This window comes from Peribacillus sp. NPDC046944 (assembly GCF_050272735.1).
GTDB lineage: Bacteria > Bacillota > Bacilli > Bacillales > DSM-1321 > Peribacillus.
The window spans coordinates 1-57,671 of sequence record NZ_JBNNML010000009.1; the positions used below are offsets into that span (position 1 = coordinate 1).

The 57,671-nt window shown below is 35.8% G+C and carries 56 protein-coding genes and 2 pseudogenes; 10 read left to right on the top strand and 48 right to left on the bottom strand.

Annotated elements, in window-relative coordinates:
• The 3 genes and pseudogenes from ACQKIC_RS15940 to ACQKIC_RS15950 all read right to left on the bottom strand — a co-directional run.
• Positions 1-150 (bottom strand): annotated as a pseudogene (locus ACQKIC_RS15940) (IS5/IS1182 family transposase); the annotation flags it as partial.
• Positions 151-575: 425 nt separating this feature from the next.
• Positions 576-1,013, bottom strand: coding sequence for an NPCBM/NEW2 domain-containing protein (locus ACQKIC_RS15945; protein ID WP_427668694.1), 438 nt, complete (start codon positions 1,011-1,013; stop codon positions 576-578).
• A 136-nt stretch (positions 1,014-1,149) separates the two neighbouring features.
• On the bottom strand, positions 1,150-1,329 hold the full coding sequence (locus ACQKIC_RS15950; protein ID WP_427592007.1) for a hypothetical protein: 180 nt from the start codon (positions 1,327-1,329) through the stop codon (positions 1,150-1,152).
• Positions 1,330-1,463: 134 nt separating this feature from the next.
• Between ACQKIC_RS15950 and ACQKIC_RS15955 the strand changes: the two genes are divergently transcribed.
• On the top strand, positions 1,464-2,714 hold the full coding sequence (locus ACQKIC_RS15955) for a hypothetical protein (RefSeq protein WP_427592006.1): 1,251 nt from the start codon (positions 1,464-1,466) through the stop codon (positions 2,712-2,714).
• Between the two features lie 651 nt (positions 2,715-3,365).
• Here ACQKIC_RS15955 and ACQKIC_RS15960 read toward each other — a convergent pair.
• From ACQKIC_RS15960 to ACQKIC_RS16045, 18 genes are all read right to left on the bottom strand, one after another.
• Entirely contained in the window at positions 3,366-3,875 is a 510-nt protein-coding gene (locus ACQKIC_RS15960) for a phosphoribosylanthranilate isomerase (RefSeq protein WP_427592005.1), read from the bottom strand.
• A gap of 772 nt (positions 3,876-4,647) precedes the next feature.
• Positions 4,648-5,427 (bottom strand): sulfite exporter TauE/SafE family protein, encoded by a 780-nt coding sequence (locus tag ACQKIC_RS15965; protein WP_427592004.1) that lies wholly within the window; start codon positions 5,425-5,427, stop codon positions 4,648-4,650.
• Between the two features lie 50 nt (positions 5,428-5,477).
• Positions 5,478-5,705 (bottom strand): sulfurtransferase TusA family protein, encoded by a 228-nt coding sequence (locus ACQKIC_RS15970; RefSeq protein ID WP_402967135.1) that lies wholly within the window; start codon positions 5,703-5,705, stop codon positions 5,478-5,480.
• Positions 5,706-5,745: 40 nt separating this feature from the next.
• Positions 5,746-6,873: an MBL fold metallo-hydrolase gene (locus ACQKIC_RS15975; RefSeq protein ID WP_427592003.1), complete on the bottom strand. Its 1,128-nt coding sequence runs from the start codon at positions 6,871-6,873 to the stop codon at positions 5,746-5,748.
• 55 nt (positions 6,874-6,928) lie between these two features.
• The gene (locus tag ACQKIC_RS15980; RefSeq protein WP_402991914.1) at positions 6,929-7,324 is read right to left on the bottom strand and encodes a DsrE/DsrF/DrsH-like family protein; all 396 of its coding nucleotides are present in this window, start codon (positions 7,322-7,324) and stop codon (positions 6,929-6,931) included.
• Positions 7,325-7,357: 33 nt separating this feature from the next.
• Positions 7,358-7,927 carry a sulfurtransferase TusA family protein gene (locus ACQKIC_RS15985; protein WP_402991917.1) on the bottom strand — a complete coding sequence of 190 codons (570 nt, stop codon included), beginning with the start codon at positions 7,925-7,927 and terminating at the stop codon, positions 7,358-7,360.
• A 52-nt stretch (positions 7,928-7,979) separates the two neighbouring features.
• Positions 7,980-8,276 carry a rhodanese-like domain-containing protein gene (locus ACQKIC_RS15990; protein WP_402991920.1) on the bottom strand — a complete coding sequence of 99 codons (297 nt, stop codon included), beginning with the start codon at positions 8,274-8,276 and terminating at the stop codon, positions 7,980-7,982.
• A gap of 19 nt (positions 8,277-8,295) precedes the next feature.
• The gene (locus ACQKIC_RS15995) at positions 8,296-8,634 is read right to left on the bottom strand and encodes a rhodanese-like domain-containing protein (RefSeq protein WP_427592013.1); all 339 of its coding nucleotides are present in this window, start codon (positions 8,632-8,634) and stop codon (positions 8,296-8,298) included.
• Between the two features lie 47 nt (positions 8,635-8,681).
• Positions 8,682-9,161 carry a DsrE/DsrF/DrsH-like family protein gene (locus ACQKIC_RS16000; protein ID WP_402991923.1) on the bottom strand — a complete coding sequence of 160 codons (480 nt, stop codon included), beginning with the start codon at positions 9,159-9,161 and terminating at the stop codon, positions 8,682-8,684.
• Positions 9,162-9,323: 162 nt separating this feature from the next.
• Positions 9,324-9,584, bottom strand: coding sequence for a metal-sensitive transcriptional regulator (locus tag ACQKIC_RS16005; RefSeq protein ID WP_402875404.1), 261 nt, complete (start codon positions 9,582-9,584; stop codon positions 9,324-9,326).
• Between the two features lie 207 nt (positions 9,585-9,791).
• Positions 9,792-10,538: a CDP-diacylglycerol--serine O-phosphatidyltransferase gene (gene pssA / locus ACQKIC_RS16010; RefSeq protein ID WP_402991926.1), complete on the bottom strand. Its 747-nt coding sequence runs from the start codon at positions 10,536-10,538 to the stop codon at positions 9,792-9,794.
• 290 nt (positions 10,539-10,828) lie between these two features.
• Positions 10,829-12,442, bottom strand: coding sequence for a long-chain-fatty-acid--CoA ligase (locus tag ACQKIC_RS16015; RefSeq protein ID WP_427592002.1), 1,614 nt, complete (start codon positions 12,440-12,442; stop codon positions 10,829-10,831).
• A 42-nt stretch (positions 12,443-12,484) separates the two neighbouring features.
• Complete coding sequence (locus ACQKIC_RS16020; protein WP_427592001.1) at positions 12,485-12,889, bottom strand: PaaI family thioesterase; 405 nt, start codon at positions 12,887-12,889, stop codon at positions 12,485-12,487.
• Between the two features lie 164 nt (positions 12,890-13,053).
• Positions 13,054-14,202, bottom strand: coding sequence for an acyl-CoA dehydrogenase family protein (locus ACQKIC_RS16025; RefSeq protein WP_427592000.1), 1,149 nt, complete (start codon positions 14,200-14,202; stop codon positions 13,054-13,056).
• A gap of 105 nt (positions 14,203-14,307) precedes the next feature.
• On the bottom strand, positions 14,308-15,480 hold the full coding sequence (locus ACQKIC_RS16030) for a thiolase family protein (RefSeq protein WP_427592012.1): 1,173 nt from the start codon (positions 15,478-15,480) through the stop codon (positions 14,308-14,310).
• A 58-nt stretch (positions 15,481-15,538) separates the two neighbouring features.
• Positions 15,539-16,816: an MFS transporter gene (locus ACQKIC_RS16035; RefSeq protein WP_427591999.1), complete on the bottom strand. Its 1,278-nt coding sequence runs from the start codon at positions 16,814-16,816 to the stop codon at positions 15,539-15,541.
• Between the two features lie 338 nt (positions 16,817-17,154).
• Positions 17,155-18,765 (bottom strand): long-chain-fatty-acid--CoA ligase, encoded by a 1,611-nt coding sequence (locus tag ACQKIC_RS16040; protein ID WP_427591998.1) that lies wholly within the window; start codon positions 18,763-18,765, stop codon positions 17,155-17,157.
• A gap of 345 nt (positions 18,766-19,110) precedes the next feature.
• Complete coding sequence (locus tag ACQKIC_RS16045; RefSeq protein WP_402991947.1) at positions 19,111-20,292, bottom strand: thiolase family protein; 1,182 nt, start codon at positions 20,290-20,292, stop codon at positions 19,111-19,113.
• A gap of 350 nt (positions 20,293-20,642) precedes the next feature.
• Between ACQKIC_RS16045 and ACQKIC_RS16050 the strand changes: the two genes are divergently transcribed.
• Positions 20,643-21,062 (top strand): Hsp20/alpha crystallin family protein, encoded by a 420-nt coding sequence (locus ACQKIC_RS16050; RefSeq protein ID WP_402875388.1) that lies wholly within the window; start codon positions 20,643-20,645, stop codon positions 21,060-21,062.
• Between the two features lie 58 nt (positions 21,063-21,120).
• Here the strand turns inward: ACQKIC_RS16050 and ACQKIC_RS16055 are convergent, their stop codons facing one another.
• From ACQKIC_RS16055 to ACQKIC_RS16095, 9 genes are all read right to left on the bottom strand, one after another.
• On the bottom strand, positions 21,121-24,255 hold the full coding sequence (locus ACQKIC_RS16055) for an AAA family ATPase (RefSeq protein WP_427591997.1): 3,135 nt from the start codon (positions 24,253-24,255) through the stop codon (positions 21,121-21,123).
• On the bottom strand, positions 24,252-25,397 hold the full coding sequence (locus ACQKIC_RS16060) for an exonuclease SbcCD subunit D (protein WP_427591996.1): 1,146 nt from the start codon (positions 25,395-25,397) through the stop codon (positions 24,252-24,254). Before ACQKIC_RS16060 ends, ACQKIC_RS16055 begins: the two co-directional genes overlap by 4 nt.
• Before the next feature lie 140 nt (positions 25,398-25,537).
• Positions 25,538-25,966: a DUF2621 domain-containing protein gene (locus tag ACQKIC_RS16065; protein ID WP_402956425.1), complete on the bottom strand. Its 429-nt coding sequence runs from the start codon at positions 25,964-25,966 to the stop codon at positions 25,538-25,540.
• Positions 25,967-26,050: 84 nt separating this feature from the next.
• Positions 26,051-26,356, bottom strand: coding sequence for a DUF3219 family protein (locus ACQKIC_RS16070; RefSeq protein WP_402956423.1), 306 nt, complete (start codon positions 26,354-26,356; stop codon positions 26,051-26,053).
• A gap of 123 nt (positions 26,357-26,479) precedes the next feature.
• Positions 26,480-26,707 (bottom strand): sulfurtransferase TusA family protein, encoded by a 228-nt coding sequence (locus ACQKIC_RS16075; protein WP_402991956.1) that lies wholly within the window; start codon positions 26,705-26,707, stop codon positions 26,480-26,482.
• A 33-nt stretch (positions 26,708-26,740) separates the two neighbouring features.
• On the bottom strand, positions 26,741-27,793 hold the full coding sequence (locus ACQKIC_RS16080; RefSeq protein WP_402956419.1) for a YeeE/YedE thiosulfate transporter family protein: 1,053 nt from the start codon (positions 27,791-27,793) through the stop codon (positions 26,741-26,743).
• A gap of 174 nt (positions 27,794-27,967) precedes the next feature.
• Positions 27,968-28,444, bottom strand: coding sequence for a CcdC family protein (locus ACQKIC_RS16085; RefSeq protein WP_402875374.1), 477 nt, complete (start codon positions 28,442-28,444; stop codon positions 27,968-27,970).
• Between the two features lie 113 nt (positions 28,445-28,557).
• Positions 28,558-28,917, bottom strand: a complete 360-nt coding sequence (locus ACQKIC_RS16090) for a response regulator (RefSeq protein WP_427591995.1) — start codon at positions 28,915-28,917, stop codon at positions 28,558-28,560.
• Positions 28,918-29,106: 189 nt separating this feature from the next.
• Complete coding sequence (locus tag ACQKIC_RS16095; RefSeq protein WP_402875369.1) at positions 29,107-29,814, bottom strand: cytochrome c biogenesis CcdA family protein; 708 nt, start codon at positions 29,812-29,814, stop codon at positions 29,107-29,109.
• Positions 29,815-30,052: 238 nt separating this feature from the next.
• Between ACQKIC_RS16095 and ACQKIC_RS16100 the strand changes: the two genes are divergently transcribed.
• Positions 30,053-30,220 (top strand): Spo0E family sporulation regulatory protein-aspartic acid phosphatase, encoded by a 168-nt coding sequence (locus ACQKIC_RS16100; RefSeq protein WP_402875367.1) that lies wholly within the window; start codon positions 30,053-30,055, stop codon positions 30,218-30,220.
• Positions 30,221-30,378: 158 nt separating this feature from the next.
• Positions 30,379-31,134, top strand: coding sequence for a polysaccharide deacetylase family protein (locus ACQKIC_RS16105; protein ID WP_402956503.1), 756 nt, complete (start codon positions 30,379-30,381; stop codon positions 31,132-31,134).
• Positions 31,135-31,234: 100 nt separating this feature from the next.
• On the opposite strand, the gene ACQKIC_RS16110 is transcribed toward ACQKIC_RS16105, so the two are convergent.
• On the bottom strand, positions 31,235-31,870 hold the full coding sequence (locus ACQKIC_RS16110; RefSeq protein ID WP_402991959.1) for a TetR/AcrR family transcriptional regulator: 636 nt from the start codon (positions 31,868-31,870) through the stop codon (positions 31,235-31,237).
• Between the two features lie 111 nt (positions 31,871-31,981).
• Between ACQKIC_RS16110 and ACQKIC_RS16115 the strand changes: the two genes are divergently transcribed.
• Positions 31,982-32,716, top strand: a complete 735-nt coding sequence (locus tag ACQKIC_RS16115; RefSeq protein ID WP_427591994.1) for a glucose 1-dehydrogenase — start codon at positions 31,982-31,984, stop codon at positions 32,714-32,716.
• A gap of 345 nt (positions 32,717-33,061) precedes the next feature.
• On the opposite strand, the pseudogene ACQKIC_RS16120 reads toward ACQKIC_RS16115, so the two are convergent.
• The 8 genes and pseudogenes from ACQKIC_RS16120 to ACQKIC_RS16155 all read right to left on the bottom strand — a co-directional run.
• Positions 33,062-33,154: pseudogene (locus tag ACQKIC_RS16120) on the bottom strand (YneF family protein); the annotation flags it as partial.
• 555 nt (positions 33,155-33,709) lie between these two features.
• Positions 33,710-34,423, bottom strand: a complete 714-nt coding sequence (locus ACQKIC_RS16125) for a GIY-YIG nuclease family protein (RefSeq protein ID WP_402991083.1) — start codon at positions 34,421-34,423, stop codon at positions 33,710-33,712.
• A 256-nt stretch (positions 34,424-34,679) separates the two neighbouring features.
• The gene (locus tag ACQKIC_RS16130; protein ID WP_402991080.1) at positions 34,680-35,720 is read right to left on the bottom strand and encodes a hypothetical protein; all 1,041 of its coding nucleotides are present in this window, start codon (positions 35,718-35,720) and stop codon (positions 34,680-34,682) included.
• 257 nt (positions 35,721-35,977) lie between these two features.
• Positions 35,978-37,846: an NACHT domain-containing protein gene (locus ACQKIC_RS16135; RefSeq protein WP_402991077.1), complete on the bottom strand. Its 1,869-nt coding sequence runs from the start codon at positions 37,844-37,846 to the stop codon at positions 35,978-35,980.
• Positions 37,847-38,334: 488 nt separating this feature from the next.
• A complete protein-coding gene (locus tag ACQKIC_RS16140) occupies positions 38,335-38,574 on the bottom strand; it encodes a hypothetical protein (RefSeq protein ID WP_427591993.1) in 240 nt (79 codons plus the stop codon).
• Between the two features lie 1,095 nt (positions 38,575-39,669).
• Positions 39,670-40,029, bottom strand: coding sequence for a hypothetical protein (locus tag ACQKIC_RS16145; protein ID WP_427591992.1), 360 nt, complete (start codon positions 40,027-40,029; stop codon positions 39,670-39,672).
• A 99-nt stretch (positions 40,030-40,128) separates the two neighbouring features.
• On the bottom strand, positions 40,129-40,989 hold the full coding sequence (locus ACQKIC_RS16150; protein ID WP_427591991.1) for a hypothetical protein: 861 nt from the start codon (positions 40,987-40,989) through the stop codon (positions 40,129-40,131).
• Between the two features lie 360 nt (positions 40,990-41,349).
• A complete protein-coding gene (locus ACQKIC_RS16155; RefSeq protein ID WP_427591990.1) occupies positions 41,350-41,934 on the bottom strand; it encodes a recombinase family protein in 585 nt (194 codons plus the stop codon).
• Positions 41,935-42,772: 838 nt separating this feature from the next.
• On the opposite strand from ACQKIC_RS16155, the gene ACQKIC_RS16160 reads away from it, so the two are divergent.
• The 4 genes from ACQKIC_RS16160 to ACQKIC_RS16175 all read left to right on the top strand — a co-directional run bounded on the left by ACQKIC_RS16160 (position 42,773) and on the right by ACQKIC_RS16175 (position 47,211).
• Positions 42,773-43,561, top strand: coding sequence for a hypothetical protein (locus ACQKIC_RS16160; protein WP_427591989.1), 789 nt, complete (start codon positions 42,773-42,775; stop codon positions 43,559-43,561).
• Positions 43,562-44,368 (top strand): radical SAM protein, encoded by an 807-nt coding sequence (locus ACQKIC_RS16165; RefSeq protein WP_427591988.1) that lies wholly within the window; start codon positions 43,562-43,564, stop codon positions 44,366-44,368. It begins immediately after the preceding gene.
• A gap of 780 nt (positions 44,369-45,148) precedes the next feature.
• Positions 45,149-45,709, top strand: a complete 561-nt coding sequence (locus ACQKIC_RS16170; RefSeq protein ID WP_427591987.1) for a hypothetical protein — start codon at positions 45,149-45,151, stop codon at positions 45,707-45,709.
• 698 nt (positions 45,710-46,407) lie between these two features.
• Entirely contained in the window at positions 46,408-47,211 is an 804-nt protein-coding gene (locus ACQKIC_RS16175; RefSeq protein ID WP_402991042.1) for a hypothetical protein, read from the top strand.
• 97 nt (positions 47,212-47,308) lie between these two features.
• Here ACQKIC_RS16175 and ACQKIC_RS16180 read toward each other — a convergent pair whose 3' ends face one another.
• The 6 genes from ACQKIC_RS16180 to ACQKIC_RS16205 form a co-directional block, all read right to left on the bottom strand.
• A complete protein-coding gene (locus ACQKIC_RS16180; RefSeq protein WP_402991039.1) occupies positions 47,309-48,088 on the bottom strand; it encodes a hypothetical protein in 780 nt (259 codons plus the stop codon).
• A 329-nt stretch (positions 48,089-48,417) separates the two neighbouring features.
• A complete protein-coding gene (locus ACQKIC_RS16185; RefSeq protein WP_427591986.1) occupies positions 48,418-48,957 on the bottom strand; it encodes a hypothetical protein in 540 nt (179 codons plus the stop codon).
• Positions 48,958-49,588: 631 nt separating this feature from the next.
• Positions 49,589-50,764, bottom strand: coding sequence for a DUF3800 domain-containing protein (locus tag ACQKIC_RS16190; protein ID WP_427591985.1), 1,176 nt, complete (start codon positions 50,762-50,764; stop codon positions 49,589-49,591).
• Between the two features lie 502 nt (positions 50,765-51,266).
• The gene (locus tag ACQKIC_RS16195) at positions 51,267-51,974 is read right to left on the bottom strand and encodes an LAGLIDADG family homing endonuclease (protein WP_402991030.1); all 708 of its coding nucleotides are present in this window, start codon (positions 51,972-51,974) and stop codon (positions 51,267-51,269) included.
• Positions 51,971-52,726, bottom strand: coding sequence for a hypothetical protein (locus ACQKIC_RS16200; RefSeq protein ID WP_402991027.1), 756 nt, complete (start codon positions 52,724-52,726; stop codon positions 51,971-51,973). Before ACQKIC_RS16200 ends, ACQKIC_RS16195 begins: the two co-directional genes overlap by 4 nt.
• Before the next feature lie 610 nt (positions 52,727-53,336).
• Complete coding sequence (locus ACQKIC_RS16205; protein ID WP_427668696.1) at positions 53,337-53,462, bottom strand: hypothetical protein; 126 nt, start codon at positions 53,460-53,462, stop codon at positions 53,337-53,339.
• A gap of 198 nt (positions 53,463-53,660) precedes the next feature.
• Between ACQKIC_RS16205 and ACQKIC_RS16210 the strand changes: the two genes are divergently transcribed.
• Positions 53,661-54,683: an IS1595 family transposase gene (locus tag ACQKIC_RS16210; protein ID WP_427591984.1), complete on the top strand. Its 1,023-nt coding sequence runs from the start codon at positions 53,661-53,663 to the stop codon at positions 54,681-54,683.
• Between the two features lie 203 nt (positions 54,684-54,886).
• Here ACQKIC_RS16210 and ACQKIC_RS16215 read toward each other — a convergent pair whose 3' ends face one another.
• The 3 genes from ACQKIC_RS16215 to ACQKIC_RS16225 all read right to left on the bottom strand — a co-directional run bounded on the left by ACQKIC_RS16215 (position 54,887) and on the right by ACQKIC_RS16225 (position 57,602).
• Positions 54,887-55,102 carry a hypothetical protein gene (locus tag ACQKIC_RS16215; protein ID WP_402991022.1) on the bottom strand — a complete coding sequence of 72 codons (216 nt, stop codon included), beginning with the start codon at positions 55,100-55,102 and terminating at the stop codon, positions 54,887-54,889.
• Positions 55,103-56,277: 1,175 nt separating this feature from the next.
• Entirely contained in the window at positions 56,278-57,207 is a 930-nt protein-coding gene (locus ACQKIC_RS16220) for a tyrosine-type recombinase/integrase (RefSeq protein WP_427591983.1), read from the bottom strand.
• 179 nt (positions 57,208-57,386) lie between these two features.
• Positions 57,387-57,602, bottom strand: coding sequence for a YneF family protein (locus ACQKIC_RS16225; RefSeq protein WP_402875361.1), 216 nt, complete (start codon positions 57,600-57,602; stop codon positions 57,387-57,389).
• Between the last annotated feature and the right edge of the window lie 69 nt (positions 57,603-57,671).

The following is a 57,671-nucleotide window of genomic DNA, read 5'->3' on the forward strand; positions in this document are numbered from 1 at the left end:
CTCAGAATACATATCTTTCACCAAATCATAAATGAAAGAGAAATCAATGGCCGCCTCAATTTTACGAACCAAATGGTTCGCTGGCACCAGTTGATACAATGTAATCTTTTCAAGTTGATCTCGTTGAATAGAATTATGTTTCGAAAGCATCCTCATCACTCCAAGTTTTAATACTTCTATTTTAAAACAAAAAAAACTATAGGCAAAGTCGATTTTCATCGAGTTTGTCTACAGTCTGGACGATACATTCATTATGAATGTATCGTTTTTTTTATAAAATAGAAAAAAGGCTGAAACCCTAGATATATCAAGAGTTTCAATTTTTCACGTCTTTTGTCTTTATGTTTTTGGAATATAAAAAAAGCAGTTGTTCCAATGACAGATGCTACCAATAATTATTTCTTTTCCGCCTTAAATGTTACTGCCTTAAATGTTACTAATGTTTTGTCGCTAATCAATTTACCGAACTAGTCCTTGTTAAATAGACATTACCTTTTTTTGTACCTAATTGATTTATTTTTAGCGTAACCGAATCTTTTTATTCAGTTCCTGAAGCTAGTTACTTCCCTTTAACATCATATACCGTAACAACATCTTTTTTTACTTAATGACCTAACAATAATTACATCAGATTTGTTTTTGTTGTTAGTTATAGATACTTTGCTTGCTGAAGGCTTGGTTGAAACGGGAAGAACGGTAAATCTGGCATTCCCGAATACAACGAAATGTTTGCCCTTTGCTCCTGCTTCTTGTTGAATCAATAGTTCTACATTTTTTGTGTTTTTAGGTAATCTAAGAGTAAGATTTTTCACATCGGTGTTCTTTTTTTTTTTGGAATAGAGTAATTTGTTATCGGCGTATATATAGGCACTTGATGTGCCATAATCCCCATTAATCCATCCTGAATCTATTGATAAAGTTGTTTCAAAAGTATTAAATCCCATGTTTAATTTATTGTAAGTAGCATACGCAATGGTATCATTAGCACTCAATCCAATACCTGAAGTTATCATCTTTCCGTTGCTATATTGGAATGCCGAGTAGTCTCCTCCCCAACTATTAGTATAGTAGTTACCCCTTGTATTAATGGCACCCACACTTGAGAGTAATGCTGTTTTAGGAACAATTAACGGTTTTTCGCTTGTTTTTTCAAATAGAGGGGTTTATAAACAAAAGTCCTTGATTTCCTTTTGCCCCTTTGAGTTGTTTAACATGTAATTCTATAGTTTTAGTCCCTTTTGGAATACGTAATTTTAAAGAAGCGACTTTCGTTTTTTCTGTGAATTCTTTTTCATAAAGAAGAACATCATCGGCATATATACCAACCACCGTCTGTCCATAATCTCCATGATCCAATTTGAGTCAATTGAAATCTTTGTTGAAAACTGATTAAAACCCATATCATTAATCAAATACAATGAAGTAGGTGGATGCTATAATAATATAAGAAAGCGGGGGAATTTATGTTTACATTGTTTGTAGGACTTATTCGTATTTTATTTGTAGGATTTACAGTTAGTATGTTTTTGCAATACTATTTTTCAATGAATTCTTTTGGAATTACATTTAAAGTGGCATTAGTTTTTAGTATTTTTCTTTATTTTGTATTTAAGAACTCCTTTTTTAGTCGACTGTTTATAACTTTTTCAACAGCAGCACAATGGGGGTTTGTCCTTTCTTACATTTTGTTTCAAACGTACCAGGTTGAATTTCCTTCAGGTGCCCATCGTGACGAATTAGTCGTTGGTGGATTATTCATTTTATTTCACTTATTATCATCCATCAGCAAGGAAAAGGTTAGGTTCTTTTTTTATGAATCGTTTGTTTCAGGAGCGATGGGGTTAGCGGCATGTATGGCAATCTTTTTCAAATATCCGGACGCGTCTAACGTTTTGTATTCCTTACCTTTCTTGTCAGCCTTTGGAGCAACAACTTTTCTATGGAATAAAGTAAATACGGTATCATACGTCTTGAAGGTGGGAGTATCTACTTCCTTAGGTGTTTTCCTGCTGAAATCCGTAGATATCTTAGATGTAGCATTTACGGAATATCTTTTAACTCTTTTATTCCTTTTTGTTTTCGCCATCAGTAATACCAAAAAAGAAACATCAAATTTTACAAATACAAAAGTGTTTAATAAGCGTTCTGGATATTCTTCTTCGTATTCTCCTCCCTCTCCTGGGAACACCGGAACAGCAGAAGAATCATATACTAATCCCGCTCGTAATTTCTATTCCGAGGTTGCTGCTTCAGATGAAGGACGGGAACCAAAAACCACAGAAAATAAAGATGAATTATCTTTTTATGAGAAACAAAGGCATGCCTCGAAACTTCAAGAAGAAGAAGAATATGATAGAAAGAAAAAAGCTGAAGATGATGCCTATTATTACCGCAGAAATGATGGTCCTGCCTGGAGAGTAAAAGAAGCAGATGACATTTTAGGTCGTTCTACAAATGAAAGACATTATGAAGATGACAAATATAACTATGAATCGGTTTGTAATGAATGTGGACATCCTTCCTGTCGTTGTTGCAGAAACTGCAACTCTTATCCTTGTGAATGCTGTCGTGAGTGTGGAGAGGCAAATTGCCGTTGTTGTAATCGTTGTAACTCCTATCCATGTGAATGTTGTAATGAATGTGGAGAAGCTAATTGTCGTTGTTGTAATCGTTGTAATAGCTATCCATGTCGATGTGATGATGATAGATATTAATAGTAGAAAGAGGCAGCACATTACGCTGTCTCTTATACTATTGAAATTCAGAAACGAAGAACAATAGTTGTAGAATCAGGAAACAAATCTTCTATCATCGCTAAGAAAATCTTTATTTGTTCTTCTTTGGTAAGGTCTGAGAATTGTTCATACATATCTAACCACATCGAAAAATCTTTGAGAAATAATAGGTTCAATTATTATAAACGTATGTCATCTTCAGCAACAAATTATACGAACATAGCCTTTTAAAATTACTCGTACTCATATAGCTTTGGAACTACAAAATCGGGAAAAGTCTTGATTATTTTTACTTATGTTGAGGAATTTGATTGATTTCAGATAACCACAATGTAATCTCCATCATAGCCAATCCAAAAAAAATACTTGTATCAACTTCTACTTTAACCACTATTGTTTCCGCTACTTTCCCTTCCCAATTTCCTTTCCATTCTCTTTGTTCTACACTAAATACATCTTTATTTTTGAACCATAAAACTAAATCATTCCCGCTACCAAGAGTAATATAGAAAGTGAAAATCTCCTGAAACTGCTTTTCATTCTGGATTTCAGCAACAAAATATTGGTTAGTTTAATATATATAACTGATATTAAATTTCTTTATTTTGTTAACGACCCTTGTAAACAAAATTAGTTAGATTCTGGGTGGTCATATATCATTCTTTTCAAGAAATCTATTTTTTCAATATCTTTATTATTATTGTTGTCTGCTCGATAACTATCCTTGGACGAAGATTCATAAACACTTAAATATTGCTCTGGATTTAGTAAATAATACCTTAACTTTCCCAGTTGATGTATTTCTAAATTCTCTAAAGGTATTCCTGCAAAACTTGGTAAAGTATCAATAATACCAAACTCAACTGATAATGCCTCTTTATAGAACGTATGAAAATCAATCAAGCTATATTCCATTGAGTTCATAATGTTCACTATATCATTCCAGTTATGTATATTTAATTCGGGTGGCACTTCCCATCCTTTTTTATCACCAGGTATATGAATATCTAAGTCTTGTGCATCCCACCTCTTTCCTGTAATGACCTCTAAACCAACCGACCCCATTAACAATGGAATAATTTCAATATCATTTAACTTTTTTGCGATTTTAATAAACTCATTAAACTTGTGATTATCCATATAACCCTCCGTTTTTTTCTCAGGTTTTTATGATTTTTATTGATTAAACAGCCTTTTAGCTGAACAACTTCTTGTTTATATCATAGCATAAAAAGTAAATTTTCCTTTTCTTTGTAAAAGCCACAATCTTTGCGAAAAGAGCCTTCCAATAAGAAGTAACTTCAGCACAAAAATAAAGTGGAAATGCTTTAATTTTTCTCATCCACAATGGGAGGTAATTTCCATCACATTCTGTTAGATAAAAGCCATCCATAGAGAAAACATATGGTATATTACCTACTACTGCAAACGGGAAAAAACCTCCAGCATTAGGTTAGAGCTGTAGTAATTTTTCGAGAAACAGCCAACTTCTATATAAAATTTTCCGTCCTCTTAGTTCCAATGTATTTATATTAAAGAATACACTTAGGAACTTAGTGTAAAATGTAAAAAAAAAAACTTCATTATGACGGTTAGGTACCTCAATAATATTTCAACTAATACCTGGTGATACCTATAAAGCAGTAAAATATGACGGCAATAAAGAACCAATTAGATAAAGCATTCAATGTAAAGATGGCATTGAGTCTCCTATAATACTTTATGATAATTTACTATCCGCCACCAAAGCGCCACCATTTTTAGAGAATTCAACAAAATTCATGAAGTTAATGAATAGAAAAAAAGGCTAAAACCCTTGGTATATCAAGAGTTTCATCCTTTTTAATTTGATGACCTGTGAGGGATTCGAACCCCCGACCCCAACCCTGTCAAGGTAGAGGCCTAATCAACCCTACATTAAAATCCCCAACCAGATTTTCACCGCTGTTGCTAATATTAATAATGCCAATATAACTTGAAGGATTTTTGTGTTCATTTTTTTCCCTGCCATTGCACCAAGTGGGGCTGCGATGATACTTGCAACTACCATGATGATCGCTGGATAATAGTCAACTTGGCCTGTAGAGACCTTGCCGACTGTTGCCCCAATGGAGGAAATGAAGGTAATGGCTAGTGAAGAGGCAATGGTTACCCTCGTCGGTATTTTCAGGACAACGAGCATAATCGGAACAAGTAAGAAGCCCCCGGCCGCCCCGACAATCCCGGAACCCAAACCGACAATCAGTGCAAGCGTTGCAGCTAACCACTTATTAAATTTGACTTGGTCCAACGGGATGTCATCGATTCCTTTTTTCGGTATGAACATCATCACCGCTGCTATTAAAGCAAGCAGGCCATAGACGATATTGATACCGTCTTCCGACATCGATTCCGATCCGAAACTTCCGATTACACTTCCTATCAATACGCTGATACCCATGTAAAGGATCAGCGGCTTGTTTAAATATCCGCCTTTTCGGTAAGCCCATACACCGCCGATGGAGGCAAATAATACCTGTACGGCGCTAATCCCTGAAACTTCGTGGGCACTGAATGCCGCTAAACCAAAGATCGGCGGGATGTATAAAAGCATCGGGTACTTGATGATCGACCCGCCTATGCCAAGCATTCCTGAAATATATGAGCCAATGAAACCAATTAAAAATATGGTTATGATAAAAGTAATGTCCATGTCAATCTCTCCTTTAGAAGAAGGGAACCTAATTGGTCCCCTTATCTTGATCAGCCTTTTCTAATCCAGAATTTCAACACGCCATTATCTTCTGTCGTTTCAATTAGCTCATGTCCACCTGATTTTGACCAAGCTGCTAAATCTGCTTTCGCGCCTTTATCTGTTACGTGTATTTCCAGTACTTGACCGGATTCCAATTCATTCATCGCTTTCTTTGTTTTTACGATCGGCATTGGACAAGCCAAGCCCTTAGCATCTAATACCTTTTCTGATTTCATCATGATAAGTCTCCTCTATTCGTAGTTTTTTTATGATGTTTTAGCGTACCGCGCAACGATTCGGTCCAATTTCCATTTCACGTTGTTTTTCTTCATCAGGCGTGATTTTCCCCATGTTCGTTTGACGGATTTCTTGGTATGCATTCGGTTGTGGAGGTAGGTTTCCCGTTACCATCTCTCTGAATTCCGTTTCGTCAGCAATATTCAAGCCATGATTTTCTTCAAATAAAGATCCTAATTTCTTAGCGACACTGCCGTCTCCGTTCAATTCTTCAATGATCATGAAATGAGATGGCAAGACGATCAACTCGTCTGACAGTTCTTTGTAACGTGTATAAAGGGTTTCTCTCAAGTCGCCAACCCAATCCTCCGCCAATCCAGCTAGATCCGGTCTACCGATGGAATCGATGAATAGAATGTCCCCAGTCAAAAGGTATTTTTCATCGACAACAAATGAAGTCGAACCAATTGTATGTCCTGGAGAATATAAAGCTTGGATTTCAATAGCCGTGTGACCGATTTTAACCACCTTACCATTCTCTAAAGGCTCATATTCAAAAACCACTTCCGTAGCATCTTTTGGTGGCAACCAATACGTTGCATTCGTGCTTTCTGCAATTTGTCGACCACCTGAAATATGGTCAGCGTGTAAGTGTGTATCCAATACTTGTGTGATCTTTGCACCGATACTTTCTGCAAAATCAAGGTAGGTATCAATCATCCTGGTGGAGTCAATAATGGCTGCTTCTCCATTGGAAACGACCATGTATGACAAGCATCCTTTTCCAAGACGGACAAATTGATAGATTTCCCCACCATCATTCAAATCGCCAATTTTCAATGGCTCTAAGTGTTCACTCCAAGCTTTCATCCCGCCCTTTAAGTAAGAAACCGTTAACCCTGCATCAGATAGCATTTCCGCTACCATAACGGATGAACCTTCTTTTGCACATACCACCAAAACTTCCTTATGGGCAGGGATTTTATCCATGACTTCATCCACACCATCTAGCAATTCGAAGTACGGCATATTAAAGTAGTCGAAACCCGCTCCTTCAATTTTCCAATCGTTAAAATCATTTTCATTACGAACGTCAAAGATAAATAGCTCATCTTTATTGATTACTTTCTTTGCCACTTCTTTAGCTGTCATTTCATTGTATGGCATTCTATATACCCCCTATAGTATATTCCATTTCAAATTTTTTTCTTTTTTTTAGCTATTAAAATGTTAAAGTAACATCCGCATCTTTAGCGAATTCCAAGAAGGTTACAGCGCCGCCGACTTCAATTCCGTCAACGAAGTCTTCTTTCACTAGTCCCATAACATCCATTGTCATTTGGCATCCGATAAATGTAACGCCTAATTCTTGGGCCATAGCAAGTAATTCTGGAATGGCCGGTACATTGGCCTTTGCAAATCCTTCCGCAAAATGTTCTTTGCCTTCTGGCATCGGAAGTTGTTTATTGCCTTCCTTGTGGATTAAGTTTAATCCTTCAAATGTGAAGAAAATGGCAACCTTTTGATCTGTTGCTGCCGCTGCTGTGGCAATATTAAAAACTTTATATGCGTCAAATAATCCACCGTTACTAGCGATGATTGCTACCTTTTTAGTCATCCTTCATTCCTCCATATTAGTAGTAGTTTTTTATTAATTCACTGATTTTTCTGTCGGACCATTCCATTGGCTCATGCCAGGCATGACATTGATTACTTGTTTAAATCCTGATTCTGTAAGTTTTTGTGCAGCTAGGTCACTCCTGCTCCCAGTACGGCAAATCACGTATATCTCGGATTCTTTATCCAGTTCACTTAGACTGCCATCCAAATCACCCAGGGGAAGGGATTTCGCCGTTGGAATGTGTTCAAAAGCATATTCTGCCGATTCTCTTACATCCAACACAACAATATTTGGATTTGCCTCTATTTTTTGTTGAAGCTCCTCATTCGAAACAACGTTCGGGTGTCTCTTTTCCATACTTTCTTCTCCGCTTGACTTACGAAGGTAATGTTTCAGAACAGTTCCTTCTTCGACTGTACCTAAATATTGATGACCTGTACTCTCTGCCCAAGCTTTCATGTCGGCCGTTGAACCTTTATCCGTTGCTTGGACTTCCAATACTTCACCGGACTCCAAGGCATTTAAAGCCTTTTTGGTTTTGACAATGGGCATCGGACATGCTAATCCTCTTGCATCTAAAACAGAATTTGTTTTAATCATGTTTCTTCCTCCTCAATTTATACTGCATGGGGTATTTAACTATTCAAAAAAATTACGCGGTTGGTCCGTTCCAGGCAAGCATTCCGCCTGTCATATTGATTACTTGGTACCCATGATCTTCAAGTAGTTTTACCGCCTTTGAACTTCTTCCACCAGAGCGGCAGACCATGATATATTCTTTTGACTTGTCCAGATCTTGCATCTTGAATTCTATTAGTCCTAAAGGTATATGCATGGCAGTCGGGATTTTCCCCGTTTTCACTTCATCCACTTCACGTACATCGATAATATTCACTGGTGCCTTTTGATTTAAAAGAGTTTCGACTTCCTGTGTTGAAATTTCCTTCATAGCAGACTTCCTCCTTTTATTAGTGCCAAGCACTCATTCCGCCTTTAACATTCGTGATTTCTTTGAATCCCATTTTTTTCAATAACTTACTTGCCTTACTGCTTCTCATACCACTTTGGCAGATCACGAAAACTTCTTGGTCTTTAGAGAGTTCTTTCACTCTATTTTGCAGTTCGAATAAGGGAATGTTTTTAAATCCCTTGATATGGTTTCCCCTAAACTCATTAGGCGTCCGGACATCAATATATTGCTTATTTTTATTATTCAATTGAGTGCTTAATTCCATCGTAGTAATCTGTTTAATCCCTTTTGCCGGAATAAATCGTTGATACAAGAACCAGACAATTACAGCAATCATGAGGATATTTAATAGTGTACCCAATATAGCTTGATTCCTCCCTTACCTTAGATAAATAAGTTGACGTTACCATCTTCTGCGTCAGCTAAATAAGCAGCCACACCCGCATATTCAATGCCTTCTAGTAATTCCTCTTGCTGCAAGCCCAGTAAATCCATGGTCATTGTACAAGCGATTAGTTTCACTTCTTGTTCTTGGGCCATTTCAATTAAACTGGGGAGGGACATGGCATTATGCTTTTTCATGACATGCTTGATCATTTTAGGACCCATGCCTGCAAAGTTCATGTTGGATAATCCCATTTTATCTGCACCACGCGGCATCATTTTGCCAAACATCTTTTCAAGGAAGCCTTTTTTCAGTGTCAATGGCTCATCTTTTCGTAATGCATTCAACCCCCAGAATGTATGGAAAATGGTCACTTCATGATCGTAAGCCGCCGCTCCATTCGCAATAATGTAAGCAGCCATTGCCTTATCGTAGTCTCCACTAAATAAAATGATCGTCGTTTTTTTCTGTTCTGTCATTAGTATTTCCCCCTGAATTTAAATTACCCTATTGGGTATTTTTTAAAAGTTACCTTTATTCCATTATACACCCAGGGGTATATAATAAGCTAAAAAATAATAGTAGTCAACCCACTTGGAGAGCTGGCCAGTCTATATAATTGTGTTATTTATTGGACAATATTATCTACTTTTAATTAGTAATTCAACAGCTTCTTTGACAAGGCTATCTGTATCTTCGCCTTTCATGACATTCTCCCTCACACATTGTTCAAGATTTGCGCTAACAATGACTCCCATCGTCCTATCAATGGCATTTCGAGCTGCTGATAACTGAGTGACGATATCTCTACAGTCCTTACCTTGTTCCATCATGCCTAGCACACCTTTAATTTGACCTTCAATTCGTCTTAACCGATTGATGACGCTTTTATCGTATTCCATGATCTATACCCACCCACCTATCTATATAGACAAACAAAGAACCTGTGGAACAATTTATATCCCAATAATATACCTATAGGGGTATATTGTCAAGCCAAGTTAATCCACTTTTATTTCGAACAAAAACTAAGGACAAGACGGTTTCTATTAATCAAAAAAAGGGCTACCCCAGAAGTCATTATCCATGCCTTTTGGGACAGCGCCTTTTTATTGTTTCATCCTTTTCTTACGAATCACTTTGATTTTCTGCTTTTTAACTTTCTTTTTGTTTGGGAATTTGGGTTCTTTTTCTTTTATATATCTCACCACAATTAACAATATATAGGTTCCTAAAGCAATATAGAAAGATATCGGCACAGATTCAAATTTAGATTTAGCCACTAAATAAAATGAATAGAATAAAAACAAGGTAATAAGAACACTATTCTTCGGTCTGCCAACTTTTTTAAAGCTTGGGATTTTCATTGTACTTACCATCAATATACACAGTCCATAATATAGGATAATAAATATCCATAATGGTACGGACCCGGAAAACAAGACGAAGAAAGCCACAATTCCGCCTGCTAATGTGATGGGAACCCCTTTAAAGTATTTTACAGATTCCGCTTGGTCGGTAATGTTGAAACGAGCTAATCGGTATGCACCGAATAGAGGGAACAAACTGGCGATTAGCATCCCAACTTGTCCAAAGTCGTTGAAATATGTATGTATGGCTAAAAAGGCGGGGGCTACTCCAAAAGATACGATATCGGCAAGTGAATCCAATTCTTTCCCCATTTCATTAGATACCCCAAGGATCCTTGCTACCCTGCCATCCAATGCATCCAGCATTAACGCGATAAAGATCAATATTGTCGCATTTCTAAGATCACCAGTAATAATACATCCTATCGATAAGAACCCACATAATAAATTTCCCAAAGTCAGCATATTAGGTATATGTTTTTTCATCCTACACTTCCTTAATTCCTAAATTAAACTTTCCTTTGCTTTTACATTGATTTGAAAAAGCTTAACTTGTTCTCCTCTAATTATAACTTCATACCAGTATTATGGCTAAGATTATATTTACAAGTCCCTCTATTCCCAATTATAGGTTTCCAGGCACTATTCTTAAATATATTCTTAGTAATAAAAAATAGGACATAAACAATGATGAACATCGTCTTGTCCTTAATGTAGAATATGTAGAACTGACCAAGATTTTTCAGGATTGTGAATCGTGCGGAAAGTGTAAAGGCCTATCGACGATAAGTCCTTAAACTATTTGTCCTCTTGCCTTCTTCCTCAACCAAAACCCGTCGTAAAATTTTCCCGACCGCTGACTTCGGCATAAGTTCCCTAAACTCTATCACTCGTGGAACCTTATAATTAGCCAAACGTTCATTGCAGAACTTTATGATATCCTGTTCTGTTGCAATTACCCCTTTCTTTAGCACGATTATAGCTTTGACGGTTTCCCCGCGATAGGTATCCGGAATGCCAAATACGCAAGCTTCTTCCACTCCGGGATGCTGATAAATGACTTCCTCTACTTCAATCGGATAAATATTATAGCCGCTTGCAATGATTAGCTCTTTTTTCCTGCCCACAATAAAGAAATACCCTTCTTCATTCATTGTGGCTATGTCTCCGGTATATAACCAACCCTCCCTTAATGCCATTGAAGTTTCCTCTAGATTTCCCCAATACCCCTTCATCACCTGTGGACCCTTAATGATTAGTTCCCCTGCCTGATGGTACGGCAGCACCGCTTTCCCCGTTTCGATATCGACGATTTTGGCATCAGTGTTAGGATAGGGAATACCAATGCTTCCTATCTTTCTTTGACCTTTTACTGGGTTTCGATGGGTGGTAGGTGAAGTTTCCGACATGCCAAAGCCTTCTGATATTGACACACCGAATTTACGCTCAAATTGATGGATAACTTCCACTGGAAGGGGCGCCGAGCCACAGCTGCAGTATTTAAAACTGCTGAGATCTTGCGCTGTCAAATCCGGATGATTTAGTAAAGCGATATACATGGTAGGAACACCTGGAAAAATGGTCGGTCTATGTTTTCTAATCAAATCGACGACCTTGTTTATTTCAAATCTCTCTAGAGTGATGTACGTTGCTCCCGCATAAACGGCACTGTTCATCCTGCCATTACCGAATACATGAAACAGTGGCGTCAATCCAAGCATACGCTCACCCGGTTTTTGCAGTTGAAGGGCGTTTGCTGTATAGGTAAAATCTTGTATGACATTGGCAATCAGGTTGAAATGAGTGAGCATGACCCCTTTGGCTCTTCCTGTGGTTCCTCCTGTATATTGAAGTAACGCAATATCTTCTTTTGGATTAATATCCAGCTCAGGGAGTTCATTTTCCTCTTCTGCTATCCATGAATAGTAGCTGTCTTCCTGCAATTTATTTGCTGAAATAATCGTGAGCCTATCTGCCAAACCAGTTTGCACTATCTTTTTCTTTTGTTCATCATTTCCAATCAACCATGTGGCATTGGAATCCCGTAATATATAGGCTAGTTCATTTGCCTTAAACATCGGGTTCACTTGTACCACCACGCCTCCCAAACGGTGGATAGCATAATAGGCAATGATGTATTCTATACAATTGGGTAACATCAATGCGATTCTATCCTCTTTTTTAAATCCCCACTTGTTTAATGAACCTGCAAAACAATCAATTTTTCTCTTCAATTCCAAATAAGAAAGTTCCCTTTCTCCATCAATAACAGCTTTGGTGGATGGGTATTGTCGTGCCGAATGGTCCAATATTTCGTATAGAGACATTAAAGGAATTTCTACCTCAAAGGGGGTATCTTCCGGATAAGATTTCTGCCACACTCTATTCATCGGCTTCACTCCTTCTTCTTTTTCCACCGCCAATCACTATTTTCATTCATCTCGAATCAATTTGAATACCCCCGTACCTTTTGCAATGAGATTTCCAGCGGAATCTTTAATTTCTCCTTCTGCAAAAGCGGTTTTGTATCCCTGCTGAAGAACCTTGGCTTCCGCAAATATTTCTCCTGCTGACAGGCTGCCGAGATAATGAACAGTTAAGCTCGTCGTCACAACACGTGCTTTAGTCAGAGAACGTATCACTATCCCAAGAATGGTGTCAAGCATGGTCGCATGAATACCCCCATGCAGCGTTCCATTTACATTAAGCATATGTTCCTCGATATTTAATTTCAGACGGACATTTCCTTCTTCAAATCGAATGATTTCAAATCCAATATATGCAAAGAATGGACTGCTCTCGAATTGGTTGCGAATATCCTCCACATTAGTAGTCAATTTTCACTTTCCCCCTCATGATCTCCGCTTCATCAAAAAACAAAATCCTATTACCTTCCACGTTTGGAACTAGACAGATTCCCGTAGAACTGTCCAGCTCCCTTTCCTGAGATGCAGTCCTGATTGTATGCGCTCTTACATTACTTGATTCTAAAAAACACGAATCAATACTCATCCAATATATTTCTGGCAATGATGAGCCGTTGAACTTCGTTTGTTCCTTCATAGATCTTTGTAATGCGAGCATCACGATAAAAGCGTTCCACTGGATATTCTGCCATATACCCCATACCCCCGTGAATTTGAACCGCTTTATCCGCTACTCTATTAAAAACATCGGAAGCGAACAGTTTAGCCATGGAGGCTTCTTTGATCACCTTTTTCCCCTCATCAATCTTTTGTGCTGCCATCATTGTCAAGGCCTTTGCGGCTTCTGTTTCTGTTGCCATGTCCGCTAGCATCCATTGTATGGCTTGATTATCTGCAATTGTTTTACCGAATTGAATCCGCTCTTTTGCATATTTGGTAGATAGCTCGATTAATTTGCCGCATGATCCTACCGCCCTTGCGGCAAGTCCGACACGGCCTTCCCCTAATATTCTAAGAGCTGATATATACCCCATGCCCACTTCACCAATGACATTTTCTTCAGGAATGATACAATTTTCAAAAATGACCTGAGATGTATACGAACCTCTTAATCCCATTTTCTTGTCCTTTTTACCGACAGTGACCCCAGGGAATTTTCTTTCCACCAAAAAGGCAGTGATCCCGCCTTTGGCCCCCTTATCTTTATCCGTTAACGCAAAAACTGTGTAAACATCAGCAATCGGTCCATTGGTGATGAAATGCTTTGTACCATTCATCACCCAATAATCGCCCTTTTTCTCTGCTGTCGTCGCCAAATTGGTCGCATCCGAACCTGCACCAGGTTCGGATAAAGCGAAAGCGGCTATTTTATTACCCGCCGCCATTTCAGGCAGATATTTATTTTTCAACTGTTCAGATGCAAGCTTTACCAGGCCCGTGCTTCCAATACCGGTATGAGCACTTATTAACGAAACAAACCCATTGTGCGTTCTGCCTAACTGCTCTAATACAGTCGCCTTTTCTACTGTATTCAAGCCAATTCCACCGTATTGTTCCGGGATGCTAATCCCGAATAATCCAAGTTCTTTGGACATTTCAACAAGATGTTGTGGGATGAGATCCTCTTCTTCAATTTGTTGGGCTAGAGGCTCTACTTCCTTTTCAACAAAATTCCGAATCATTGCTTTCATTTGTTCCATTTCTTTCGTTAAAGTAATGGTCATAATTCATATGCCTCCTAATAGTGGATTTTTTTAATTCTTCTGATTCGCAAATGGAACAATTCTATTAAAAAATTCTAGTGAATTTCCTTCCAAGTATAAGAAAAATCAACCTTCCCGTTCTATGATTGTGGCAATTCCTTGCCCACCACCAATGCACGCCGTAATGAGAGCATATCTACCTTCAGATCGTTTCAATTCATGGGCCGCTTTCGTGATCAGAATTGCACCTGTGGCACCAAGCGGATGTCCATGAGAAATGGCCCCTCCATTCACATTCACTTTGGCTAGATCCATTTCCAGTTCCCGATTACAGGCAATTACTTGCGAGGCAAAAGCCTCATTAATTTCGATAATATCCATATCTTTTAGCGAGAGCCCTGACTTTTCCATGACCTTTCTTACTGCTGGAACCGGTCCGATTCCCATGATGTTGGGATCGACACCAGCAACCGCGTGTGCTCTAACCACCGCTAGAGGTTTAATTCCCAATTCATCTGCTTTCTCCCTAGACATAATGACAAGAGCAGACGCCGCATCATTTAAACCCGAACTGTTTCCGGCCGTTACGGAGCCACCTTCAAGGAATGCAGGAGGAAGTTTCGCTAGCGCTTCTTTGGTTACTTGCGGACGTGGATGTTCATCTACTTTGAATTCTACTGGCTCTCCTTTTCGAACCGGGATATTCACTGAAACAATTTGTTCAGTAAAGCGTCCCTCTTCCATCGCTCTCGCCATCTTTTTCTGGCTCTCAATGGCGAACTCATCTTGTTCTTCCCGGCTGATCTTATATTTTGCGACTAAATTTTCAGCGGTAATTCCCATTGGCGGATTGCCTACCTCTTTTGGAGATAACTGAGATTTCCTGAAATCTGGTGGTGAAGAGCTATATGGTTTTTCAGGGCGATCCATCAGATAAGGAGCCCGGCTCATGCTTTCCACTCCTCCTGCGATATAAACATCTCCATCACCCGCCCAGATGGCTTGTGCAGCCAAATTGACCGCATTGATGCCTGATCCACATTGGCGATCGACTGTTAAACCCGGTAATTGCATGGAAAGACCGGTTTGAAGGGCGGTTAATCGAGCGATATTGCCACCTCCGCTTAAAACATTCCCCATGATGACATCTTCCACCATTTCAGGAGCTACATTTGCGCGTTTCAATGCCTCTTTTACCACTTCTGCCCCAAATACGTGTGCGGGTACTGTCGCTAGTGCGCCCCCTTGCTTCCCAATCGCCGTTCTTACTGCTGAAACAATGACAGCCTCTCTATTCACATCTGTATTCATTTCCTCATCCGCTCCTTTTCTACATTTTTTTTGATGCTGGTAACCTTTATGAAGATTTCAAATCATAATCTTCTGTTGGTCTGATTTCCTGCCCATCTTTTGACTTAGTTGGCTTAACGAACATGGCAAACAATAAGCCGAATACCAGAACAAGGGCAGCCATGAACAATATGGATAAGTTATAGCCTAGTATTTTATTCCCCGCCGCTAAACTAATGATATAACCCGTTAGTAGAGGAGCTACAATCCCTGCAAGATTGCCTGAAGACGTTAAGATACTTGTCATCAGTCCGCCGCGTTCACGCATCTCATTGATCATAATCGTTGGTCCAATCGGTAATATGGAATAGGTGAGACCTTTAGCCAGACACATTGCAAAGATCACCCAAATTGGATTTTGAAAGACCATGATGGAAGATAGGAATAGTGAACCCATGATCATTGCTCCAGCTACAACCAAGACCCTGGATGAACGCCAATTCTGATTTTTCTTGAATAAGTAATCCGATAACATGGAAACACCCATATAAATACATACGGAAATGACTCCAATGATTGCTATGCTCGTGCCCATCTGTCCGGGTGTCATATTTACCACTTCCACTAAATAAATCGGTAACCAAACGGAAAACCAGACGACCAGAATATACGTTGAAAAATATGCGAGTGTCGTAAATAAAGCGGTGGGAGACGCTAAAAGTACAAGAAAGTCTTTCAGTTTGAATTTCTCCATCTTTTCTTTCTTTTTCTTCTGTACCTTCTCATATACTTCAACGGGATTTTCCTTTGTTAAAAACTGAAATAAGAAGAACCAGATAAGACTTGCTACTCCAAGACTAGCAAAGGCCACTTTCCATCCGAAAATACTGATCATGGAAACAAGAAGCGGTGCAACAATCATCGCACCAACCGTTCCCCCTCCCACCACAACCGAGTTGGCTAATCCCCGTTGTTTCGGGGGAAACCACTTATCTGCGTGGCTATAAGCAACAGGGCTATAGGGCCCTTCGAATGCCCCAAGTAAAATTCTATAAATAATTAATAGTGGCAAAGCAGCAATGGCCAAAACACCAAATTGTAAAACAGTCCATGTCAGCATGATGAACCCAAGTACTTTCTTGGCCCCGAGCTTATCGGCCCATGCTGCTCCAAAAATGCCCGTTACAGGATAGAGCCAATAATAACTGCTTCCTACAAGTCCCCATTCAGCATAAGAAAGATCGAATTCCTTCATGATCGGCACAGCGGCAAGTCCGATTATTGATTTATCGGCAAAGTTAATGACCGCTCCGAGGAATAATAGAGAAAGAACAAACCAACGCATGTAAATCCCCTCGTTTCTTTGTGAATAGATAGTCTTATCGTCTTGGTGGTTGAATTATCTCTTCTGATGGTCGAATTAATTGTCATTATGGTTGAATTATCTGGCTGTGTGGCCGAATTAATGCCTTTCTTGGTTGAATTCCATTACGAAACTAGGAAACTCATTAGAACCTCCAGTCACATATAGCAGCACCTGGCACCTGGCCACTCACGAATGAAGAACATTCACCTGCGAAAAAAGCAACCGCATTGGAAATATATTCCTATTCCCCACTTTTTCCCCACTGAATACTGCTGATTCTTGCTTCCACTACCTAGATTTAAAAAGCTGGGTCAGCTTCAATCCTTCTTTGTCCTCTTTTCCAGTTCCTCTTTTATAAGCAACCTTTTTAATAGTTTGCCAACGGTGTTTCGCGGCAGTTCCTCCCTAACTTCAAATTGCTTTGGAACCTTATAGGGTGTCAGCTGGGTATAGCAATATCCTTCAATTTCCTCAAGGTCAATGTTGGCATCCTTCATTGGAACAATGAATGCCTTTACGACCTCTCCTAATTCTTTATGCGGTATCCCCACCACAGCCGCCTCCTGAATATCCGGGTGCTGATAAAGGACACCTTCCACCTCTTGCGGATATATATTAAACCCGCTAATGATGATCATTTCTTTTTTTCTGCCGACAATGTAGAAATACCCCTCTTCATCCACTGAAGCAAGATCGCCTGTATACAACCAGCCATTTTGGAGAGCTTTTCTCGTTTCCACCTCGTTATTCCAATATCCCTTCATAATTTGTGGGCCTTTTATAAGCAGCTCTCCCACCCCTTTGGATGGCACTTCATTATTGTCCTCGTCTACGATCATACAATCGGTTCTAGGAAAAGGAATGCCGACACTCCCGATTTTCCTTTTACCTAAGGGCGGATTACGATGTGTGGAAGGAGAGGCTTCTGATAACCCAAAACCTTCTCCTATAGAAGCACCTGTCAGCTTCTCGAATCGATTAATGACTTCAACTGGCATGGGTGCTGAGCCACAAGAACAATTTTTCAGACAATCCAGTCCATATTTTTCGATTTCAGGATGATTGACGAACGCATTGTACATCTTTGGAACGCCTGGAAAAAAAGTCGGACGGTACTTTTGAATATTCATTAGTACATTTTGAATCTCGAATTTAGGAAATAATAGAATGGCAGCTCCAATATAAATTCCGAGATTCATGGCACTTGTCATCGCGTAAACATGATAAAGCGGTGTCGCTGCCAGCACGACTTCCTTTCCGGGCACCATCAAATCCCCATACATTTCAGAGCTCTGTATAACATTGGAAGTAAGATTGTAATGGGTAAGCATCGCTCCCTTCATTTTCCCCGTCGTCCCTCCTGTATACTGGATGACTGCAATATCTTCAAGAGGATTTATCGTTTCAACTTCCTTGATTTCTTCGCCAGATTCTATCAAAGAACGTAGAGATAGACCGTCTAATTGGTCATCGTCCGTCTTCATGCAGATTGAAAAATCATATATCGCTTTTGTTTCTTCAATGGTAGTAGCGGCCAATTGGTCATACACAATATATAGAGCATTAGAATCCACTAATATTTGGAGCAGTTCCCTAGGCTTATACATAGGGTTCAGTTGAACAACAATGAGTCCCAGTGCTTGTGCAGCGTAATAACTGATGATGAAATAAGGATGGTTGGCCATCATAAGGCCAATTCTTTCACCTTTCACGAACCCCATTTCTTTCCACTTACCCGCGAGTTTATCGACTTGTGATTTCAGGCTTTTATAATCCATGAGATGGTCTTCAAAAATAATGGCTGTATGATCAGGGAATTTCTTTGCTGATTGGTCCAGTAGTGTATAGACGGAAATTTCCGGTAGAAGTAATGACGACATTCCTTCTGCATACCATTGCTCCCATGGTTGTTTTACTGTTTTTCGCACCTTTAACCCCTCCATTTTTCTCAAATCCGATTCTTCTACATATGGTTTACACATATAACAATGCAAGTTTCATGCCAAATCACACACTGGGGAAACAGCTAATTTTTTTGAGTGATTAAATTCATTTTTGAATCTTACTCGTTATAAAGCCTTTGTTTTAAAGGATTCATCCATAACCTGATAATTCATTTTTGAATTTTTCTCATTTACCAGAAAATCAAAAAACCCAACCTTCTACAATAAGGATGGGTTTACTAGCATATTAAGAGAAAATGCAGGTATAATCGGTGGCTAAGTTTTGTGTTTTAATGAGTTAAGCTTAGTGAAGAGTTTTTCAAATCACTATTAAGCCAATTCCAATAAAATGGCCATCCCTTGTCCACCGCCAATACATAGGGTTGCCATTCCGTATTTCTCTTGGCGCCGTTGCATCTCGTGAATTAATTTGGTCATGATAATCGCCCCCGTTGCCCCTAGTGGATGGCCTAATGCAATGGCTCCACCGTTGACATTGACATTAGCAGGATCTAGCTTGGCTTCCCGTATAACAGCCAATGATTGTGATGCAAATGCCTCATTCAACTCGAACAGTCCGATATCTTCAACTGCCAGTCCAGTCTTTTTCAATAGGTTCTCGATCGCGGGAACGGGACCGATTCCCATATAACGTGGATCGACACCAGCTGTAGACCAGTTTACAATCTTGGCAATCGGTTTGATATCAAGATTAAAAGCCTTTTCGCGGGTCATCAAAACTAAAGCACTGGCACCATCATTACGGCCACAGGCATTACCAGCCGTGACTGTTCCATCACTTTTGAAGACGGGCTTCAAATGGGACAGTTTTTCTATCGATGTTTCTCTTGGGTGCTCGTCCACTTGAAATACTGTTGTGCTTTTCCTAGTCTTTATTTCAACCGGAACGATTTGAGATTCGAAGGAACCAGACTCAATCGCCTTTCTTGCCCTTCTTTGGCTTTCTACAGCAAAGGCGTCCTGGTCTTCCCGGGAAATTTGGTAGGTTTCCGCTACGTTTTCTGCTGTTATCCCCATCCCCAAATCTTTTCCATACACTTCGGTTGGCTGCTGTCCATTTTCAAGATTAGAATCAACTAGATGAGGGTTTCCTTCTCCAAATCGGGAATTTCTGAGGTAAATGGGGGCTCTACTCATATTTTCCGCTCCACCTGCCACGACAATATCATCCGGATTAAAAGCTAGATGCTGAACACCGGAAATCACTGCCTGTATGCCTGAAGCACATAGGCGGTTTACTGTATAAGCCGAAGCTTCAGGAGGGATACCCGCTCTTAACGCGGCAACACGTGCTAGATTTGAAGATTCGGTCGACTGGCGCACTTCACCAAAAATCACTTCATTTATCTGCTCGGGTGCCAGACCTGCTCTCTCGATTGCATCCTTAATGACCGTTGCCGCTAGATGACCCGCTTGTACATCTTTTAGTTGTCCTCCCATTTTACCTATAGCCGTACGGTTCGCACTTACAATGACAAATTCATGTTCCATTCCAGTTCCTCCTCTTAAAGAAAAAAAGGAAAGCAGATCAATCTGCTCTCCTCGATTTTTCTGTTTATACTGTTATCTTCTTCATGAACGAGTCTAAATCCTCTTTAGTTTCGTGCATTAATTTTGCTTGTATCGATTAATGGTTTTGCCAGCACCAAAATTTTATCGGTATTCACTTCGTATGGCTCGTATGGCGCAAAGATAATAATCATTGCACTGAAAGAAAATCACCGTTGTGTTTGTATCTAATCCACATATATTTTAGTTAAGTTAGAAAGTTTTCCTAATTATCACCATTTTCGATACTTCCAACATATAATACAAACAAAGGCAAAACCGGGGGTATCCACATGCAAGATAAACTACATGATGTACAGATGAATGAGGTAAAGGTTTTTGATGAATGGGTGAAAAAGTTTTTTCTTAATCCGGAGACAAGTAAATTGGACCATCAATTATTTACAATTGACATTTACGAAAGTGATGACGAGTATATGGTGGAAGCAATATTGGAAAACCATGAAGCAAAGGATATTAAAGTGCGTTTAAAAGATAACGAAATTTTGATTACCGTTGAAAAGCCTCACAAACCTTTTCAAAAGCTATTTCATAAAGATAAAGCGATTACATCACCTACACAACGAAAAATTTCTTTCCCTTTTTCCATCTGTTCACGAAGGATCACTGCCGAGTTTACCCACCCATCATTAGTGATTCGTATTCATAAGTATTCCCCCGGTAAAGACCAAGATAGTATTCAGATCGAATAGCTTTAAATAAAAAAGAATGGCTCCTGAAGCTACTTGCTTCCAGAGCCATTCTTTTTTATTAGCCAGCAAAATTAAATGTTGTGGTGCTTCCATTTTGAGTGGATGTGACTTGAAGCTGTGCATCGATTCGTTCTTTCAATTCAGGAACATGGGAAATGATGCCGACTAACCGTCCACTACTCTGGATATCCATTAATGCTTCAATGGCATGATCCAGTGATTCAGGATCGAGTGTACCGAAACCTTCATCTATGAACATCGTTTCCAGGGAAATTCCTCCTGCATTCTGCTGGACAATATCTGCAAGCCCAAGAGCAAGGGCAAGCGAGGCTTTAAAACTCTCTCCGCCAGAAAGCGTTTTGACATGCCTTTCCTGTCCGGTATATTGGTCATATACTGACAGCTCCAACCCACTTTGAATATTCCTGCGAGTTGGGTCAAGCTTTCGCAATAGCTGATAACGACCGCTCGTCATCTTTAACAGTCTCAGATTAGCTTCTTTAAGAATATCATCTAAAAAGGCAGCCAATACATACCGTTCAAACGTAATTCGGAATGAATTTTGGCCTTTTGAAATCTCTGAAAGATGCCCAACGATGCTATATTTTTCATCCAGGCTTTTCTGCTCTTCTCTAATATATGCCAATTTCTGCTCGATTTCCTGGTTATTCTTTTGTTCAGCCTGTAGTTCATTCTGTGTGTGACGCAACTTTTCCAATTCACCGTCAATGAATTCAAATGTTTTCCTTAACCCCTCCAAGTCCGGTTTTGGTACATCTTTTAACTTCATTTCCAGATCATGAAACAAGCTTATGACACTTTGCCAATTTTGTTCGTATAACTGTACTTGTTTTTCCATAGATTGAAGCACATCTTCAGTCCTTTTGGCTGCTGTATATTCCTTATAAGTAGCAAATCCTTGGTTGGACATTTCCACAACCAGCTTTTCACGCTCTTGATTTAATTCAAGCGTCAATGCATCTATATTCCCTGCGAGCGATTCCTTTTTCGCATGGATGCCCGATTCTTTTTCTTTAACCAATTGAAGGGCTTTTTGTGCCTCTTCCAATGATTTTTGTAACTGCTTCTGCCTTCTGACTGCCGCATCAAATGCCCTTGCATATTCTACTTCAGTACGAATTCCTTCTGGAAGGGAATTCGTTAGGCCTGTAAGCTTTGTTGAGTTCTCAATATACCTGGTCTTTGTAACATCTTCCATTTTCTCTAAAGATGCCAAGTTCTCTTTCAATTGAGTACCCTTCTCTTTTAAGGCAATCAATCGTTTCTCCAATTCGCTTCCTGCATCCTTCTTATCCATCATTGACTGTAAATGCTTTTGTAACTCTCTCCCCTTTTCCTCATACGACTTCAAGTATTCGTCGATAAGCTCGGAAGCGAACTCCGGAACGTCATTTTGTAAATCTGTGAATCTTTCATTCTTGGTGTCTGTAAGTGCCTGGAATTTCGATTCTGCCTGGTAAAATTCACTTTCAGCCTGACTTTTTTGTTTATCGGCCATTTTCACTCTATTTTCCTGCTGTTTCAATTCTTCATCCGATGGCATATTCGCATGCAAGTGTGCAGGCTCAGGGTGATCAATCGAACCACAGACGGGACAGTTTTCACCATCATGAAGCATGGATGCTAGCATACCAGCCTGTCCTGCACGCCAATTTTGATTGATTACCTCTAGTTTTTCTTTTTCCTGGAGATGATGATCGAGCATCTTTTGAAATGTAGACTTTTTATTTTCCAAGACATCCATCATGCTTTTACATTCTGAATAAACAGCTTGTAGCTTTCTAAGTTTTGAAAGAAGCTGTTGGTTTTTTTCAAACTCCCTTTCTTTCTCTCCATAAAGGATGGCCACTTTTTCGGCTTCCGCCTTTTCAAGGCTGATTTTCTCCAAGTCCGTTTCGATTCTAGCAAGCTCTGAAATATTATGTTCACGGAGTTGCTTACTTTTCTTCCACTCTGTTTCATCTAAAGTAACCTGTTCTCTAAGACTTGAATAAGTCAAAACGGCTTCTTTCACCTGTTCAAGCTGATGTACATTCCGTAACGCCTGTTCTCGTTTCTCTTCCTTTGCCAGCTCTTGCTCATAAACTTCCTGTTTCTTCAGGCGCTCCTCCAACAATAGTTCGGCCTGCTTCGTTAAATTTTGAAGTTCAGACGTCACCTCTTTTACCTGTTTACCGATTCGCAAGTAATATTGCTCTTGTTTTTCTAGCGAGGCCGCTTTATGAGCCATTTTCATTTGTTCTTTTAACTCCATAATTTCCGGGCGCCTGTTTTCTAAGTCTGCTTTTTCATTTTGTAATCTGTCTTTCTCAGCAAATCTATTCAATAAATCGGCCGCTTTGGATAGCTCTTGGTTGACCTGATCACGGGCATTCTGCTTTTCCTTTAGAAGCTCACCTAAATGTTGATGCTTTTCTGTAGCCGTTGATATCACCGAATGAAGCAAAGGAAGAATTTGTTGTTCATTTGGTTCAGCTGCTTCCAATAAAGATTGAAGCTCCACATGATCACCCGGTTTGATGCCCTTCATTAATTCAATGCGACGCTGTGCGCTTTTTTCACTTTGTTTCTTAAGAAGTGATGCTTCCTCTTTTAATCTTTCTTCTATTCTCTTATATAATTCGGTATGGAATAACTTTTGCAAAATCTGTTCCTTATCTTTACTATCAGATGTTAATAGTTTACGGAATTCATTTTGCGGAATCATCAGGATTTGCCTAAACTGGTTCGCATCCAACCCAATGAGTACTTTGATTTTCTCTTCAACCTCGCGAACATTGGCTCCCAGTAACTTTCTCCCCTCGCCTTGTACCAATTCATATAGTTCTGCTTTCGCACTAACGGTTGTGGTACCCTCTCCTGATTTCTTCTTTCGTTCCTGCTGTGGAGATCGGGTAACCAAATATGTTTTTCCACGGAGAGTGAATTGCAATGAAACCTCCGTCAAGACGTCATCCTCGGCAAATTGACTTCGTAAATCTTGTCCACTACGGTCTTCACCGCTCGCTTTCCCATATATAGCAAAGCTAATCCCATCAAAAATGGTCGTTTTCCCGGCACCGGTCTTTCCCGAAATGACAAACATGGTCCGTTCTCCCAGTGTATTAAAATCAATGATTTCCTTACCCGCATATGGACCGAATGCTTGCATCGTCAAAATATGAGGTCTCATTTCAAAGCCTCCTCTTTCTTGACAGCTTCAATGACAGAAACCATCAGTTCCTTCTTTTGAGAATCGAACTCTCTATCTGTCATCTCCTGATAAAACGTCTCAAACAAGTCTATTTCAGACTTCCTTTCATCTTTTACGGAGGAATATGATTTTTTTCGTCTCAAATCGGTCAGATCCCATTTCCGTTCCAGGTGAAGCACATTCGGGTAAACTTGACGCAATCGGTTAATGGGATCGATGAGCGATCCCTCGTCATTCAAGGTAATCTTCAAATAATCGTCTACTTTTTGGTTTTGATAAAAAGTAACGTCAAGTAATTCTTCCATCGTGCCTGAAATCTCCCTCATATCATACTTAGGGGTCAAGGACCGATAGCGAATCTCAAAGTTACCATCTTCTCTCATTTCAACGATGGATAGCGACTTATTTTGTTTAGCTTCAGAAAATGAATACTTTAAAAGCGATCCGGAGTAATAAACCTTTGGATGTCGAATTGCATCCGGGCTATGTAAATGCCCAAGTGCCGTATAATCGAACGCATCAAATAAATCGGCTGTCACACAACCAGATCCACCTACTGACAGAACCCGTTCTGAATCGCTCGTTTTACCACCCAATACAAATGCGTGTCCCACCAAAATATTCGGCTCATTTGGATTAAGCGTTTCCTCTATACCCCCTGTTATCCTTCTCATCGCCTCTTGATGGGAATGGATGCTTTCATCTTCGAAAACGTGACGAACCGTCCCTGGTTCTGCATAAGGAACACAGTAAAAATTAACACCTTTGATATGGACTGGTTCACATGTTTTTGTCAGTTTCCCGTGAATGTATAACTGGCTATGGCGGTACCATGATGAGCCAAATGATAACCTTTCAGCCGAATCGTGGTTCCCCGATATGGCCACAATGGGTATTTTCATTTTCACATTGATTGTATAAAGAATCTCATCAAGTAGCTCAACAGCCTCAGTCGGTGGGACGGAACGGTCATAAAGATCACCGGCAATGACCACCGCATCGGGTTTTTCCTCTTCGATTATCTCAATAAATTGTAGCAGGGCATGACGTTGGTCATCCGTCATATGGACCCCGTGAACAATTTTCCCTAAATGCCAATCGGCCGTATGGATAAATTTCATCGTTTCACTCCGTCCTCGTTTTTCTTACTACTATTATATCAAATATTAAAAAGAAAGCCTTGATAGAGTACAAACGTTCTAATTATTACCACAATCCATAATAAAAAAGGCACACTCTAAAGAGTATGCCCACCCTGCCTTCAGCTAAATAAATGCTGATAGGGATCCATATTCACTTGTCGCTCCGTCAATTTTTTTTGTAAAAACTTATGATCTCGTTTAGGTGTGGCAATGATATACCCACGAATCACCAAATCTTCTGTTATATCCGGTGCCTTTTCTTTCAAAGCCAATTCACCGATCTTACCAGCGATTTTATGACGGGCCACATCACGAAAAAGTTCCGGTACAGGGCTTACTAAATCTTCAAGCAAATCCTTTTGCTGTTGTGACCATAAGTGGTTCGTTTGTTCCAAGTAATACTCTTCCCAATCCATATCTGATTTCCCGTCTTCTTTCGGGAATCTCTTTAAGAACTTCCGAAACATGAAAAAGCCACCAATGCTCATCAACGTTACTAAAAGGACTACCCAAAAAAGGATAAACCATAAAAACCAGCCTCCTAGCAAAGAACCACCTCATATGTATAAATTAATTTATCGTTACCATTATTATAGACAGTAACCCATTTCTTTACAAGGCTGGTAATGGAATCAATCTTGAGAATCTACTTCGATTAACGTAAGGGAAAAGTCTCCCACAGCATTTTCTTCATATAAATTCGTAAGCGATGTTGAATAGTTGAAGATTTCTGCCCGGTATTCTTCTCTTGTCTCAGGAATCTTTAAATCAAAAACCATTTGATAGAGCAGCGTTGTGATATCATGATACTCCTCGCTCGTTACTTTAAAATCAAAACTAATCTTTCTAAGTTCTCCGCTTTCAGGGTTCTTTATAGATTCGGCATGAAAATTTGTGACCTGCAGCGAAACATCATTCAATACAACTTCATCAACCATTTCATTAACAACTCCTTAGTATATTAGATTAAAGTTATGTTACCACTCCGACTGCTTAACGCCAACGATTTAGCTTCAAAATAGAAAAAAACGTGCTAGGGAATCCCCGGCACATTTTTTCTATTAATTCCCTTTTTTAACGATTATACGCCATTGAGCGTCATCGACTTGTTCAAATTCCGTAATTTCATGACCTTCCGTTGCAGCCCAGCGAGGGATACTTTCCGTTGCTTGGGTGCAATCGAAATTGATGATCAATTCTTCCCCTTTTGTCATACCTGCAATTGCTTCTTTAGCCTCTACTAATGGAAACGGACAAACCATTCCTGATGTCTCTAATACCTTTGCCATTTTACTCCACTCCTCTAATTAATGTGATAAAACTCAGGCAGCCTTTGATGCACTTGAACTCTTTTGCTTACGGATGATAGTGAAATAAGCCGCTACCCATGTTCCTAATAAGAAAAAGACAATCGCGACCCAGCCTTGCCACGCAAATAATGCTGAGTTAACCAGTCCATTACCTATGGTACACCCGCCGGCGATACTCGCGCCAAATCCCATAATCACTCCACCAAAAGCATTATTACGCAATGTTTTCATATCAGGCAGTCTCCAACGGAATTCCCCGCTGCCTTTGGCTGCAATGAAAGCACCCAAGAAAATGCCCAATACTAAAAATGTACCCCAATCGATGAGCGCGTCATCTCCTGTGATAAGGAACGTTAAAATATTCGCAGAAGGTGTAGTAATCCCTAAACCGAACATTCGCCCGGTCATCGCACTTAAAGGCCAAGCCACGATGGCAATAAGTCCTACCAATAATGCAGTGACAAAGGGATGCCAGCGTTTTTCAAATAAAATATGAGCCAATCCCGTTTTTTTCGGTTTCATCTTGAACATAGGAAGTTTAGGCTTTTTAAATTCCCTGATGACCAAGATACCAACTATGATTATCAAAACAATGACCAATAACCAAGGTGACACATTCAACGTTTCATGAATATACGTATCACTCGTACGATAAGAAACCAGATGATCCCCTGTAGCTTTCCACACGCCGTACTTCGTCATTGCAGCTCCAAGCATATAACCGAAGAGTGCGACCCAACTACCGATCATACCCTCTCCTGCCCGGTACCATGTTCCTGTCGCACAGCCTCCTGCAAGAACCATCCCGATACCGAATATAAAGCCTCCGAGGATGGTTCCTAACCAAGGAAAACCATCATTACCAAATTGAATGATTCCTGTATCCCGTAGTGCATACACACCAACGCTTTGTATCGCAATGACAATGAACGTAGCTAAAAACATTCGCCCGTCTTTCGCTATAAGCAAATCACGATATGCACCAACAACACAGAAACGGCCTCTTTGAAGCACAAATCCTAGTAGTAAACCACAAATAATCCCTAACACAATCATTTGTAACATAAACCGTTTCCCCCTTAAGTAAACAACAATAATATTAATATAATATAATTCGCATGAAATTACTATGATTTTTAATGAATTTCTCCTCTAACCTAATTTTGAATAGAACAACTAAGTGTTTTTACCAAACAAAAAAACCACATGTGTCAACATGCGGTTTTCACTGGGTAAAAGTCAAATCATCTTACCTTCACTAAAAGAAGCTGCTTTGACTTTTTTATATTGGTAAAGCATCACAACTCGCCAAGGAACAATCATACCGAAAGCAAGAAGGAAAAACATCCCACCAAGCACTCCAATTTCAATCGTGCTTCCCAAAATCAATTTAGCTACCAAACGAATTACCATAATACCGATTAAAATAAAAATAAATGCTTTGGAACGCTGGATATATATTTGTTCATCACGCACTTCGAATTTCGAAGTCTTGATTAATAAGATAGAAAATAACATACCAGCTATAAGAGCTTCTAAAAGTTCAGAACGTGTTACTTGAAACATCGGAAAAAGAAACATCAAAGCTCCTGTACTCATGAAAAGAGGCGGTAGTATAATCTTTTTCGCATTCACCGGTCTTTCCGTTTCCTTCATACGCAACTTAAAAACAACTAAAGCCATCAAAATAGCCATTCCTGTTGTTATATATATCATTTAACTCATCCTTTTTAGCTAATAGTAAGTAGGTACACACTAAGAAAACTATATAATAATTATAACCTTAAACAAAGTATATAGTACCTAAATCAGATTAACAAGGCGAGTATTTAATCCAATACCCTATTAACGGCATCCAAGACTCGATTCTCATCAAAAGGCTTTACAATAAAGTCCTTTGCTCCAGCCTCAATGGCTTCCACAACCATTTTTTGCTGCCCCATAGCTGAGCACATAATAACCATTGCAGAGGAAAACTCCTTTTTTATTTCCTTAACTGCATCAAGCCCGCTCATTATCGGCATTGTTATATCCATTATGACTAAATCGGGATTCAGTCTTCGATATAGATCAATCGCCTCTTTTCCATTTTCACCTTCACCAACCACTTCATGGCCTGCTTTAGTCAATATATTTGAAAGTGTCATTCTCATAAATTTAGCATCATCAACTACTAATAATTGGGCCATAGCCGCTCCTCCTCATTTCAAACAACAAGCAGAACAAATAAAAGATATTCAAAGTTATATATTCCTAGAATATCTAACTTAAGTCCTAAAATCAACGAATTTTATAACTAAAGGAATAAAAAAAGAGACCAAAGACTCAATGAAAAGCCTATACAATTCAAAAAATATATTTTTTTACATGAAAATGCACTAAAATCCAATAAACCCACCGAATAGTGTAGTTAAAACGGCAATGATTTTAGTCATCCAATCAAAAAATAAGATAATCCCCATAACAATCATTAAATAACCGCCAATTTTCATAATGTACTGACTGTAGGTTTTTATCCATTTTAATTTCCCTACAAAAAAGGATAAAACAAAGAATGGGATGGCAAATCCTAATACATAAGCAATCATATAGTTCATAGCGGCACTAGGATTTGTTACCCCTAGCGTCATGACAGTACCTAAAAGGGGACCCGCACATGGCGTCCACCCAGCTGCAAAAGCAAGACCAATAAGAATCGATCCCAAGTAACCACCAGGCCTGTTCTTAAATTCAAACCGGCTATCCTTCATTAAGGACTTCGGTTGGAAGATTCCCACTATGAATAACCCAAAAAGGACTATTAAGATGGCACCAATTTGACGAATTAACTCTTTATAATCCGAAAAGAAAGAACCTAAATATGTAGTACCGAATCCTAGCGCTATAAATACCAACGAGAAACCTAGCAAAAAGAACAACGTATGCAACATGCTTCTTTTTTGCAGCATAGTATTATCCGACTTGATTTCTCCCACGCTCATACCTGTGATGTATGATAAAAAAGCAGGATATAACGGCAAGCAGCATGGAGAAATAAAGCTCAAAAATCCAGCTCCAAATGCTAAGAAAATATTAATTTCATCCAAGACTTCCACTCCTATGTAAGACAACCTATAAACATTGTATCAAATTAGATAAAAAAATACATTTTTGGAATTGATAATTTTTCGTGACACCTGAAAAAGCTAATTAAAATGATCTTTACCCATAAGTGAAAAACTTATTTGATAACAATTCATCAAGGCTTTATAATTGTTATATTCATACATATTTTACAACAAATCTAAAAAAACGCCAATGCATTCGGATTAGAAAGGAATAGCTATGTTAAAAAGTAATGAATGTCTTGAACAAATCGAATTAAAACGAAGTGAACTTATTACTATAGTGGAGCGAAATGGGTTAAGTTCACATCTTGCCATCGAACTTAGTCAACAGCTTGACCAATTACTCAACATCTATCATGAAAAACATTATAAAACGGGTACTTGACTAAAGTGATACTGGTTTCAGTATATGACGTATATTCATCTTCATTCCTCAATGACGTGCACTTATTGCTTACCTCTCTTCTTCTCATTCCTAATCATTAATAAATAAAGACAAACTCCGCATAATAACATGTATAACCGTATTTCCTGGAGGAAACTATTGTGAAAACTTTATTTATTGCCCTATCCCTCATTATTTTGTTTCCTGCCTCCTATAATGAGTCCCAGGCAGCAACAGACAGCAGAGCCGTTTACGAAAAAACAGGAAATGTTATTTGGGAAGTGAATACTCAAGAAAAAATTGTTGCCATTACATTTGATGATGGGCCCCATCCAGACTATACTCCTCAGATCCTGGATCTTTTAGCAAAATATAACGCAAAAGCTACTTTCTTCGTAGCGGGTAATAAAGTGAAGAGCAACCCCGATGTTTTAAAAAGAGAGATTAAGGAAGGTCATGAAATTGCCAACCATACTTATACTCATCCATATGATAGGAATATAACTGCTCATAGACTATCATCGGAATTAGATGATACGGATAAGATTATATGGGACCTTGCACAATATAAACCCTCTCTTTATCGTCCTGTAGGTGGTTTCCATAATGACACAATCATCAATACTGCGGTTAATAAAGGATTTAAAGTGGTACTCTGGTCTTGGCATCAGGACCCAAAAGACTGGGCTAGGCCTCCAGCCAATAAAATATCAAACCACATCATTAAATCCTTGCGACCCGGAGATATCATTTTACTTCATGATTGGAGTGACCGCCCCCAAACAGTTCGTGCTTTAGAAACAACACTAGCTTATCTTTATAAAAATGGGTATGAATGTGTAACCGTATCCGAATTATTGTATCGTTCAAACCTTACCTTACCTGAATTTTTCAGGGTTTTCCCATTGAAATAGGAAATATAATACGTTTTATTTATTCGGTCAACACTAGTAATAGGCCACTCTAATCCAATCGATATGTCACCCCAGTATCAGTCAGGATGTTTCAATCACTTTAAGCCCTTATATAGTGGAGGAACATCTCTTTTAAAAACTGTTGTTGATCAATGGGGGTAATTCCCGAAGATGGTATAGCTACCTTTTCATGTAAAGTGATTCTCGTTGAAAATATGCTAAAACAATTTGTTATTGTTTGAAGAGCTAGCTCCATATTTATATCCGAACGGAGAGAGTCATCTTCAACCCCTTGCTTTATGATTTTGAAAATTTCACGTGATAACTCTTTTTGTATGTCGATATAGGATTCAATATTTTCTAGAGGCTCGTTTTTATATGAGGAATAGCTTTCAAAAGCCTCACGAAATAAGGTGACTTTTCTAGCTGGTCCATTCGCGATCTCTAAAAAATATTCGAATAACTCTTCAAATTTTTCGTATGCGTTCTTTTCTGAATCAGCAATCTTTTTTAGGTCGTCTTGGAAATCACTTAAAATGAATACAGCAACCTCAACGATTAAATTTTCTTTTTTAGGAAAGTAACGAAATAAGGTGGCTATACCGACATTTGCCTTTGTAGCGACATCTTGCATCTGTACATCATATAATCCTTTTTCTGAAAATAATTCCTCCGCTGCAAGGATTATTTGTTCTGTCCGATGCTTTTTATTTTTTTCTCTAGTATTTGAACTCACGATTCATCGGTCCTTTCTCCTATTGCTTGATATATTCTGTTAAATAGTATAAAATAAAAATGCATAAAATGATAGTTCAACTATCAAAAAAATAATAATGAGGTGTTATTTATGGAAAGGTTATTAAATAAAGTAGCGATTATCACTGGCGCAGCAGCCGGTATGGGTGCGACTCATGCGCGTAAATTTGTTGAAGAAGGCGCAAAAGTTGTTTTAACCGACTTAAATGAAGAAGCCGGAGCAGCCCTAGCGAAAGAACTAGGCGAAAACGCCATATTTATTAAACAAGACGTTTCTAGCGAAGCCGATTGGCAGACTGTCGTTACCGAGACTGAAAACACATTTGGCCCAGTAAACATTTTAGTAAACAATGCAGGAATAAGCCTTAATAAATCCATTGAAGATACAACCTTAGATCAGTACCTTAAAATCGTAAAAATTAACCAAGTATCCGTATTTTTAGGAATGAAAACCGTTGTTTCATCCATGAAGAAAACTGAAAACGGATCAATCGTCAATATTTCTTCAATGAACGGGCTAGTGGCTGGTGCAATTGGTTATACGGATACAAAATTTGCCGTTCGCGGAATGACAAAAGCAGCCGCAATTGATTTTTCACGTTATGGAATCCGCGTGAATTCAGTACACCCAGGTGTGATTGAAACACCAATGGTAACCCAAGGCGATGCTGTTGAAGTCATCAAAGAATTTGCCAAACATATTCCTCTTAAACGCGTGGCACAGCCAGAAGAAGTCTCCAATCTCGTTCTTTTCCTAGCTTCCGAAGAATCAAGCTATTCTACAGGAGCTGAATTCGTAATTGACGGCGGATTAACTGCACAATAATATAAAATGACACATACAACACAGGTTGCCCCCTTTTATCTTGGGGCAACCTATTTTTCATTTAATGGCCATTTGAATGGGATCCCTTCTATCTCCTCTTTCCTTTCTGTATACTTAAATATCAATTTTTTCCGTCCTGGCCCTTATAACTGATTCTTCTTCACGCAAAAAACCCCCTTCTCTGGTAGAATTCGTCAGAGAAAGAGGTTTCGGATCGTGATGAAAGATAAAGCAAACAAAAATTTATGATGAAAGATTACTCTGTAATGCATTTTATGATTTGCTCATCCTATAATAGCCATAATCAATCGATTAAAAATTAGTGCATAGCGATTTTCATGCTATTTATTTGGTTTGTTGTTTATTCATAGCACTCATCATTTGATTAATTTTCTTTTGGGACGGTTTCATACCCATTTGCATCATCATCATGAAAAGCCCTGTTATATCAACGTTTTACTATTCTATATTCGCACCTATTCTGTTGAAGAAAAATATACCATAATTAGTTTTAAAAGTCTATTCAGATGCATTCTATTGTGAAAGTCAGGTTAATCATTCCTCACTTTTCAAAAATCTATAGTTATTGAGAAGGCTGAAATCCAATACAGGAATTTCAGCAGTTCAATAGGCAATCATCACTTCTACGTTTGTCGGGATGATGATTACTTTTACAGGAGAATACGTAGTTTTACCGATACTCTTTTAATTGTACTACCTCTAGCAACTTAATAATATCGTTATTATTAATTCGTCGGCTATAGAATAAGTAAGGCGCGATGCAATACCCCAATAGGTGAATTTTAATTATGCAGGTATCATTGAGGGTCTCTATCGCTCAAATTACATAAGCATGGAAGAGGATGGCTTTGTTGTATGTAGCGGTAGTTCTAATATTAAGTTACCTCTTATGCATCAAACCTATTCTTAGAACATTCCCAAACTTTTGAAGGGCTGTTACTGGGTGAAGTACGTTAAGCTTTTAGGCATTGTTTAAAAAAGTAATGTTGATTGTTCTATGAATTGTACAATTTTAAGAAACTCATCAGGGTTAGTATCAAACCATTCCTTACCAAGTGCTGTCCCAATCTTTTTGTTTCTATAAGTAAGTATATTATGAACAGCTTGCTCCAAAACAAGTGAATTATTTGTTTTTATAATTACTGCTATTTTGGGTTTTTCTGGCAATGCTGTAGAAGCTTGCGAAAGTATCCTTTGTAAAGGGTCTCTATCGGTTTTTCCAATTTTACATGCCCACGTATCCTTTTGCCGATTTAATTGATAACTCGGTAAATAGTATAAGTAGACAGCACTAGTACCTTCTCCCAACACTATATCTGCTTCATAGTCGTCTTTTGTCTCTTCACTACTTTCTGTATGATGATTTTTAATATTATCACGAATAGGGACAGTAACATCAGTTTCTTCACTAACTTTAAAACTACTATCAGAAATTACCCAATATCCATAAGAAGGGTTATCTGCTAATCCTTCTTTTTTTAGTATTTCCAAGGCTTTTTTTATAATTCTTGACTTATCCCCTGCAATGGTATCCTTTCCGCCTCTGTCTAAATGAGTCTTTGTAACCTCATTTTGAATCGTCTGCCTCATTTCTAATCTTCCAATAAATAATTCTAAAATTAGATGTTTACAAACTTTTGGTGTAAGTGGTAAATTTTTATATTGATATTCAATATATTCCTTCAAATATATCGTACCTCCAATTTTTCTTCATTTTCACTAAAAGTAAGTGTTAAAAATACGTTTTCAACTTAAAAACATCTTTAGCTTTTACCAATTAATCCTAATACAGTATTTACCTGTTTATTAGTGACCGGGTTAGTGACCGAAAAATTGCTCTAAGTCTGTGGTTTTACAGAAAACCAGTGAGCTTTTATTTAACTCACTGGCTAATTTTCATTTTTTATACAAATCTCATATCAAACAATTTGCAGATAAATAACTAAAAAGTATTAAATTTTTGGTATGCTCTGTTCTTATCTTCAGCTTTTTTTGAATCAATAAATCCATTCTTAGGTACAATTGATTTTAAATCGTTTACATATGCAATAAAATTTGGTTTTAAAGTTTTACTGCCTTGAATTTGAAAATCTCTTTTTAACAGAAGCTGCTTTGGTTTCATTTTTTTATAAAAGTCAAAGTATTTATACTTAGGATTTACACTTCCATGGTGATTAATTTTCAAAGCAATCCTATAATCTAGTAATTCACTTTGATTAATTAATGTATCTTCAATATCCCTCAATTGGTTTCTTGTTGCATCCCCTGTAAAAAAAGTTGAACCAACTCGGCAAATTAGACTCATTTCATTTTTTAACTTTCTTATAATTGCACTTTCAATTTCATCCCACATTTCTGAATAATCAGATTTACTTAACTTGTATTTTTTTCTATCCAATAGCTTCCCAGTACGTAAATCCTTGATTAGCTTATGAGTATTAATAGCTTTTAACCAAGAGGAAGTCGAAGGGGTATATGAACTAATTTTAGAAATAAAGTCGTTTATTAATATTGTAGTCTTATTTGCTGACTTGGTTGGAAATGTCTCAAATTCGAAAATCCCTTTTCCCTTAAAGTCCATATCCCACGGATACAAAATGTTTGCTGGGGCTTTTACGCTATAAACTCGGAAAATATTATCTTCATTTGTTTCAATCCATCTATAACTTCCTTCAAATAACATTGGAAATCTCAAATTAACATCATTAAACGTAAAGCGAAGTTTCTCTACTATATATACGAGTGGTGATAATATTACAAAATCTGGTTCTAATTCTTCGATTATAGTATTTGCTAATCCAATGTGGTCTTCATCTCCATGACTGATTACAAAACAATCCAGGTTAGAGAATAAACATTTATACTTCTTTATTATATCTTCACCATTCTTTGTCTTTCCAGCATCAATTAGATACTGGTATGTTTCTTTTATCCAAAAAGACTCAGAGCGTGAAGCATAATTGGTCATAATTCCCCATCCCACTATTTCAACTCCCCTTCAATCCCCCACTACGCAATGAAACTTCTTTCAAATTTAATTACTGGGTAATCTCCTGATTAAATTTTACCTATTCATTTTGAAATAAAATGTTGTCCATCAGCATCAAAATGGTTATATCCCTTATCAAATTAAGCAACATGATTAGGTATGATTAGCAACCCATTTTTAGCATCTTTGTTATGTTAACTTACATCTAAATAGAAGATATAAGTTAACATAAGCCAACAGAATAATACCTTTTATACTTCAATTCCAAATAACTCACCCAGAATATTATCTTTTTCTTCATGTTTCTTCTCAAGTGTTTTCAATAGCTTTTCTACAAATTTGTAGTGCATAATATAAATTTGAGAATGTTCCATTAGGTCCCTCATCAACTCTACATTATCAGGTACTTTATTAAATTCAACAATAATTTCTCCAGTAAAATTATTTAAACATCCATACTTTTTAATTATATCAATTCTTCTATAATCAAAATTATGTACAGGTTTTTCAATACACGGATAAATGTTTTTATATTTCATTACAATATAGTATATAAATTGTATATAATATTTGCGGCTACCACTTTTAACTGTGGTAAACGATATACAATCTCCTAACTCTTGATAATATTCATTAACGCCCAAAATACTCCTATCTATCTGATAAGAATTGAAGTTAGTTGAAAGAAAATTAAAATGGGTTATATCTTCATTTTGTCCCTGAAGGCTATTGACTATTTCTTTCAGTTTAGGTATTAAAAATACCTTTTCGAACTTTTCTTTTTCCATTTCTACAATTAAATTTAAGACATTGTCAGTTTCAAGTGAATCAAATCGCTTTTCAATTAACCTAGAGAGTATTCCATACATTTCTTTATCTGGAAGATTCAATATAAATTTTGCTGTAAAAAATTCCTGAAAAGTCCTATGCTGAAAATTATATTTTAGCCCCTCTAGATAAAAAAGACATACAGATTCTACGATATCCGCTATAAAGTCTTCCGTCTCAAAGTTATTTATTTTTGTAATTCTTTTAGAGTAATTGATATATTTTTCTAATGTAGAATAATTAAAGGTTGTAGTTGAATCCATATAGCTTAATGCTGATAACGCATATAATATCTTAACAAACTCATCGTAACCTATATCTTTATTTGTTTTATGTTGCCTTTTGAATGATTTTGTTGCGTCATGTTTAGAATATAAAACAGTAAAAGCATTTGCATAAAATAAATGTACTTTTTCTGGAACATCAGCAAATTCTTCATAAGTTAGAAACATTAAGTTTAACAAAAGAGGATTTGAACAAAATGATTTGTGTAGGTCAAATAGATTATGCTCCAATTCGTATAAAAATTTCCCTTTAATCTCAGATGGATAATTCAATTTCTCTATTAGAGTAATTGCTTTTTCTTTATCAAGAGGGACTAAATCAAAATTAATTGAATTATTCCAACCATTAAATAAGGTATCACTCCTTCGTGAGGATAGTATAAAATGATTATCATCATACGAATCTGTTAAAGCAACAATTTCCTGTATGAGTTTTTCTCGCTTACTATCTAATACTTCATCAAAACCATCTAACAATATTAAATATCTACCGCTATTTAATGATTTTTCAAGGTAACTCATTTCTAAATCGAATTTCAAATTACTTAAAGATAAATAAATGCATTCAACTAATGAAATTTCTTTGTCATTTAACATTTTTAATTCTACAAATATGGGAATATAATTAGTATTAATAATACTGTTTATAAAGAAATGCTTAATTAAGGTAGACTTCCCGATTCCACCACTTCCATAAATTGTGACGAAATTATTTTTGTTTATTATGTTATTTACATCACTTGTATCAATAACTGTATTCTTATATTTCAAATTCATATTAATATAAAAATCATATAAGGGTACGTTTTTGTCTCTATAAAATATAGTTTTGGTATAACTATATTTCTTTGTTGCCGCGGAAAGATAATTTTCAAATGCTAACCCTGTTTTAATTTTCAACTTTTTTAATTGGTCAGCACCCATTTTTCCCAATCCTTTTGTTATTTTATCAACATTTTTTTCAACAAGGTTTACTACAATTTTATTTAAATCTACACCTATCTCCACTTATTTCCCCCTATAATTCCTCTTAGTCCTATTAAAGAGTTATATTTTCACAAACAATATTCCTTTTAGTTTCCATTCAGTGTTGAAATTGATAAGTGAAAGATTTTGCCGCAAGTTGGTTGTCAGTTACTTGATATAATAGAGAATTACCTATATAGAGAATGACACCTACAAGACAAAGATTATTAAATTTCATTTTTTGCTTTAATTTATTTTTCTCCTTGGATTTTTATATGTTAAACGGATTAAAGAAAATAATCAAATTCACTTATACGTTATTAAAGTAATTTATATAACTCTTATATAATAGTTATATTTTATTATTATACCCTTTTTGTGGAATGCAAATATTCAAATTTAAATATTAAAATCCACATAAAAGCACACGAGAAAAATATGTCATTAGACACATTTATAAGATTTTTCACACGGTATAGGATATTTAACATTTTGAGGGAGCAGAACACCCCAATCCAGCAAATAAAAGCCTAATTGATTTTTTTCCTAATTCTTATTTCAACTTTAAAAATTGCCCGATAAGTAATCCAGCTTTCCTCATAATTAAATTCATGCAAAAAAAAGTCTAAGAACTCAGCATCCCATACTACTCCTAAATTATCTAATAATACAATTGTTGAGAAATTCTTATCTCTTTTGCGTTCTATTTCTTCGAAATATTTAACCTTATCCAAAATCTTATTCATATCTCGAAATACTTGTTCACGCATTGTCTCCCGCTTCGAAGGAGAGATTGCAGTCATAGAATTTGATGAAGAAATGAAAGATATGAGATATAGCAGTTGTTAATGGTGACGGAATCGGTGAAAATGAAGATAAAATTGTATCAATTCGATGCAAGAAATGTGGAAATGAAATAGTCAGTTCAGAATTTTAATGCACAGTTCGATTCTATTGTGAAGAAGTATACTTAAGCTAAAGGTGCTTTATTAAAAAACGGACATCAAAATACAATGAGCTTGGAGATACATTTTCCAGCTCATTTTTTGTGCATTTTTAAATCAACCGTTCCCTTTAACATAGCCTATTATAATTACTAGGTACATTCTCCATTTTCACATAATTAAATTTACAAACTATTCTTTTTTATGCTTTTCTTCATCAAGTGATATCCACATCATCCCGCTCGATTGTATTTTTAATAATTTATAAAGGTAAAGCAATTTGTTGCGTCTCACATAATGAATCTATTCCTTTTTCAATTGCTTGCAATACTGAATCTTTTGCAGCTGGTGTATTTATGTTATCTTGCTTAATCATTGATTGTTTCAATTCCTCTTTATAGATGTGTGTCTGTACCAGGTCACTAGCTATTCTATCAATGTTTTAAGAAAATTCTAATAATATCCGTGATTAATATGGCAAACCCACACACAAGAACGCTCTGTGTCTCTCTTAATGTTCTCTGAGGATAACACAGTTTGCACTTCGTAACAAACAACATTGCTTAATAATCTCGATATCTTCATTAATAAAATCGATATTTTAATTAGTTATATAATAAACAAAAGACAGTGAGCCTTTTAATTGCTCACTGTCTTTCTTTTTTGTAATAAGGTTTATTACTTACTTTATTTCATATAACAGCCACATGCAGCAATGGCGTTCGGAATATCGATTGTAAAGCCTCCACCCATCATCGATTGTTTAAGAATGTTGATATATCAAAGTTTTTATTGTTTTTAGTGATTATGAATTGCATTCACGATTGTTAATGTCGTTAACTAAATTATACCCAAAGTTTTTATACCATTCATTTAAATAATATTATTATTCCTTATCTTATGTATACACAATTTCCCTATTTATGGAACACATATTTCTTTTAAACATATATCAAAAATTTTAAATCTTAAAAAACATAATTCAGAATCATTTTTCAAATTTTCACAAAAACTAATAAGTATAATTTGCTTTCCATCTACCATTGTCCCAATAAGACAATGAGTTTTACTTACAAATAGAGTTTTTAATAAGTTTTTACTAATATTTCCCTTCAAGCATTCAAATTCTATAATGTCAGGGTTTTCTTTAAATGAATGCATATACTTTTCATATGGAATTTCACATACTTCCATGGCGTTGTCTGTGTTTAAAAGAATCTCAACCCTTTTAAAATACAAATCCACAAAATAATGTTTCCATTCCGGCATTTCTATTTTCAAATTACTAACCACCTATGTTTTTTAGATGAAATAATAGCTTCCTTAAAGTTAGATAAGAGTTAGACTATACATTTTTTACCAAAAGACAAAGTACATCGTCTATTCACTGATTTCAGCAAGAATATTTAATTGCTGAATCAAAGAGTTCAAATCTATATCTAATACACTAATTATTAAACTTTCATAAGTTTTCTGTAAACTACGTAAACCCGCATGCATTATTAGCATCCCATATGTAAAACCTTTTTTCTCGTAATAATCATTAATAGCAATTATATGTTCATTATTTAAGGCAACGCTATTAAAAAATTCTAATAAATTAGTGGAATCTTCCATACTTAAATAATCGGAAATACTTTCATAATAATCTTTGAAATTAGGTAAAGATTGAATTTGAGACATTTCAATACCTACATATTCATTTCTTGCTTTAAGTTCATTCATTATTCTTGTAATATTTATTAATAATATACGAGCCGAAACTCTAACACTTTTATTTGGTATATTTATATAGTTATTGTTCACAATTACATTGGCAAGCTGTCCATTATTATTTAATTCATACATGTATTTTACATTATTTTCTATTTTCATATTAAGCAATAACGAATTAGCAACTTCATCTAAATTACCATTATAACCTTCTTCTCTTGATTTTTGCTGTTTTTTTATTTCTTCTAACCTCTCTACTGTATAAGACTTTTCATCACTATCAATGACATCGTGATGAATTGGACACATGATTATTAGATTATCAAAGCCATGTCTCTCTTCATCACTTTGTGATGAATCGTATCGAGGTCCACCTTTACTTCGTGCTTTTATGTGGCATATTTTACCTACCACTTTACCATCTTCAGTTACTAAGTTTCTGTTGCAACTTGGAAATGCACATTTATTTCTTGATAATGCAAAAAGTCTCTTTATAGTTTTTAGCCTTGGACCAGATAACGTTGACAAGTTGTTGCTCCCCCTTAAAGAAAGTCTGTATCACTTCCATTGTAAATATTATCCACATAAAATAATATATCATTATTATCCTAGTTAATACAGCCACCGTTCATTAATTGATTAACGAATTGAAGTATTCTTGGCGTGTGCCTATACCTACTATGTACTAATCCTGTTAATACAGAGACTGATAATGTGGAAAATACCCCCCTTACTTTTTCCTACTCAAAGAATAGGTCCTGAAATGTATAACGCAATAAACCAAGATTAGACAATACTATCACTTTGCTAACTCAGTGTCTTACAATTATCTTTCCTTAATCGTATCAACATCAATTTACAGTACCATTTAATACAGTTTTAATTAGATTACCGCAAACCCTCACGCTCCAACAATCGATAGAGTGTTCCAGTTCCAATTGACAAGGTCTTACATATATAGCGAACTGACTTACCTTCTTTATGCCATTCAATAGCTTGCTTTGCTTTCTCAGACTTCTTCCCATCTAATGTAACCTCAAGCTTTCGTCCTTTAAACTTACCTTCTCTCTTTGCAATCTCAATACCTTCTCGCTGCCGCTGTAATGTTAATCCACGTTCTAATTGTGCTAAGCTGCCAAATATATTAAGCAGGAATTCATTCATTGGATTATCACTTGTAGTGTCTAACCATGATTCATTGAGCGACTTGAGAGATGCTCCTTTTTCTTTGATACTCTCAACTATAGTCAGCAAGTCTTTTACTGAGCGGGATAAACGTGATATCTCATGTACTAATACAACATCACCTTCTTCTAATTCACTTAACATGCGCTGTAATTCTGGACGTTCTGTGTTTTTGCCGCTCAATTTCTCTTCATAGAACACTTTACATCCTTCTGCTTTTAATGCCTTGCGTTGACGAGCATTATTCTGTTTTTCAGATGATACTCTTATGTATGCTTTTTTACTCATTGCAACTACCTCCGTTACCAATTTATAGAATAATAATACCTATTAATTCGATAACAGTCAAACGGTAACAAAATGAATATACGAAAACCCTTGCCAGTACTGAAATTGTAAAACGACCACGAATGTTATCGTATAAGTACAGTCTAACGATAACGTTGATTATCCTTTACAGATACCCATTGCAAATTATAAAAACAATCAAAAAAGACATTCAAATGATTTGGATGCCACCTTAAACCTATTTCACTTGTGCTTATAGCACTTCTAACTATTTGACTTTCCCTTTTTGTAATGGTTTCCCTACTATGATTCTGCCCCATATTGATTACAATATAAAAATTTGAATGGACACTCACCGCTCGTCTCAACGCATGACTCTATTTTAATCATAGCTAATTGTCCGTATCTTTAGAGTCGATTTTTAAAATCCCCCTCAAGAATGCGAAAGAATTCTGTAGAGTAAGTTGACTCTCTTAGCATACATACTTAAAACTGTTAATTGAATAAGCACAAAAAGGAAACTGAATCGTTTGCTTCTTTTAGTACATCCTAGGAAAGATTCAAATCCGCGTCCAGAAACTCCAGTACTTGTATTACTACGTGCGTAGTTTGTCTACTTACGATTCGCGTAGCATTATGCCGAACCTCAAAGCGACAAGGCTTTCAAGAGTTTCTGCTCCAAATTTATTTATCGATTATCCCAACTAGGGAGTATTACATATTCACGAACTTGGCTCGGAGACCTTACTACATTACAACTAATATTTTTAAAGAACCATAGAATTATTTTAAATACTGTTTTAAAATAATGAATAAAATGTAATGAGAGGTGTTAAATTTGGGTAATCAAGAGAAAGCTAGCAAATTTTACTTAACCAATACTACTTTAGAAATAATCCTATTTACTTTAGCTGCTTTAGTTTTAAATATATTTCTAGGAAATGATATGTTTAAAAGTGCCGTAGCTACTGCAATAATTGCTATAATTCTAGAAATCATTTTAAAAGTAAAAGGAATCAATCCTTTACTAAAAAAAGCAAAAAAAGTAGAAACCCTATACGAAAATTTAGAAAAAAATGGCGTTAACAATATTTATTTCATGTATGACCGTAATTCTAAAAAAGAGCGAAATGAAAATACTCAAATTGCTATTAGTGAAGCATCCTATATGTATTTATTAGCTGAAACAGGTCGCTCATATATAGATGCTTCAACAGATAGACATTGGAAAGAAGTTAAAACACAGTTAGATAAAAGTACTTCTTTCAAAGTACTTTTAATACATCCAGAATGTGAAAATAAAATTGTACGAAATAACTTAAATAATTCTACTGGAGTGGACAGAAAATTAAATTTTGAAGATTTAAAGGTTCTTGTATCAAAGTATGAAACTTTAGAAATTCGATTTACTGACCAAGTTTACAATACACTTTTCTTTACGAACGATTATATGATATACGACCCTTATCATTTAGGGAAAACTTCTGAACGTTTAGAAAACAATTTTGTAGCAATTGAATTCGATAGTGCTAGTAGTAACTATAAAACAATGAAAAGTCATTTTGATTACTGTTGGAATAATAGCAAATCGATTGAAGATGTAGAAGCAGATTTAGGAGGTGTTTAGTTGAAAAGACTAATCCTTACATACAATCAAAGTTGTAATTTAAACTGTAAATTCTGTTATATAAATTTTCATCATAAAAAAATTGAAGATAAAACTATACCAATAGTAGAACAAGCAATTCAATTAGGATTCGACATCATTACATTTGGTGGTGGAGATTCATTTAGTAAAAGGGATTTTCGTGAAGCATGTAAAATCGCACATCAAAATCATCTTATTACTCATGTTGATACTAATACGTTAAGTATTAATGAATCTGACTTTAAATTCATTGAAGAAAATATTGATTTGTTAGGTGTTTCAATAGATGCTATTGGCGATGATTATAATCTATTTAGAGATTCTCGCCGCCTTTTTCAAAAACTTAATCATACATTACAGCAATTAGAAAAGTACAATATCGACATTAAAGTTAATACTATATTAACTGCACAGAATATAAATTCTATACCTGATATTTTTGAATATATAACCACTCTTAAAAATATAAAACGTTGGAGTATATACCAATTTTTCCCTTTGTCTTCCGCAAAGAAATTCGAAGATATATACAGAATATCAGATAGTGATTTTGAACAAACCTTAAAATTTTTAAATACATCAAAAACAGATTTAATTATAGAAAAAAATAGATATGCCAATAGAGTGGATGGTTATATATTTTGTGATGAGGAAGGAAACTTATACACAAACAATATTAATGGCAAATACCTTCCTTTAGGGTCTATTTTTAATGAAGAAGATACAAAAAATGTGCTTTCAAAAGATACTTTGATTAATCCTAAAATAAAACAGCGTTATAAATAATTATAAACCTTATCACATCGGTAATTTTTCTTACTATATTTATCTGATGAATCAAAGTTAGCATATTGTAAAATTAGAATAAAAGACTTTATTTACATGTTGTAAATTAATTAGAACAATAACTTCAGATTTACAACATGGTAATGCTTATCGGTTGTAAACTTAAGGCACGCTCTAGATTTGCATATAGCTTACCGAAAACAACATGATAAAGCAGAGATATCTATTCCATTGATATCTCTCTAATAGGATCGCTATCGGTTACCATTGTCGAACTGCATCAGTTTATTACTATATGTTTTATCGCTTTATTACACTAAATCATATCAATTACTTGAGTCGTGTCGGAAAATTAACGAATGTTTGTTTGTGGATGAGTGTGGTTTCTGTATCATTACAACAACTAACTCAGAACTCCTCTACAGGGTTTCATATAGTCCATAAATTTAGTCCTAGACTAACCGAATATAAAGAAGGAGAGTGAAAGTAGAGTAGACCTCTTAAAAAAATACCACTACTAGCCATTCTGAGCGTCTATGAGTGTGTGTGCTTTATACCACTGCCGTTAGCACAATACAAAAAAGCATTCCTGTCTTATTACAGAAACGCACCTATTTGTTTAAGTAAAATAATTCTCAAGCCTTTAAATATTTTTGTCAATTTGAGAAAAGAAAACATAAAAAGAAAGACAGTATCTAATAATATCTATTTCCCTTTTTCAATTCATACCTTACAATAATAGGTGGAAATATAAGCCAAAATAAAGGGCGGGAATAGGAAATGACACTCTTTTGGATTATGCTTGGATTAGCGGGTATCTTTTTAGTTCTGTATCTCATTACATCTGCCATTGGTAATGGATTAATGCATGCTCAAGGATATAGTAGTCAAGTGCTATCTATGACACACATTGCTGGTATCCCTAATCTCCAAGAAGGAATCAATGCCCATATCGGAACAAAAAATGACCATCTTTTAATTAACAACACCCACCGTCTTTCATTAGAACAAGTTAAAAGGGTTCAACATTTATCTGAATTCCAACTAGTTGATAAACAAAAGTCAGTCATCAAAAGAGCCGTTGTGGGTGGACTTTTATTAGGTCCGCTTGCTGCTGTTGTAGGTGGAATATCTGGTATTGGCACTAAACAAACAGAAGAGATTCAAAACTTTTTATCAATTGATTTTATCAATAAAGCTGGTGAGGAGCATACTGCTGTGTTTCTTTTAAGTAAAATCAGCATGGAAGACATCAGAAGATTTGTTAAGGATGTAAACGAAAAGATTGGGTATAAGGACATAGTAGAGGTCCCTACCGTAAATAATCCTTATGATATCTAATGAATATTAAGATTCATAAAAACCTGTAAAAATGATTTTGTATTTTTTACAGGTTTTTATATGAGTCCGTAGCTATAAATTCATTACTTCACAAACGATAGAGCCTTTTGTAACAAACAATAAAATCACAGTTTTATTAGTTTGTGTAAAGATATCATGAATTCCGCCTTTGTTATTTGACAAGTTACACCCTTTTATAGATACTCTTTTCGGACTTCATCAATTTATTACTATATGTTTAATAACTCGACCACACTAATAGATAGCTGTTAATTGTTTCGTGTCGAAAACTGACCGATTGCTTATTATGAAAGAGAGTAGCTTCTGCATCACCAGACACTAACAAGGGTTATACCTCAGATTCAATCCTAATTCACTTAACTAAAGACCTCTTAATTAACACTACGAACCTTTATGAACGTCTTTGACTTTGTGCCTAAACGACTCACTAAACTCGTAAAATGACTCATTCTGGAGTTTAATTTGTAAAAGACAAAATAAGAACTTGGAAACTCCATTATTTACGGTTATAAATTAAAGAATGCTATAACAAGCTAAATTGCATTGTTTTGGTTAACTAAATAACCTCTACTCCTTTACTACACCCCCTTAACAAATATGTTAATTTGTGGTAGTTTTACTTTAAAGTAAAACTGTTATTTGATTTGATTTCATTTTTAATTAAAGGAATGAGTTATATGGAAATGCATGAATTACCAAACAGAAGATTTTATTATTCTATTCTATCTATGAGCTTCGAAATGAACCAAAATATTAGAGGGCGAGCACTTTACTCTGGACTGTATACGTGTATATATTCTTATTATGAAGAATCATTAGCTTTATTAAGAGCAACAATAAAATTGTATAGTACAATTACCGAACAAGAACAGAATTATGAAGACAGTTATTCCGATTCAAGTTCTAGAATATATACATCGTTTGAGTCTGAAGAAGATGAAGAAACTGCAGAATCATATAGAGTTGCAGCTTTCAGACTTTTAGAACATAAGAAGGTTTATTACGATGATTTAGAATTAGAAAAGAACTTATTTTCATTAGGAACAATCGTTCAATTTCTAAGTTTATTTGAGTCAACTTTGCATTCTCTTTACAAAAAATTAATAGAAATTGATACTCACCTTCCAAAGGTTGAAGTTGTTTGTAAACGTGATAAAGGAATAGTAAAATATCTAAAGTATTTTGAAAAGACACTGATTACAAACTCGATTCCTGTATTAGTCGGAACTTCTGATTTTCAAAAAATACATCATTGGATTGATTTTAGAAATAATATTGTTCATAATAACAACGAATCAACAGAAAAGTTAATTGGCGTAATTAATCAACGAAATCTTAACATAACCTCATATAGAGATAAACTTATCTTTAATGAAAGTAATATTAGGGATTTAGCTGATATTTGTGGTATAACTCTCGATAGTTTGATAGAAGGAGTATTTAGACCATTCTTTATCCAGACTGGTGCTATAGTTGTTTGATGAACACTGTACCATGCTGGGCTTGTAGTTCTGACTCAAGTGATGATTATTACTTCATGTCCAATTTATCACTCCAATAAAATGAAGGGAGTCTCAATTAAGAGACTCCTCTTTCATCAGATACTCCAGCCGCTCCACCTTTAAATTTTTTTCTATCAGTCTTGTAATGGAACTCTGCATTGGGTAGTGCCCATACAGCAGTTTGTTCTTTATGCACCCATCTTGTGTAGTAGTTCTTTGTCACTGAATTATTGATTTGGAAATGTACACAGTACAGGATTTCCTCTTCAAACATCGCTTTAAGATATTCTATAACAGACTTTCTGTTTATTCCTGTATCTTTTACAATTGTATCAATTTTAATAAAAGAAATTGGAACGTTGCTTACACCATAAAATAGAAAACCTATGATATTAAGATAAGTTGCAAATATCTTTGGTTTATAATCGCTTTTCATTCCAACAATCTTTTGAATATCTTTGTAAAACACCTTAGCAAAATTATATTCTTCGTCCTTACCTGTTGGTTTGAAAAAGTAATTATTTGAAGGTTTTAAGTCATTTACCATACAATCCATTGCTATATCTTTGTAAATCCCTATGTGTCCCATCTCTTGCAATCTGAGTAGGGATTCTTTTGTTCTTTCCTTTGTTGTACTTTGTTCCGTACTCATACCAATGAATCTCATCATATGATTAACTCCAGTATAAGCTGCTTTTTGAAAGTTATTCGCCAACGTTTTAATGATTGTTAAATGATAAACATCTAATACACCATTCTTGCCTAGACTCTTAGTTTCTATGAGTGATTTGGAAATCTTGATAAAAGATTCTTTATCTTCTTCTTGTTTCGAATTTGATTTTGTTTCTGTACTCACTATTATCATGCTCCTTCTAATTTTGTTTTTTAATCTTCCCACCATTAAAGGCGTTTCAGAGAGGCTTGTTTGAGGGGTGCAAAAGGAGGCTTTGCCGACTTGCGCCCCTACATTTCTATCTATTATAGTATCTTTTATCTATTTATCTTCTATCTATTCCCCCTCTGAAATCATCCAATTCCTCTGAGAAATACTGATGTTTCTAAGGATAGGGGGTAACCTGTTTTTTAGGTGTTGTTTAAATACTAGACACCTTATTTTCAGGTGCGGTTTAGAACAATCATCCAAAACCCCACCTGCTTTTTACCGAAAATTATATATTCTGAGCCCTATTTCGGTTTCAATATTTCTCGTGCACGTACTTTTCCGCAATATTTTGAAAGATTCCCATCCTTATTTGCCAAGGCTTCTTCAATTCTTTTGGTTGCTATTTGTCCGCTATAGTAATAAAAGAGGTGTTTTTTTATCTCTTCATATGACCATTCACGTTGGCTATATTGAACAATTTCACCCATTTGGCTTTGGATACCTCTAATTGAATCCCGTGGGTTGTGTGTCTTATTAAACCAAGGACACAATTTGCCTATAACCCTAGCCTCCTCACTTTCTATGAGTTCTTTCGGTATTTCCACAAATACCACCGATAATTCTAAACCTAGCCCTATTCTCTCTTGAAGTCCTTCAGTAACATATTGTTTTGCATTCTTGCCTTTAAGATATCCATTAACAAATCTATGCCTAAAGCACTCAGCTTTACCAACGTACCAAAAATGTCTATGAGTATGGAAAATGTAAAGTCCACTTACTCCTTTTAAACTTTCAATCATGTTTGGTACTTCATTAAACTTTACCTCTGTTTTCTTATACATCATGTTCTCCTACGTTTTAAGCCAGCACGGCTATTATTTTTCTATAGCCGTTCCTAGACAACGCAAAAAGGAGCGAACTACATGCAGTCCCCCCTTTAGAAAACACACTTATCCCTGTCGATTATAGGCATGAATTAGCCTTTTTTCCTATGAATACTTCATAGGATTACAGAATATATAAGTGTGCCTCCTAATGAGGCGGTTGCATGTAGTTCAACTCCTTCATAGTTTATTTGATTAATGCTCTATGTATTTTCAATATTATTTATATCCAATATTATAACACATTTCATTTCGTAATTAAATAGTTTTTATTCGAATTACATTTATTAACCATATTTCGAAAAGGATACTCTATTCACGGGTATCCTTGATTTTCACTACCTGTTTTACCTTCTTATCTTCCACTAGTAGGGATGCAATCTAGACAAAAAATAGGAGTGTATCGAGATTTGTATTATTAATACTGCGAATTATTGTTTTCTATTGGCAACAAAACATCAAAATATCGGTCTCGTGTCGAATACTTTTCACACCTTGTTAGTGTGTATTAAGGTGCTAACAGTCTTTCATGGTATAAGATGTTAGAAAGTAACACTCTAGCTCTCCAAAGCAGAAAAATTATATTTAATTAATCAAAAACATAGACATATGCCCTATCTTGCTCAATACTTACCTTAAAGTTATCATCAACATTTTCAGCTTTGTATCTTATGTAATTGATGTCCAATTCACTTAAAACAAATTCAGCAAATTCATCTTTATAGTTCCTAGCCCCATCCACTTTACGGTTCATTACTCGAGATACACTTCCAGTAATCAAATCAGCCACCTGAACGAGGAAAAAAGAACTTGATGGAAGGGAATTAAAATCAGAAAGTTTCAAGCTATCTTCAAAGTAAATCTTGAATCTCTCCATTAGTAGTTGCCTTAACTCTGTCATTCTCAGTTTATCTGTTCCTTCATCTTCGTCCTTATAATAGTATACATCTCTAGGTAAACCCATTCTTCCTGTACTAGTTTCATGCTCAATTCCTAAATGAATGATTTGATAATACAGTGAGAAGATAATCTCATCCAAACTCTTCTCCCTAATTTTACTCTTGTTAGCGGCTACCACTTTGAAACTAAATACATCTGATTGAGAAAGTACTTCATTAAAGAATTCTTTATATATATCAAGTTGCATTTTCTTCATCTCTGTGAAATGGAATTCCTTTGGTATTCGAATTCCGTCCTCTACCTTAGCCCTTACCCATTCTTTTAAGTGAGAGTTAAGTTTTCTTGCTCGTGTTGTATCAGGTATCCAAAGACTTCCTACAATAGCAAATGATTCACTGCCAGTTTTTCCACTTTCATCAGCATATACATAAAGCGATGGAACTGCAGGTTTTGTTGCAAGTGCTTTTTCCTTTTCAATCTCTTCCTTATCTTGTCTATATCTTTTTATCTTCTCAGATGTTGGGAGGTAAAGTTTATACTCGTTTACAATCTTTGCTCTTGCTCTTGCAATAGATGTTAACCTCTCAAGTTCATACATTTTCTCAGGATGAACTATATCACCCTGTTTGTATCCTTGAAACTCTTCCCAATATTTTAATTGTAGGGTAATATCAGAGTTCCTTGTTTCAGGATAAAGGTTCAGTACATATGCCACTTTCGATAACTTGGTATCTAAATCACCACTTTGAACTTTAATTTGTAACAATTTCCTATCATTATGTCGTTTAAGTTCTCTTTTAAGAATTTTCGCCTCTTCTTCATTTTCAGTTCCTTCTACATTTATAATTCCATTTTGCTCCTCCAATATTAATCCCTCCAATGCACCTCTTTTGAAACTATTTTACCATATTCTTCCGAAAACTTAATGTATTTGTTACTTAATTACTCTTTTCGGCTATCAGAATTTCAAGAACCACACTATTAAATTAGTAAAACCTTCCCAAATACCTTCTAGTATTGCTATACGGGGTACACCATTGCGCAAGATTGCAAAATGAATAATGTTGAAGGGTGTAGCGTTACACTACACCCTTCAACATTATTACTATAGATAATTACTAGAATTTACACTTACCCTCTTCTTTCTCTATTCATTCTAGGGATACTTGAATAACTTGTTAAAATACTATGTTGTTCAAACTTCCTTTAAGCCCTTTGCAAGTTTACATAATTTAAAGTAACATCTAATGTTGCAATGACCTAGCAAGCCGTTGAAGCTTAAAAGCGTCACCTCCGCTAGTTATAAAGTGTTTTGCAAACTCTCCCCATCTATTAAATATCGTGTCTGTTTCGAGTTAACAAATTTTCTATAAATTCCAATTTGTCTTATCTACCACTAACCTTTCTATCTCCTGCACTTTTAAAAACTTTCTTTCTAAATAAACTGATGAGTTATGGTAAATTAATCTTGAGATTTTTTTAATTTCAGGACCCGAACCTGTCATTAATCTAAAACTTTTACCACCCTTTCTTTGGTACATACTTACTTTAATTTGGTGCCTTTCAAAGTAATCAATGAATTGTTCTAAAATCTCTTTTGAATTTCCAACTATCTCAAAAGAATATCTAAATCTATTAAGGTCTTCTTTTCTGCGTGTATATGAAAAAGAACCATCTCCGTCTATGTAACCCCTGAGAAAGTGACGTATTAAGTCTTCTCTTATAAAAGGCATTGCAAGATTATTGGTCTTATTCAATATAATATTTAGCTTAACAAGGTCTTCGTATAATATTTGTGAATTTAATACAAACCTTGCTATTCGACACTTGCCAAACCCCCGGTTAGAAGAATCGTTTTCAAATTCATATATTTGGGTACTGTGAGCCTCAATGTGTTTTCTAAACAACTCTAAATGAGCTCTATCAGTATATTTAAGATTAATTTGCAGTCTATAAGAATTCCATTTACTTGTTTTAGTAACAGAACCATCAGCAGCTATAAATCCAAGCCAATAAGCTTTTCTTTCATTATCGATATCTGCGAAGAAATGCTCATTAAAGAAATGTTTTCTCATTCCTCGAACTCTTCATTAATCTTATTTTTGCCACTACTTTTATCTGAATTTAAAATTTTCTTTAGCTTTTTTCTTTTTCTTATCATTTTCCAGTAATTACTAACTCGTATATAATTGCATCTGTTAATATTTATAATAATGTCTGAATAAACAGTTATCCTTTTATCATATATCTCGTAAATTCTTAAATCACCAACTACCTCAACCATCTCAGCAAGCCAAATTATCTTGTTCAACTTCATTTGTGCTTCATATAAAGTTGCTGATTGTTTTTCATATATCTGTCTGTACTCACTTAATACAGATAGCTTCATGTAATATTCAGGATAATTCGGTACTGCACTATAGAATGAACGATTTATTGAGGAAACATTACTTGATGGCTGAAAGTTATCTGCATAACATATTTTATGAGCAACATTTAATTTTCGAGGTATTAATTGTGTAATGATTTGTAACTTTTCCAGAATGTCTATTGAGTTATTTGTAATTGTCTTATTTTGTTTTTTGCCGCTAACATGCTTTAACTGAATCATGATATTCTCTGCATCAAAAAACACTAAACCTTTTTTCATACCGTAATAGTTAAGAAAGGAAAGTAACTCATTAAAAGCCATTGCTTCTGCCACACTGCTTTTTGTTTCATTTACTAGAATCCTTTTTCTAATTATGCTCTTATCTTCAAACACGATGAAAAATGCCAGAGAAGCTTTATTGTTTTTCACCGAAGCATCTGTGTAAGCTATAAACATAATTCACCTCCAATAAATGATTAATAAGGAATAATATTCCTTGCATAATTATTATCCTACTATCTATTATATTTCATTGCAAGTTAATTTTTTTGATTAGAGTGAATATTCCACCTTAAACAAAACCATTGCAATAACAATGATTTTTATTACTTTTTAATATTTCCTCTTATCAAACACTCTTAAAAGCCCCTTAAACAAAATTATTGCAATATATTTAGCAGTATTAATTTTATTTATATTTTTTCAATGTTAATTTAACTCAGCCTTCGTCTCGTGTCGGTTATTTTTCAAGCTGTATTGCAAGTGTTGACCTACTATGAACTCACTTAATACACACAGATTGTCATATTTGATAATATATCCTCAATCCTTTTCCGTTTTACAATAAAGTCACCATCACTTAAGTCTCTTTTACTGTTGTAACTATATTCATAAAAGGCTGTCGTTTTATGATTATAATCAACCATAGTGATAGACGCTAACTCGAAAGTCCCTAAAAATCTATCTCCTGACTTTATAAAGTCGGGAATTTTTAATTGATATTGATTATAACCAATATTTGTTGCTGATTAGTCATAATAACCATTCGGATTTTTATATTCTAATTTTATCTCTTGGCATCAACCGCAACTGTTACATTACAACCAATTATTACACTAGAATTTTCAACAGATATACTGTCTAGTACAGGTCCTGTTGTATCAGAAGAATAAACTGTATAAATTTCCTCCATCCCCCCCATCAAATATCAGAATATATTCTACTTCCACATTATAACAATGCAGACTAAGCCTAACAGTCCAGTTACCTTCTCCAGAATAATATGTGTGCATAAAAACTTTAGGCTATGTTAAAGTTATTGGTTGATTTTGAATAAATCATCATCTTTTGTGGTATCCTGACCGTATAAATTACAAAAGGGGCAATCCAAATGACTTTAACGAACATACTGGCTGATATTTCTTCTTTAAACGATAGGGACAAAGAATCCATTTTAGATTATCTAACTCGCCATTTCTCGGTTTCGGCTTCCCAACAAGGAGCTTTAATTGGTGAATTGAGAGAGAGAAAGTTTTCTCATGGTTTTCATTGTCGGCATTGTGGAGGTACATCAGTGGTTCGTTACGGGAAACGAGACGGTCGCCAACGTTATAAGTGCAAAGACTGTCATAAATTAAGCAGTGATTTGACCAATTCCCCTATGTATCGTTCGAAAAAGGCAGAAAAATGGATTCCATTTATTGAGTGTATGTTGAATGGTCTAACACTTCGTGAAACAGCTTTAAAAATTGGTATCACTCACGTAACGGCTTTTTACTGGAGGCATAAAGTGTTGTCTGCTCTCGCAAAAGAAAGTATTGGTATATTTGAAGGACTGGTAGAAGTAGATGAAACATACTTCTTAGAAAGCCATAAAGGACGAAGAGTTATTCCGAATCGTAAACCAAGAAAACGTGGCGGTCCTGCTACCAAAAGAGGTATCTCCAATGAACAAGTCTGTGTCTTAGTCGCTAGAGACCGAAACAAAACAACCCTTTCAAAGCGAGTCGGTTCAGGTAGAATTCTAATGGAACAAATTGATACCACCCTTACATCGCATTTTAAGAATGATACGGTGCTTATTTCCGATGCTCACAATTCTTACAAATCTTATACGACTAATAATGATGTCGAGCACGTCATCATAAACGGCAGTAAGAAAGAGTATGTAAAGAGAGGCATCTACCACCTCAATAATATTAATAATTACCATTCCCGTTTAAAGAAATGGATAAGTCGTTTTAATGGTGTTTCTACGAAGTATTTACAACTTTATTTAGTGTGGTTTCAATTCCTCGACAATAGAAAAATAGAAAGCGATTTGAGCAAGAAAAAGCAAATGCTTATCTTGGCAAGTGTTCATGGAACATGGGAAACCGCAGATAAGTTAAGACTGAGAGACTATGCATTCTAAGTGCCAATATTATTCGTTTTTTAGGAAATAAAAAATGCACATAAAAATGAGCTGGGGAATGTATCTCCAAGCTCATTGTATTTTGATGTCCGTTTTTTACTAAAGCCCCTGTTAGTTTAAGTGCTAACATTCACAATGTTCCCTTGTTTCTTCGTATCAGAGGTCAATTTCAATTTACTTAATTCTATTGTTCTGAAACCTAATTAAAAATCGGTAGTATCCTTCAAGAACTTATTATATGCTTTTGAAGTGATTAAATTTATAATACAAAAACCTATGAATGAAACAACTCCAACTACCAGCAAATAAATTGCCTTATTAGGTGTCGGATTTTCTACAATAAAAGCCATAATTATAGTCATAAACAGTGAAAAAGCAATAGCTTTTTTTACTACCAGTTTATTATTTATTTTTTGCACACAAACACCTCCTTTACCCTTTTTTCTATACAAAGCCCTATTCATTATTATGCTAAACTGCCCCGTTTGTTCAAGAAGCTACATTAGACCTAATTGTACCATAAAATGGATAAGGCTTTCTCTTTTTATACTGAAGCAACAATATTTACGAAAACAGCCTTTATGAACTAACCTGCCCCGTTAGTTTAAGTGTAAAACTTCACAAACTCGTTCTCATCCTAACATAAATATCCAGTTGACGTGAATTTAAATTAATCTGATGTAGGGTAGGTATCACCATGCCTTTTTACTATAAATCAACCTTTTCCATTAACATAGCCAAACTTTAAAAGACGGTTCTGATACATTACTTCTAGAAAGATGAGCTTGGGTATAAGTTTCAGAAGGCATTTGATAATCTATCGTTAGATACTTAACCCGCGTAAGGCTACTTCTATTCCAGCCAAGCCCATTGTTATTTTTAATATTTAGTTATCTTTTGAAGGTTTGGTACTACGATATTTTCATTTCAACTGAAATAGTATCAACTCTTTAAATAAAAGTAAAAATGTACTACCCCTAAAGAATGTTTAGGTTGGTTATTTATAATCTCGTTTCTTCTCCTATATCATCTGCCGTGTTGGGGTTAAGTAAAACAAAGACTCCTCTTTTCTGTTCTGATTCATCCCATTCTCTAATTAAGGAATAACTATAATCTCCTTCTAAAACTGTTTCTCTTCTAATAAACTCCAGCCCCTTCTTATCACCATCATAGTTTTGTGATTATTTTACCACTTTCAGTAGATGTCACATTTTGTCGATTAAACAAAATCGTGTAGACGAATATTTAAGGATGAGAAAGAAGAGAAAATGCAACCAAAAGAAAACCCAATCTTAAAAAAGGGTTGGGTGTGGGTCTGGTAGTGCTACCACCTATATTGAATTACCTTTCGCTTGTAATGGTGATAAGGCAACCTCCCATCTGAGTATATACACTCCTTATATAGTGAACATGTTTTCTCTTTATTTATTTATGGCAAGTTTTATCCATTAAAATGGTAAATGCCAAGAAAGTGTAGGTGATACATATAACTATGGAACAAAAAGAAGAAACTAATATACAAAAAGGAGAGACTTAATTAAAGAGACTCTCCACATCGACACCACGATTAAGTTAACCATAGAGATTTCTAACATTAATAGATTTTATTTTTTGACGTCCCGATATTCATTAGTGGACTTGACGATGTAGCCTTGTCAAATAATTGTTCATTGTTCATAGATGATAAATATCTTTGGGTAGTTGTTATATCTGAATGACCTAGAAGTAAACTTAGTGAATGCAAGTCTAATTTACCACTAAGAAGGCTCTGAACGCTGTAAAAGTGTCTGAAGGTGTGTGGTGATACTCTCTTATCTTCTACCCCTGCACGCTTCCCAGCTTCCTTTACGACATTATACAATGATACATGAGATAACCCTGTTCCAAGGTATGTCAGGAAGAAACAGTCCTCTTTAATGATTTTATCCTGGAAATATTGCTTCCTCATACGTTCGTATTTAATTAAAATTTTTTTTAGCGCAGGACTTATGAAAACAATTCTTTCTTTGTTCCCCTTCCCATAGATTAAAAGAGTCTTTTCTTTTACATTCTCTACCGTTAAACTTCTTATTTCCATCGCTCGAAGCCCACAATCAGCTAACATGGCAATCATCGCCTTGTTCCTAGCTTCTATATATGTCTTATAGGAAAAGGCTTCTATCATACCTTGTACTTCTTCTACTGTGAATCCATTCAACACCTTTTTTGGTACCTTAGGTGTTACTACTTTGCTAATTGGATTTTCCGTCAGATATCCTTCCCTCTCACACCAATTAAAGAAAGCTGCAATCATCTTATACATCGTGACTATACTTTGTGGCTGTAAGCCTGCCTGCTGCTTTATTCTAAAATAGGCACGAAGGTCGAATGTAGTTATACTTTCTAGTTCAGTGATTGCCCTTTTATCTTTAAGATATATTTTTAGATTCTTATACTCCTGACGCTTATTAATCATTGTCTTCTGTGTGTAACCTCGTGCCAAACAGTGATACAAATATTCTTCTAAAACATCTTCAAAAACCATAAAAAATACCACCTCTCTGTTAATCATTCAACAGAATAGGTGGTATTAGAATAGAAATATGAAGGATTAACCAAATAAAAAGAAAAATCCAAGGAAGGATTCAGTCTGTGACTTATCCTGTCCATTTGAACTTCATCTTTGTACTGATATACCATCAAAAAACCTTGTTACGTAAGGTTTTATTTGGTTTGTTGTTTATTCATAGCACTCATCATTTGATTAATTTTCTTTTGGGACGGTTTCATACCCATTTGCATCATCATCATTTTCAACATTTGTTCGTTAATTGGCGGATTTTTCTTTAAGTAATCCATCATGTATTTACGAGCGATGAAAAATCCTAGCACTATTCCCAAAATCAATGCTAGTACGCCAACTAGAATGTAAACCCACATACTATTTCCTCCTTCATGTTGTCTAACATCAGTGTACTAGACCAAATATTATTATACAATACCCGCTAG

Excerpts from the sequence above, each read along its gene's own strand:
- ACQKIC_RS15945 (WP_427668694.1), bottom strand. The coding sequence starts at position 1,013 with ATGATAACTTCAGGTATTGGATTGAGTGCTAATGATACCATTGCGTAT.
- ACQKIC_RS15955 (WP_427592006.1), top strand. The coding sequence starts at position 1,464 with ATGTTTACATTGTTTGTAGGACTTATTCGTATTTTATTTGTAGGATTT.
- ACQKIC_RS15960 (WP_427592005.1), bottom strand. The coding sequence starts at position 3,875 with ATGGATAATCACAAGTTTAATGAGTTTATTAAAATCGCAAAAAAGTTA.
- ACQKIC_RS15965 (WP_427592004.1), bottom strand. The coding sequence starts at position 5,427 with ATGGACATTACTTTTATCATAACCATATTTTTAATTGGTTTCATTGGC.
- ACQKIC_RS15970 (WP_402967135.1), bottom strand. The coding sequence starts at position 5,705 with ATGAAATCAGAAAAGGTATTAGATGCTAAGGGCTTGGCTTGTCCAATG.
- ACQKIC_RS15975 (WP_427592003.1), bottom strand. The coding sequence starts at position 6,873 with ATGCCATACAATGAAATGACAGCTAAAGAAGTGGCAAAGAAAGTAATC.
- ACQKIC_RS15980 (WP_402991914.1), bottom strand. The coding sequence starts at position 7,324 with ATGACTAAAAAGGTAGCAATCATCGCTAGTAACGGTGGATTATTTGAC.
- ACQKIC_RS15985 (WP_402991917.1), bottom strand. The coding sequence starts at position 7,927 with ATGATTAAAACAAATTCTGTTTTAGATGCAAGAGGATTAGCATGTCCG.
- ACQKIC_RS15990 (WP_402991920.1), bottom strand. The coding sequence starts at position 8,276 with ATGAAGGAAATTTCAACACAGGAAGTCGAAACTCTTTTAAATCAAAAG.
- ACQKIC_RS15995 (WP_427592013.1), bottom strand. The coding sequence starts at position 8,634 with ATGATTGCTGTAATTGTCTGGTTCTTGTATCAACGATTTATTCCGGCA.
- ACQKIC_RS16000 (WP_402991923.1), bottom strand. The coding sequence starts at position 9,161 with ATGACAGAACAGAAAAAAACGACGATCATTTTATTTAGTGGAGACTAC.
- ACQKIC_RS16005 (WP_402875404.1), bottom strand. The coding sequence starts at position 9,584 with ATGGAATACGATAAAAGCGTCATCAATCGGTTAAGACGAATTGAAGGT.
- pssA (WP_402991926.1), bottom strand. The coding sequence starts at position 10,538 with ATGAAAAAACATATACCTAATATGCTGACTTTGGGAAATTTATTATGT.
- ACQKIC_RS16015 (WP_427592002.1), bottom strand. The coding sequence starts at position 12,442 with ATGAATAGAGTGTGGCAGAAATCTTATCCGGAAGATACCCCCTTTGAG.
- ACQKIC_RS16025 (WP_427592000.1), bottom strand. The coding sequence starts at position 14,202 with ATGACCATTACTTTAACGAAAGAAATGGAACAAATGAAAGCAATGATT.
- ACQKIC_RS16035 (WP_427591999.1), bottom strand. The coding sequence starts at position 16,816 with ATGCGTTGGTTTGTTCTTTCTCTATTATTCCTCGGAGCGGTCATTAAC.
- ACQKIC_RS16045 (WP_402991947.1), bottom strand. The coding sequence starts at position 20,292 with ATGGAACATGAATTTGTCATTGTAAGTGCGAACCGTACGGCTATAGGT.
- ACQKIC_RS16050 (WP_402875388.1), top strand. The coding sequence starts at position 20,643 with ATGCAAGATAAACTACATGATGTACAGATGAATGAGGTAAAGGTTTTT.
- ACQKIC_RS16055 (WP_427591997.1), bottom strand. The coding sequence starts at position 24,255 with ATGAGACCTCATATTTTGACGATGCAAGCATTCGGTCCATATGCGGGT.
- ACQKIC_RS16060 (WP_427591996.1), bottom strand. The coding sequence starts at position 25,397 with ATGAAATTTATCCATACGGCCGATTGGCATTTAGGGAAAATTGTTCAC.
- ACQKIC_RS16070 (WP_402956423.1), bottom strand. The coding sequence starts at position 26,356 with ATGGTTGATGAAGTTGTATTGAATGATGTTTCGCTGCAGGTCACAAAT.
- ACQKIC_RS16075 (WP_402991956.1), bottom strand. The coding sequence starts at position 26,707 with ATGGCAAAGGTATTAGAGACATCAGGAATGGTTTGTCCGTTTCCATTA.
- ACQKIC_RS16080 (WP_402956419.1), bottom strand. The coding sequence starts at position 27,793 with ATGTTACAAATGATTGTGTTAGGGATTATTTGTGGTTTACTACTAGGA.
- ACQKIC_RS16085 (WP_402875374.1), bottom strand. The coding sequence starts at position 28,444 with ATGATATATATAACAACAGGAATGGCTATTTTGATGGCTTTAGTTGTT.
- ACQKIC_RS16090 (WP_427591995.1), bottom strand. The coding sequence starts at position 28,917 with ATGGCCCAATTATTAGTAGTTGATGATGCTAAATTTATGAGAATGACA.
- ACQKIC_RS16100 (WP_402875367.1), top strand. The coding sequence starts at position 30,053 with ATGTTAAAAAGTAATGAATGTCTTGAACAAATCGAATTAAAACGAAGT.
- ACQKIC_RS16115 (WP_427591994.1), top strand. The coding sequence starts at position 31,982 with ATGGAAAGGTTATTAAATAAAGTAGCGATTATCACTGGCGCAGCAGCC.
- ACQKIC_RS16140 (WP_427591993.1), bottom strand. The coding sequence starts at position 38,574 with ATGCGTGAACAAGTATTTCGAGATATGAATAAGATTTTGGATAAGGTT.
- ACQKIC_RS16155 (WP_427591990.1), bottom strand. The coding sequence starts at position 41,934 with ATGAGTAAAAAAGCATACATAAGAGTATCATCTGAAAAACAGAATAAT.
- ACQKIC_RS16170 (WP_427591987.1), top strand. The coding sequence starts at position 45,149 with ATGACACTCTTTTGGATTATGCTTGGATTAGCGGGTATCTTTTTAGTT.
- ACQKIC_RS16175 (WP_402991042.1), top strand. The coding sequence starts at position 46,408 with ATGGAAATGCATGAATTACCAAACAGAAGATTTTATTATTCTATTCTA.
- ACQKIC_RS16185 (WP_427591986.1), bottom strand. The coding sequence starts at position 48,957 with ATGTATAAGAAAACAGAGGTAAAGTTTAATGAAGTACCAAACATGATT.
- ACQKIC_RS16195 (WP_402991030.1), bottom strand. The coding sequence starts at position 51,974 with ATGAGAAAACATTTCTTTAATGAGCATTTCTTCGCAGATATCGATAAT.
- ACQKIC_RS16200 (WP_402991027.1), bottom strand. The coding sequence starts at position 52,726 with ATGTTTATAGCTTACACAGATGCTTCGGTGAAAAACAATAAAGCTTCT.
- ACQKIC_RS16205 (WP_427668696.1), bottom strand. The coding sequence starts at position 53,462 with ATGGAGGAAATTTATACAGTTTATTCTTCTGATACAACAGGACCTGTA.
- ACQKIC_RS16210 (WP_427591984.1), top strand. The coding sequence starts at position 53,661 with ATGACTTTAACGAACATACTGGCTGATATTTCTTCTTTAAACGATAGG.
- ACQKIC_RS16220 (WP_427591983.1), bottom strand. The coding sequence starts at position 57,207 with ATGGTTTTTGAAGATGTTTTAGAAGAATATTTGTATCACTGTTTGGCA.
- ACQKIC_RS16225 (WP_402875361.1), bottom strand. The coding sequence starts at position 57,602 with ATGTGGGTTTACATTCTAGTTGGCGTACTAGCATTGATTTTGGGAATA.